The organism is Flavobacterium sharifuzzamanii, from assembly GCF_003254585.1.
GTDB lineage: Bacteria > Bacteroidota > Bacteroidia > Flavobacteriales > Flavobacteriaceae > Flavobacterium > Flavobacterium sharifuzzamanii.
On sequence record NZ_QJGZ01000037.1, the window covers coordinates 403,699 to 446,627 of the forward strand.

Annotated in this window: 46 protein-coding genes and 4 tRNA genes (1 of these 50 running past the window's edge); 20 read left to right on the forward strand and 30 right to left on the reverse strand. The window is 32.3% G+C overall.

Annotation, left to right across the window (positions count from 1 at the left end; translation table 11 throughout):
* The 4 genes from rmuC to DMA14_RS10480 form a co-directional block, all read left to right on the forward strand.
* Positions 1-156, forward strand: the 3' end of a protein-coding gene (gene rmuC, locus DMA14_RS10465; RefSeq protein ID WP_111424606.1) for a DNA recombination protein RmuC. It extends 1,218 nt beyond the left edge of the window; the window shows 156 of its 1,374 coding nt (coding positions 1,219-1,374); its start codon lies off the left edge, out of view; it ends in the stop codon at positions 154-156.
* Between the two features lie 185 nt (positions 157-341).
* Positions 342-890 (forward strand): acyl-CoA thioesterase, encoded by a 549-nt coding sequence (locus tag DMA14_RS10470; protein ID WP_111424607.1) that lies wholly within the window; start codon positions 342-344, stop codon positions 888-890.
* Between the two features lie 42 nt (positions 891-932).
* Positions 933-1,328, forward strand: a complete 396-nt coding sequence (locus tag DMA14_RS10475; protein WP_111424608.1) for a VOC family protein — start codon at positions 933-935, stop codon at positions 1,326-1,328.
* A 240-nt stretch (positions 1,329-1,568) separates the two neighbouring features.
* On the forward strand, positions 1,569-2,135 hold the full coding sequence (locus DMA14_RS10480; RefSeq protein ID WP_111424609.1) for a YceI family protein: 567 nt from the start codon (positions 1,569-1,571) through the stop codon (positions 2,133-2,135).
* A 3-nt stretch (positions 2,136-2,138) separates the two neighbouring features.
* Here the strand turns inward: DMA14_RS10480 and DMA14_RS10485 are convergent, their stop codons facing one another.
* Positions 2,139-3,050 (reverse strand): TIGR01777 family oxidoreductase, encoded by a 912-nt coding sequence (locus tag DMA14_RS10485; protein ID WP_111424610.1) that lies wholly within the window; start codon positions 3,048-3,050, stop codon positions 2,139-2,141.
* Between the two features lie 98 nt (positions 3,051-3,148).
* On the opposite strand from DMA14_RS10485, the gene DMA14_RS10490 reads away from it, so the two are divergent.
* Positions 3,149-3,808, forward strand: a complete 660-nt coding sequence (locus tag DMA14_RS10490) for a TetR family transcriptional regulator C-terminal domain-containing protein (RefSeq protein WP_111424611.1) — start codon at positions 3,149-3,151, stop codon at positions 3,806-3,808.
* Positions 3,808-5,112, forward strand: a complete 1,305-nt coding sequence (locus DMA14_RS10495) for an ABC1 kinase family protein (protein WP_111424612.1) — start codon at positions 3,808-3,810, stop codon at positions 5,110-5,112. The genes DMA14_RS10490 and DMA14_RS10495 overlap by 1 nt, the downstream gene beginning before the upstream one ends.
* A 248-nt stretch (positions 5,113-5,360) precedes the next feature.
* On the opposite strand, the gene DMA14_RS10500 is transcribed toward DMA14_RS10495, so the two are convergent.
* The 7 genes from DMA14_RS10500 to DMA14_RS10530 all read right to left on the reverse strand — a co-directional run bounded on the left by DMA14_RS10500 (position 5,361) and on the right by DMA14_RS10530 (position 11,953).
* Positions 5,361-6,656, reverse strand: a complete 1,296-nt coding sequence (locus tag DMA14_RS10500; protein ID WP_111424613.1) for a cryptochrome/photolyase family protein — start codon at positions 6,654-6,656, stop codon at positions 5,361-5,363.
* Positions 6,657-6,815: 159 nt separating this feature from the next.
* The gene (locus tag DMA14_RS10505) at positions 6,816-7,286 is read right to left on the reverse strand and encodes an SRPBCC family protein (RefSeq protein WP_111424614.1); all 471 of its coding nucleotides are present in this window, start codon (positions 7,284-7,286) and stop codon (positions 6,816-6,818) included.
* A 35-nt stretch (positions 7,287-7,321) separates the two neighbouring features.
* On the reverse strand, positions 7,322-7,762 hold the full coding sequence (locus DMA14_RS10510; protein WP_111363808.1) for a sterol desaturase family protein: 441 nt from the start codon (positions 7,760-7,762) through the stop codon (positions 7,322-7,324).
* 231 nt (positions 7,763-7,993) lie between these two features.
* The gene (locus DMA14_RS10515) at positions 7,994-8,833 is read right to left on the reverse strand and encodes a phytoene/squalene synthase family protein (protein WP_111424615.1); all 840 of its coding nucleotides are present in this window, start codon (positions 8,831-8,833) and stop codon (positions 7,994-7,996) included.
* 3 nt (positions 8,834-8,836) lie between these two features.
* The gene (locus tag DMA14_RS10520) at positions 8,837-10,303 is read right to left on the reverse strand and encodes a phytoene desaturase family protein (RefSeq protein ID WP_111424616.1); all 1,467 of its coding nucleotides are present in this window, start codon (positions 10,301-10,303) and stop codon (positions 8,837-8,839) included.
* A gap of 39 nt (positions 10,304-10,342) precedes the next feature.
* A complete protein-coding gene (locus tag DMA14_RS10525; protein WP_111424617.1) occupies positions 10,343-11,242 on the reverse strand; it encodes a MerR family transcriptional regulator in 900 nt (299 codons plus the stop codon).
* A 210-nt stretch (positions 11,243-11,452) separates the two neighbouring features.
* Positions 11,453-11,953, reverse strand: coding sequence for a tetratricopeptide repeat protein (locus DMA14_RS10530; protein ID WP_238989945.1), 501 nt, complete (start codon positions 11,951-11,953; stop codon positions 11,453-11,455).
* A 172-nt stretch (positions 11,954-12,125) separates the two neighbouring features.
* On the opposite strand from DMA14_RS10530, the gene DMA14_RS10535 reads away from it, so the two are divergent.
* On the forward strand, positions 12,126-12,896 hold the full coding sequence (locus DMA14_RS10535; protein WP_111424618.1) for a hypothetical protein: 771 nt from the start codon (positions 12,126-12,128) through the stop codon (positions 12,894-12,896).
* Between the two features lie 51 nt (positions 12,897-12,947).
* On the opposite strand, the gene DMA14_RS10540 is transcribed toward DMA14_RS10535, so the two are convergent.
* Positions 12,948-13,020 (reverse strand) — tRNA-Lys (locus tag DMA14_RS10540).
* Positions 13,021-13,370: 350 nt separating this feature from the next.
* Between DMA14_RS10540 and DMA14_RS10545 the strand changes: the two genes are divergently transcribed.
* Positions 13,371-14,129 (forward strand): hypothetical protein, encoded by a 759-nt coding sequence (locus DMA14_RS10545; protein WP_157957699.1) that lies wholly within the window; start codon positions 13,371-13,373, stop codon positions 14,127-14,129.
* A 108-nt stretch (positions 14,130-14,237) separates the two neighbouring features.
* Here DMA14_RS10545 and DMA14_RS10550 read toward each other — a convergent pair.
* From DMA14_RS10550 to DMA14_RS10560, 3 genes are all read right to left on the reverse strand, one after another.
* Positions 14,238-14,320, reverse strand: a tRNA-Leu gene (locus DMA14_RS10550).
* Positions 14,321-14,363: 43 nt separating this feature from the next.
* Positions 14,364-14,436, reverse strand: a tRNA-Lys gene (locus DMA14_RS10555).
* A 40-nt stretch (positions 14,437-14,476) separates the two neighbouring features.
* Positions 14,477-14,549: transfer RNA gene (locus tag DMA14_RS10560), tRNA-Lys, on the reverse strand.
* A 126-nt stretch (positions 14,550-14,675) separates the two neighbouring features.
* On the opposite strand from DMA14_RS10560, the gene DMA14_RS10565 reads away from it, so the two are divergent.
* Entirely contained in the window at positions 14,676-15,194 is a 519-nt protein-coding gene (locus DMA14_RS10565; protein WP_111380233.1) for a shikimate kinase, read from the forward strand.
* Here DMA14_RS10565 and DMA14_RS10570 read toward each other — a convergent pair.
* Both DMA14_RS10570 and DMA14_RS10575 read right to left on the reverse strand, forming a co-directional pair.
* The gene (locus tag DMA14_RS10570; protein ID WP_111424672.1) at positions 15,186-15,686 is read right to left on the reverse strand and encodes a phosphoribosyltransferase domain-containing protein; all 501 of its coding nucleotides are present in this window, start codon (positions 15,684-15,686) and stop codon (positions 15,186-15,188) included. The two genes, DMA14_RS10565 and DMA14_RS10570, sit on opposite strands and share 9 nt — an antisense overlap.
* Before the next feature lie 138 nt (positions 15,687-15,824).
* Positions 15,825-16,226, reverse strand: a complete 402-nt coding sequence (locus tag DMA14_RS10575; protein WP_111424620.1) for an RNA-binding S4 domain-containing protein — start codon at positions 16,224-16,226, stop codon at positions 15,825-15,827.
* A 79-nt stretch (positions 16,227-16,305) separates the two neighbouring features.
* Here DMA14_RS10575 and DMA14_RS10580 point away from each other — a divergent pair, with 79 nt between their 5' ends.
* Positions 16,306-17,475 (forward strand): FKBP-type peptidyl-prolyl cis-trans isomerase, encoded by a 1,170-nt coding sequence (locus tag DMA14_RS10580; RefSeq protein WP_111424621.1) that lies wholly within the window; start codon positions 16,306-16,308, stop codon positions 17,473-17,475.
* Positions 17,476-17,638: 163 nt separating this feature from the next.
* Here the strand turns inward: DMA14_RS10580 and DMA14_RS10585 are convergent, their stop codons facing one another.
* The 4 genes from DMA14_RS10585 to DMA14_RS10600 form a co-directional block, all read right to left on the reverse strand.
* On the reverse strand, positions 17,639-18,592 hold the full coding sequence (locus tag DMA14_RS10585) for a transketolase family protein (RefSeq protein WP_111424622.1): 954 nt from the start codon (positions 18,590-18,592) through the stop codon (positions 17,639-17,641).
* A gap of 78 nt (positions 18,593-18,670) precedes the next feature.
* Positions 18,671-19,519, reverse strand: a complete 849-nt coding sequence (locus DMA14_RS10590; protein WP_111424623.1) for a transketolase — start codon at positions 19,517-19,519, stop codon at positions 18,671-18,673.
* 245 nt (positions 19,520-19,764) lie between these two features.
* Positions 19,765-20,064, reverse strand: a complete 300-nt coding sequence (locus DMA14_RS10595; protein WP_111424624.1) for a hypothetical protein — start codon at positions 20,062-20,064, stop codon at positions 19,765-19,767.
* 145 nt (positions 20,065-20,209) lie between these two features.
* Positions 20,210-21,067 (reverse strand): polysaccharide deacetylase family protein, encoded by an 858-nt coding sequence (locus tag DMA14_RS10600; RefSeq protein WP_111424625.1) that lies wholly within the window; start codon positions 21,065-21,067, stop codon positions 20,210-20,212.
* Positions 21,068-21,289: 222 nt separating this feature from the next.
* On the opposite strand from DMA14_RS10600, the gene tgt reads away from it, so the two are divergent.
* The 10 genes from tgt (at position 21,290) to DMA14_RS10650 (ending at position 31,568) form a co-directional block, all read left to right on the forward strand.
* A complete protein-coding gene (tgt, locus tag DMA14_RS10605) occupies positions 21,290-22,420 on the forward strand; it encodes a tRNA guanosine(34) transglycosylase Tgt (RefSeq protein ID WP_109190358.1) in 1,131 nt (376 codons plus the stop codon).
* A gap of 98 nt (positions 22,421-22,518) precedes the next feature.
* Positions 22,519-23,607, forward strand: coding sequence for an LptF/LptG family permease (locus tag DMA14_RS10610; RefSeq protein ID WP_111424626.1), 1,089 nt, complete (start codon positions 22,519-22,521; stop codon positions 23,605-23,607).
* Positions 23,594-24,484, forward strand: a complete 891-nt coding sequence (locus DMA14_RS10615; protein ID WP_111424627.1) for a DMT family transporter — start codon at positions 23,594-23,596, stop codon at positions 24,482-24,484. Before DMA14_RS10610 ends, DMA14_RS10615 begins: the two co-directional genes overlap by 14 nt.
* A 112-nt stretch (positions 24,485-24,596) precedes the next feature.
* A complete protein-coding gene (locus DMA14_RS10620) occupies positions 24,597-25,550 on the forward strand; it encodes an acetyl-CoA carboxylase carboxyltransferase subunit alpha (protein ID WP_111424628.1) in 954 nt (317 codons plus the stop codon).
* A 141-nt stretch (positions 25,551-25,691) separates the two neighbouring features.
* Positions 25,692-27,236 carry a replicative DNA helicase gene (dnaB, locus tag DMA14_RS10625; protein ID WP_111424629.1) on the forward strand — a complete coding sequence of 515 codons (1,545 nt, stop codon included), beginning with the start codon at positions 25,692-25,694 and terminating at the stop codon, positions 27,234-27,236.
* Between the two features lie 136 nt (positions 27,237-27,372).
* Positions 27,373-27,741, forward strand: a complete 369-nt coding sequence (locus DMA14_RS10630) for a hypothetical protein (RefSeq protein ID WP_111424630.1) — start codon at positions 27,373-27,375, stop codon at positions 27,739-27,741.
* 143 nt (positions 27,742-27,884) lie between these two features.
* Positions 27,885-28,373 carry a hypothetical protein gene (locus tag DMA14_RS10635; protein ID WP_238989946.1) on the forward strand — a complete coding sequence of 163 codons (489 nt, stop codon included), beginning with the start codon at positions 27,885-27,887 and terminating at the stop codon, positions 28,371-28,373.
* A gap of 15 nt (positions 28,374-28,388) precedes the next feature.
* The gene (locus tag DMA14_RS10640) at positions 28,389-29,180 is read left to right on the forward strand and encodes a sensor histidine kinase (protein ID WP_111424632.1); all 792 of its coding nucleotides are present in this window, start codon (positions 28,389-28,391) and stop codon (positions 29,178-29,180) included.
* Positions 29,181-29,295: 115 nt separating this feature from the next.
* The gene (locus DMA14_RS10645) at positions 29,296-29,961 is read left to right on the forward strand and encodes a response regulator transcription factor (RefSeq protein ID WP_111363839.1); all 666 of its coding nucleotides are present in this window, start codon (positions 29,296-29,298) and stop codon (positions 29,959-29,961) included.
* Between the two features lie 347 nt (positions 29,962-30,308).
* Positions 30,309-31,568: an asparagine synthetase B gene (locus DMA14_RS10650; protein ID WP_111424633.1), complete on the forward strand. Its 1,260-nt coding sequence runs from the start codon at positions 30,309-30,311 to the stop codon at positions 31,566-31,568.
* Position 31,569: 1 nt separating this feature from the next.
* On the opposite strand, the gene DMA14_RS10655 is transcribed toward DMA14_RS10650, so the two are convergent.
* The 12 genes from DMA14_RS10655 to thrS all read right to left on the reverse strand — a co-directional run bounded on the left by DMA14_RS10655 (position 31,570) and on the right by thrS (position 42,517).
* A complete protein-coding gene (locus DMA14_RS10655; RefSeq protein ID WP_111424673.1) occupies positions 31,570-32,373 on the reverse strand; it encodes an endonuclease/exonuclease/phosphatase family protein in 804 nt (267 codons plus the stop codon).
* A 68-nt stretch (positions 32,374-32,441) separates the two neighbouring features.
* The gene (locus tag DMA14_RS10660) at positions 32,442-32,609 is read right to left on the reverse strand and encodes a hypothetical protein (RefSeq protein ID WP_157957700.1); all 168 of its coding nucleotides are present in this window, start codon (positions 32,607-32,609) and stop codon (positions 32,442-32,444) included.
* Between the two features lie 144 nt (positions 32,610-32,753).
* Positions 32,754-33,422: a response regulator gene (locus DMA14_RS10665; RefSeq protein ID WP_111424635.1), complete on the reverse strand. Its 669-nt coding sequence runs from the start codon at positions 33,420-33,422 to the stop codon at positions 32,754-32,756.
* 8 nt (positions 33,423-33,430) lie between these two features.
* Positions 33,431-35,218: an ATP-binding protein gene (locus tag DMA14_RS10670; protein WP_157957701.1), complete on the reverse strand. Its 1,788-nt coding sequence runs from the start codon at positions 35,216-35,218 to the stop codon at positions 33,431-33,433.
* Positions 35,218-36,939 (reverse strand): tetratricopeptide repeat-containing sensor histidine kinase, encoded by a 1,722-nt coding sequence (locus tag DMA14_RS10675; protein WP_238989947.1) that lies wholly within the window; start codon positions 36,937-36,939, stop codon positions 35,218-35,220. The genes DMA14_RS10670 and DMA14_RS10675 overlap by 1 nt, the downstream gene beginning before the upstream one ends.
* Before the next feature lie 169 nt (positions 36,940-37,108).
* Positions 37,109-37,543, reverse strand: a complete 435-nt coding sequence (locus DMA14_RS10680) for a carboxymuconolactone decarboxylase family protein (protein WP_111424637.1) — start codon at positions 37,541-37,543, stop codon at positions 37,109-37,111.
* 80 nt (positions 37,544-37,623) lie between these two features.
* Entirely contained in the window at positions 37,624-38,196 is a 573-nt protein-coding gene (locus DMA14_RS10685) for a Crp/Fnr family transcriptional regulator (RefSeq protein WP_111424638.1), read from the reverse strand.
* Positions 38,197-38,216: 20 nt separating this feature from the next.
* Positions 38,217-39,032: a hypothetical protein gene (locus tag DMA14_RS10690; protein WP_157957702.1), complete on the reverse strand. Its 816-nt coding sequence runs from the start codon at positions 39,030-39,032 to the stop codon at positions 38,217-38,219.
* A 110-nt stretch (positions 39,033-39,142) separates the two neighbouring features.
* Complete coding sequence (gene rplT, locus DMA14_RS10695) at positions 39,143-39,487, reverse strand: 50S ribosomal protein L20 (protein ID WP_008464948.1); 345 nt, start codon at positions 39,485-39,487, stop codon at positions 39,143-39,145.
* Positions 39,488-39,671: 184 nt separating this feature from the next.
* Positions 39,672-39,869 carry a 50S ribosomal protein L35 gene (gene rpmI, locus DMA14_RS10700; RefSeq protein ID WP_026727505.1) on the reverse strand — a complete coding sequence of 66 codons (198 nt, stop codon included), beginning with the start codon at positions 39,867-39,869 and terminating at the stop codon, positions 39,672-39,674.
* Positions 39,870-39,999: 130 nt separating this feature from the next.
* Positions 40,000-40,554, reverse strand: coding sequence for a translation initiation factor IF-3 (gene infC / locus DMA14_RS10705; protein WP_095931668.1), 555 nt, complete (start codon positions 40,552-40,554; stop codon positions 40,000-40,002).
* Between the two features lie 16 nt (positions 40,555-40,570).
* Positions 40,571-42,517 (reverse strand): threonine--tRNA ligase, encoded by a 1,947-nt coding sequence (gene thrS / locus DMA14_RS10710; protein ID WP_111424640.1) that lies wholly within the window; start codon positions 42,515-42,517, stop codon positions 40,571-40,573.
* Between the last annotated feature and the right edge of the window lie 412 nt (positions 42,518-42,929).

Here is a 42,929-nt window from a genome sequence, read left to right on the forward strand (position 1 = left end):
TATGAAAGTGCAATGAATAAATTGGTTGACGGAAAAGGAAACCTGATTTCTAGTGTAGAAAGATTAAAGAAAATGGGTGCAAAAGCCAAGAAATCCCTTCCAGATAATATTATTGCACGAGCTATAAATTCAGATGAAAATGAGTTATTAAATTAAGAAAAATATTTAAACACATAGAAACATAGAAATTAAGATTGGGAAAAAGGCGTTTCACTTACATATATACACATAGCTATGTGTTAGAAACTAGTTTCTTTCTTTTAATCTTTTTTATAAAATTAAAATCCTATGTTTCTATGTGTTGAAAAAATACAACTAATCAAAATACCAAAAACAAAAACATGAGTACAGATTTTAAACCCGTTTCTTCATCAAAAGTTAGTATATCAGAATTAATGCTGCCATCGCACACTAACTTTAGCGGAAAAATTCACGGAGGATATATTTTACTATTATTAGATCAAATTGCTTTTGCAGCGGCATCAAAATTTAGCGGAAATTATTGTGTAACAGCTTCTGTAGACACGGTAAACTTTCTTAAGCCAATTGAAGTTGGAGAATTGGTAACCATGAAAGCTTCTGTAAATTATGTTGGAAGAAGCTCTATGATTGTCGGTATTCGCGTAGAAGCAGAAAATATTCAGACAGGAGTTGTCAAACATTGCAATTCGTCTTATTTTACAATGGTTGCCAAAGACAAAGAAGGGAAAAGTGTGCAAGTTCCAGGATTAATTTTATCGAACTTAGAAGAAGTGCGCCGTTTTAGAAAAGCAATAAAACATATCGAAGTTAGAAAAGAAGTAGAAGAACACGAAAAATTGGCCAATATAAACTCTATTGAAGATTTAGCAAGCCTAGAAAAGTATAATGTCCTTTTAGAAATTAGCTAAATTTTCTTATATTTATTTAATGCACATTAAATATTAGAAATTATGGTCAAGTTTGGATATACTATTTTATACGTTGAAAATGTCGAAGAATCTATTGCGTTTTATGAAAACGCTTTCGGTTTTTCGAGAAAGTTTGTTACGCCAGAAGGGGATTATGGCGAATTGATTACAGGAGAAACAACACTTTCGTTTGCTTCGAAGAAATTAGCATCAAAAAGTTTACCCGATGGTTTTATAGAAAGCAGTCTGGAAGATAAGCCTTTTGCTATAGAAATTGGTTTTATTACAGATAATGTTCCCGAAGTTTTACAGAAAGCAACTTCTTTTGGTGCTGTTATCGTTTCAGAACCTGTAGAAAAACCATGGGGACAAATTGTGGCGTATGCAAGAGATTTAAATGGATTTTTGATTGAGATTTGTACCGAGGTTAAAATGTAATTTTGAGAACATTTTACATCTCAGAATTCACATTTAACAGAAAAAAAAATTCACAAATTTTTAGCATTACTCTCAGAACTTTTAAAGGAGAAATTTCGTAACTTTAAGTGTAATTATTGGGTTACGGAATTTTTTCACTGAGTATTGCCGTTCGATTTTTCAGATGAATCAGAATCTGATTTTTTATATTCTCCTAATCAGAATAAATTGAATGACATAATTGTTTAAATGTAGACGATTATGAAAACAACTACCTTACTATTTTTATTTTTTACCGCCATTTCTGTCATTGCCCAAGACAAGTTTTTTACTAATACAGGAACAATAAATTTTGAAGCCTCTGTTCCTTTGTTTGAAGAAGTGAAAGCAGTAAATAGACAAGTTGCCATACTTTTGGAACCTAGAACAAGCACTTTTATCTGTACAGTTATTGTTAAAGATTTTCGCTTTAAATTAGATCTCATGCAAGAGCATTTTAATGAAAATTATATGCAAAGCAATCGCTATCCTAAAGCTGTATTTAAAGGAAAAATTGAAAAATTCGATTTAAAAGATATTAATGAGGTTGAAAAGCAATATCAGATAAAAGGGAAGCTTAATTTACGCGGAAAATCAAAAGAGATTATTGTAAACGCTTTGATTAAAAGAGTGCCAGAAGGGATTCAGGTTATTTCAGATTTTCCAATTTTGGTGTCTGATTTTAATATTCATATTCCAAGCTCTATAGCGTCAAAAATTGCTACAACAGCCAATACAGAACTGACGGGTATTATTCGCAGTGATGAGACAATGTTAACTTTGAAATAAGAGTTACTTTATACAATTGATAAGCGTCTTTTCTAAATCGGTAAATTGAAACTCGAAACCTGTTTTCTGAATTTTCTCTGATGAAACACGCTGTCCGGTTAAAACCGCTACGCTCATTTGCCCAAGCATAATCTTTAGTACAAAAGGCGGAACTTTGGGCAACCATATAGTATAATCGTAAAGCTTAGCCAAAGTTTTAGAAAATCTGGCGTTTGTTGTATTATCTGTTACACAAGCATTGTAGGCACCTTCTAATTTTGTGTCTTCAATGCTTTTTAAATAAATTTGGCACAGATCTTCAATATGAATCCAAGGCAGATATTGTTTGCCAGAACCCAAAATAGCGCCAAAACCAGATTTAAATGTAGGAGTCATTTTTTTTAAAAAGCCTTCATTTTTACCTAAAACGATACCAGTTCTAATTTTAACTGTCCGAATATTTAAAGAACTGATTTTATCTGCGGCACTTTCCCATTTTTGGCAAGTTGTGCCTAAAAAATCATCAGCTGGAGGCGTATTTTCAGTACATATTTTATGACTTGTAACTGCCCCATAAATTCCGATGCCAGAAGCAGAAATAAAAGCTTCCAATTTTTTATTATTCATTTCTAAAACAGAATAAATCATTTCGACCGGTCTAACGCGACTCTCGATAATGGCTCTTTTACGTCTTTTGGTCCATCTTTTTTCGACAATTCCTTCGCCAGCTAGATGAATGATGTAATCGGCATTTAGAATTGCATTTTTGTCAATATAGTTTTTCTTGATATCCCATTTGTAATAGGTAACTCTTGGAGTATCTTCTCTATCGGAACGGCTCAAAACAGACACAGAAAAACCTGCTTCGATTAGGACATCTGTCAAATGTTTTCCAATGAAACCACTTCCACCTGTCAATAGAACATTTTGAGTCATAATAGTTTATAATATATTTAACAGTCTTACTTGTTTAAGGATTAGTAAAGGTACTTAAACAATGTTTACCTTTATGGCAAATTCTAAATTTTAATAAAATGGCGACTAAAAAAAAGGTAATTACCAAAGATGATATCGTTTCAAAATATATGGAAGAGGTTTTAGAAAAAGGTCAAAAACCAAAATCGGTTTATCATTTTGCCAAAGAAAATGATTTTACTGAAGCTGAGTTTTATGCTTTTTTTGGAACATTAGAAGGTTTAGAAAAAGAAATATTCCGACTGTTTTTTGAAAACACAGTCAATCTTCTTCATAAGAATGAGGAATACCAGGGATATGATATGAAAAATAAAATGCTGAGTTTTTATTTTACTTTCTTCGAAATCCTGACTGCCAATAGAAGCTATGTTTTACAATCGCTTAAAATTGATAAAAATCCAATTAAAAATTTAGTTCAGTTAACTACACTTCGAAACAGTTTTAAAGAATATGTTGCTGAAATCCTGACAGACGATTACAGATTGGAACAGGAAAGATTTCAAAAATTTCAAGAAAAAGCCATTCAGGAATCTTCTTGGCTGCAATTAATGCTGACTATTAAATTTTGGATGGAAGATGAATCTCCTGCTTTCGAAAAGACAGATATTTTTATTGAAAAATCAGTAAATGCTTCATTCGAATTGATGAATGTTGCGCCAATGAATCATCTGATCGATTTTGGGAAATTTTTGTTCAAAGAAAAAGTATACAGCAGATAATGAAAACAATAGACTATATTCCAACTTCAAAAATAGAACGAGCAGGAAAATTGGTTCAGACGGGTGCTAAAATTGGCGTGAACTATGTAAAACATTATGCCGAAAAAATAGTAAATCCCGATTTGACCCGAGATAAACTAAACGAGAATAATGCCGAAGATATTTATGACGGACTAAAAAGCTTAAAAGGAAGTGCGCTTAAAGTAGCGCAGATGTTAAGTATGGATAAGAACTTTCTTCCGCAGGCTTATGTGGAAAAGTTTTCTTTATCTCAGTTTTCTGTCCCGCCGCTTTCTGCTCCTTTAGTTTTAAAAACGTTCAAAAGCAATTTTGGAAAAACGCCATATGAGATTTTTGACGAGTTCAATCCAAATTCGGTAAATGCGGCGAGTATTGGCCAAGTGCATTTGGCAAAAAAAGGCGACAAAAAACTGGCGGTAAAAATTCAATATCCAGGAGTTGCCAATAGTATTTCGTCAGATTTAGCTTTGGTTAAGCCTATTGCGATAAGAATGTTTAATCTACAAGGAAAAGATTCTGATAAATACTTCAAAGAAGTCGAAGATAAACTGATTGAAGAAACGAACTATTTGCTTGAATTAAAGCAAAGTCAAGAAGTTGTCGAGGCTTGCAGTAAGATTGAAAACATCACTTTTCCGAATTATTATCCAGAGTTTTCGTCAGAGAAAATCATTACAATGGATTGGATGACGGGAATTCATCTTTCTGAATTTACAGCCGTAAATAAAGATCAAGAAGCCGGAAATAAATTAGGTCAAGCGCTTTGGGATTTTTATATGTATCAAATTCATGTTTTGAGGAAAGTACACGCAGATCCACATCCAGGAAATTTCTTGGTTGATGATAAAAATCAATTAATCGCTTTAGATTTTGGCTGTATGAAACAAATTCCAGATGATTTTTATACGCCGTATTTTGAGTTGATCAATAAAAATGTGATTACTGACGAAAAGCTTTTCAATCAGAAATTATTCGAATTGGAAATTCTTCGTCCAGACGATACACCTGCAGAAATCGAATATTTCACCGAAATGTTTCATGATTTATTGTCTCTGTTTACGAAACCGTTTCAAAACGAAACTTTCGATTTTGCCGATGAAAAATTCTTCAACGCAATTGCTGAATTAGGAAAACGTTTCTCAGAAGACACAAATCTTAAAAAAATGAACGGAAATCGCGGTTCTAAGCACTTTATTTATATGAATCGTACTTTCTTCGGTTTGTATAATTTAATGTTTGATTTGAAAGCTAAAATTGTAGTTGATAATTATTTGAAATACTAATTAATAGTTTTCTTTTGTTTCAGGTTTCAAGTTTCAAGTTGGCTGAACTTTAGATATAGAACTTTGTCAAAGTTTAAAACTTTGACAAAGTTTTTTTTGTTTAGTTTGTCATCCTGACGAACGAAGGATCACACGAGAAACTCCGCAATCATAATCGATAATCTTTGTCGAGTTACGTGTGTGATCCTTCCTTCGTCAGGATGACAAGATTGTGTGTAATTGGAATTTGGAATTTAAAAATTTGGAATTTATTTAATTATTCCCTTTTTGTAAGTTGCAATCGCACGATCTCTCGCAAAAGCATGATCAACCATAGGCTCATTATAACCAAAATCAAATTCAGGAATCCATTTGCGAATATATTCTCCTTTTTCGTCAAATTTCTTTTGTTGGATTTCTGGATTAAAAACTCTGAAATAAGGTGCGGCATCACAACCTGTTCCTGCTGCCCATTGCCAGTTTCCTACATTTGAAGCTAATTCGAAATCTAGAAGTTTTTCTGCGAAATAAGCTTCGCCCCATTGCCAGTTAATGAGTAAATGTTTGCATAGAAAACTTGCGACTACCATACGCACGCGATTGTGCATATATCCAGTTTCGTTTAACTGACGCATTCCGGCATCGACCATCGGATATCCGGTTGTTCCAGAACACCATCGTTTGAAATCTTCTTCGTTATTTCGCCATTGAATTCCGTCATAATTAGATTTGAAATTATGATTGACGCAATTCGGAAAACTAAATAGAATTTGAATAAAGAATTCTCTCCAGATCAATTCGCTTAAAAAAGTCTGGTTTTTTCGGTTTGCCCAATTTACCAATTTACGAATACTCACAGTTCCGAAACGCAAATGTGGCGAAAGATAAGACGTGCTGTCTAAAGCTGGAAAATCTCGTGTTTCTTTATAATTAGCAATTTGAGATAAATTATGCGGAAGAACTTTTATAGAGCTTCTTTCAAAACCAATTTCGGTTAAGTCAGGAAACTTGAAATTATTTTTTGAAAAATTAGAGTGATATGAAGTAGAATCATATTCTGGAGCAGAACCCAAAAAATGATATTTCTCCAGCCATTTATTTTTATAAGGTGTGTAAACCGTATATGGAAGTCCGTCTGCTTTTGTAATTTCTTTTTCTTCGAAAATTACGTGATCTTTAAAAGAAAAAGATTCAATGTTGTTTTCTTTTAATAAATATGAAATTGCAGTATCACGTTTGGTAGCAAATGGTTCATAATCTTTATTAAAGAAAACGCTTTGAATATCAAATTCTTCAATTAGCGATTTCCAAACGTCTGTAGTTTTTCCTTTTTTGATTAAAATGGAAGAATCTAGTTTGTTTAATTCTGAATTTATTTTTTCTAATGAATCATAAATGAAAGTTACTCTAGCATCGTTTTTTGGAAGATGCTCTAAAATTTCATCGTCAAAAATAAAAAGAGGTACAACAGGAAAGTCAGATTGCAAAGCATGAAATAACCCCGTATTGTCTTCTAAACGTAAATCGCGTCTGAACCAGAATAAAGTAACTTTTTGTTTTGTCATTTTTTCATGTGATTTTTTAAACACATAGAAACATAGATTTATTTTACTTTTTAAGAAGTTTGGAAAGAAACTAGTTTCTAACACATAGCTATGTGTGTTTATGCAAGTGAAACGCCTTTTTTCTCAATCTAAATTCTATGATTCTATGTGTTTGAATTTTTAAGCGTTTTTAGAATTAAATAACTCTTCGATTTTGTTATATCTGTAATCGAAAATGTTTTTCAGTTTGTTTTTTACGACTAAACGGTTTATGATTCTTCCTAGAATTCCGAATGGGAGAGCGTAATGAACAATGTCGGTCATTTTTGTTCCTCCATCTGATGTTGGTTCAAAGAAATGTTTGTGATGCCAAAGTTTATAAGGGCCAGATTGTTGAATGTCTACAAAGTACTCGTTTTCTTGGCAAGCCGTAATTTCGGTTACCCAAGACATTTTGATACCTAAAAGCGGTTTTAAGGTGTAAGTGATAATTTGTCCGTGATACATACGTTTGCCGTCATAATCCTGAATTTGAAAATTCATATTATCTAGCGTAATAGTTTGCAGGTTTTTCGGACTTGAGAAAAAATCCCAGCAATCTTCAACACTAGCATTTATATGCTGTACGGTCACTATTTTGTATAATTTCATAATCAAATTGTTCTTGAAAGACGCCCTAAATAATGCTACATTTTATAATATTTAAAAGGTACAAACAACATTCCGAAGCATTCTCCTTTTTCTTTCTGTAAATGTTTATGATGGATTTTATGCGCTTTTCTAAGTCCGATGAGGTATTTGTTTTTAGTGTTTTTAAACCATTTAAATCGTTGATGAATTAAAACATCGTGAATTAAAAAATAACAAGCTCCATAAAGTGTAATTCCGCAAGCAATGAAAAACAAGTAATTGAATCCGCCTTCGACACCAAAGTAGAATAAAATAATACTCGGAGTGGCGAAAATGACAAAGAAAATATCATTGCGCTCAAAGGTATTTTCGTATTTCGGCTGATGATGATCGGCGTGAAAATACCACATAAAACCATGCATGACGTATTTGTGCGTAAGCCACGTAACACATTCCATGAAAAGAAAAACGCCTAAAAAGATTAAAAAAGAAATCATTTTGTAATGTTGATGTTTTAAAATTATCGTTTTATTGTTTTTGAGTTTAGCTTTAGATTATAAAAGATTGACTCAAATAGACTTTATTTTTTTAACACATAGAAACATAGATTTTTGTTATTTGTAAAAGATTGCAGAAAGAAACTAGTTTCTCACACATAGCTATGCTTCTTTATACAAGTGAAACGCCTTTTATAGACTTAGTATTCTATGATTCTATGTGTTTAAAAATTAAACCAATTTCAATTTATAAGTCACAAAAGACTGCGCCAAAAGTCCCGCTTTGGTATAATTAGAGACACGAATTCTCGAATTTCCAATTTCGTAATACGGAGTGTTTTTTAGCTTTTTTAATAGTTTTTTATAATAAACATAAGCAGTATAAACTCCGAATTTAGCTTCTATAGGCAACTTTACAATTCCTTGATAGGCAATTCTAAAATCTTCTTCTATTTCTTTGATAATCTGGTTTTTTGAATCTTCGTTAAAGTTATTCAAGTTTATGCCCGGGAAATAAGAACGGTTTAAGATCGTATTATCGTCTTTTAAATCTCTAAGGAAATTTACTTTCTGAAAAGCCGATCCTAAACGCATGGCTTCATATTTCAGTTGTTCGTATTTGTGTTCTTTACCAGTCACAAAAACTTTTAGACACATTAAGCCCACAACATCCGCAGAACCATAAATATAATCGATGTATTCGGTTTGTGTTTGGTAATTTGATTTTATGAGATCCATTTTCATGCTTTTTAGAAAAGCCTGAACCAAATCGTCGGTAATATTATATTCTTTTACCGTTTGCTGAAAAGAATTCAAAATCGGGTTTAAACTGATGCCCAATTCCATTGCTTTGTAATATTCTTTTTCAAAATCTTCAATTAGGTATTCTTTTTCGTAGCCGTGAAATGAATCTACAATTTCATCGGCAAAACGTACAAATCCGTAAATGCTGTAAATAGCATCGCGAATGCTTGGCGAAAGCATTTTTACAGCAAGAGAAAATGAAGTGCTGTAATTTTTGGTAACCAATTTGCTGCATTTGAAAGAAACGGCGTCGAATAGTGATTTCATTTTTTAAGATCTAAAAGATTTTTGAATTAATTCAGCTGCTAGTTTTCCTGAAATTAAAGCAGGCGGAACACCTGGACCAGGAACGGTTAACTGTCCTGTAAAATATAGATTCCTGACTTTTTTGCTTTTCAATTTTGGTCTCAAAAAAGCCGTTTGCAATAAAGTATTGGCCATTCCGTAAGCATTTCCTTTGTACGCATTGTAATCGGAAACAAAGTCGTTTTTACAGAATGATCTTTTAAAGATAATGTTATTTTTAATTTTTTGCTGGGTAAGTTCTTCAAAACGAGAAATGATTTTTTCAAAATATTCTTCCCTTAGTTCTTCAGTATCTTCAATTCCAGGCGCAAGCGGAATCAGGAAAAACCCAGATTCCATTCCGTCTGGCGCCGCAGTTTTATCTGTTTTTGATGGAAAGTTAGCGTAGAATAACGGAGCTTCTGGCCACTTTGGCTGATCATAAATTGCCGCTGCGTGCTGATTGAAATCGACATCAAAAAACAAAGCATGATGTGAAATGTTTTCTATTTTTTTATCAAAACCAATAAAAAATAGGAGAGAAGAAGGTGCAAAAATTCTATTCTCCCAATATTTTTCAGAATACATTCTGTGTTCGCTGTCAAGTAAAGTCTCAGAATGCTGATAATCTGCTCCACTTAGAACTATATCTGCTTTTATATTTTCTCCATTAATTACAATTCCAGTTGCAGTTTTATTCTCAACAAGAATTTTTTCTATTGGTGAATTGGTTTTAATTATTACGCCAAGTTCTAAAGCCAGTTTTTCGATTCCTCGAATAACATCAAACATTCCTGTTTTAGGATGCCAAGTTCCGAGACCGAAATCGGCATAATTCATAAAATTGTAAAATGAAGGAGTTTTGACTGGTTTTGCTCCGAGAAATAAAACAGGGAATTCCAGAATCTGAATTAATCTTTCATTTTTGAAATTTTTTCGAATATCACTGCTGACATTCTTAAAAAACTGATCCAATTTTAAAGCAGTTTCTTTTGTGATTAATTCGAGTGGAGAAATTCCTGGACGATACACTAAATTCTTAATAGCAATATCGTAGTTGCTTTTAGCTTGGTCAATAAAATTCTGCAGTTTTACACCGCTTCCTTTTTCTATGGTTTCAAAAGTGTATTTTATTTCTTCTAAATTATCATAGATGCTGATAAAATCATTGATTCCGAAATAAACCCTGTACGCTGGATTTAATTTTATCAGTTCGTAGTAGTCAGAAGGTTTTTTATTGAAATCCTGAAAGAAACGTTCAAAGACATCAGGCATCCAATACCAGCTTGGTCCCATGTCAAAAGTAAAGCCGTCTGCTTTAAACTGTCTCGCACGTCCGCCAATTGTATTGTTTTTTTCGTAAACAGTTACCTCGTTTCCTTGTTGGGCAAGGTAACATGCGGCTGCTAAAGAAGAGAAGCCTGAACCTATTATTTGAATCGTCTTTCTCATTTGTTTAACAAATATAAGAAAAACTTAAACAAAATTAAATTATAGCATGTTAATAGTTTCTTCCATAGAATCAAAAATACGGATTCTATCTGTTAGAACTTTTTGGTCAATGTGTTCAACCATTTTACCCATAAGCCAGATTTCGTTGTTTTCCTGCAGCAATTTCTGTCCCATAGATTTTACATACTGATTAATTACGCTTCTGTCAGGTTGAACAGTCATGAAAGAAATGAACGTAATGTTCTCAAAATGTTTGGTTAAATCCTGGAGATTTTCAATTGGCATGCTTTCTCCTAGATAAATGGTTTTGTAACCTTTATCAAGAATTTCGTATTGCAAGTACAATAATCCGATCTGGTGAATTTCGTTTAACGGAAGTGATAAAACAAAAATACGATCGGTTTTGATTGGTTTTCTAATCTGAAGGCTTTCGGTGTAAATTAAGATTTTCTGCTTAATTAAATGACTCATAAAGTGTTCATTAGCAGGAGTGATGGTTTCAGACTGCCATAATAATCCCAGTTCTTTTAAAAGAGGTAAAAAATGTTCTTTAAAAACTTCTTTAAATGTTTTTTCGGTAATTAGCCAATCAAATGTGTTAAAGAATAACTCTTGATCAAAATTCATCATTGCCATTTTAAAAGATGTAATGGCGTAGTTTTGAGAGTTTTTCTTCGAGATTATTTCGCGTACCAATTGTGGTATCTTTTCTTCAGGGTATGTTGCAATTTTAGAAATCTTATAGCCGTATTCGTGCAATAACGTTATATTTAAAAGTTTCTGCAGATTGTGAAGGTTGTAAAATCTAATATTAGTATCGGTTCGCATAGGTTCAAGGATGTTGTATCTCTTTTCCCAGATGCGTATGGTATGCGCTTTTATTCCAGATAAGTTCTCAAGATCTTTAATGCTGAAAACAGTTTTAATATTGTTTATCATTTTTTGCGATTAAGTCAACAAATGTAAAATAAAATCTTAGATTCGGCCTTAAAACTACATTAAAAAGATAGAGGATTAGAGGTTTAGGTATTCAAAATATATTTTTTACCTATAATCAGGTATATAATTTTTAAGAAATATATTACTTTGATAAAAAAAACGGTCTGCATATCAAAAATATGCAGACCATTTTTAATTTTTAGGCTGTTGTTATTTACAAAAAGTAGCTTTGTTTTTTATAGCGCTCTGACTTCCAAGCTCAATTGCTTTGCTGAAATCTTTGCAAGAGTTTTTCTTATCGCCAATTTTGTTGTAAGCCAAACCTCTTAGGTTGTAGGCAACGTAATCTTTCGGGTTTAAGCCTAAAGAAGCTGTACAATCATCAATTGTCCCTTGATAGTTTTGTAATTTGTAATTCACATTGGCTCTGCCTGTAAAAGCGTCGGCATTCATGCTATCCAACTCGATTGTTTTGCTAAAGTCTGCTTGAGCGCCTTTTAAATCATTTAGTTTGAATTTTGCGACACCGCGATTCTGATAAGCCTCGACAAATTTAGAATTCATGCTAATGGCTTTGGTGTAATCGGCGATTGCGCCTTTTGTGTTGCCGGCTTCAGCTTTTTTCATGGCTTTGTCAAAATAGCCAGTTGCAGATTGTGCCCAGATAGAGCATGTAATCATCATAAATGATGCTAATAGTAGGTTTTTCATAAAACTAATTTGGGATTAGTGATTTTATTATTTGTCAACGAATTTAAGAAAGTTTTTATTTTGTAAGAGGATTTCTTTTTTAAATATTGGTTAGAAAATTTAAGGGTTTATTAAAAAAGGGATAATTGGGAAAAGTAAAATATTAATACATTAGTAATTAAAGAAATATAAAATGAGCGATTGGAACACACTGCATTTTTTTGATGATAAAACCTTTTACGCAAAAGTTGTTCCTGATTTATTAGGGGAAGGGGAGCTGTTAAAAAAGCATTTTGAATCAAAATTAGGAAACAATATTTTGTGGGACAACAGGAATTCTAAAGAAAGAATTGATGCGATTTTAAAATTTTGTCATTTTTTTGACAAAGATTTTAAAGTGCATCAGGATTTGTATGCTCTTATATCTAGGGAGAAAAAACCAGGCGAACAATATTTAGAAGCTTTACATGCAATTCGCAAAGATGAAAAAGAGTTTAAAAAACAAAATAGTCAAGTGATTGATGATTTAACTGAGATTTTACCGTTGCTGATTTTTTCTGAATGTGCTAGTTTTAATCCGCATTTGATTTTAGGGCGAAATATTTTTAGAAGTCGTGTTAATGCTAGACCAAAGTCGGCAGCAGCAGAAATTATTACAAGAATTACAGATCAGGAATATGGAAGCGTTTTTCCGTATAATTCGGGAATAGTAAATTGGGTCACTAATGATGATTTACAGCTTTTGTGGATGGATAAAGAAAGTTTGTTTTCGACGGATGCGGATTCTGAAGGCTATTTTCAGGAGTTTTTGAAATTTATAGAAATTGCAATTGAAAATAATCTTGGCGTTGTTTCAGGGAGTAATATGAAGGAGTCGATATTGAATAGTATTGAGAAGCCTATTCTTGCAATTAATTTAGATTTGGAAGCATTGGCCCTTTCGTGCATTATTAACTATAAGTAGAATTGCTCTAAAAACAAAAAAGGCCAAGTAAAATAATTACTTGACCTTTTGTGACCCGACTGGGGCTCGAACCCAGGACCCCATCATTAAAAGTGATGTGCTCTACCGACTGAGCTATCGAGTCTTCATTTCTTCAATGAGGGTGCAAATATAAGTACTTTATTTAGCTTAACAAGTCTTTTTTTAATGAATTTTTGAATAAAATTTAATTGTTGTTGTAAGTGTTTGTTTTGTAGTGAAATATGTTTTTGTATTTTGTGAAGACTTCAATAATGAAAAAGAAAAGTTTTAAAAAAAATTGGGGTTCTTTAATTTGGAGGATACTTTTTAAACTCACTGATTAAGGAGATGGAAATTATTTTACCTCAAAAATAGTTTTATATTAGCTGTATAAACTGTGTTCTTTTTCTTTTTGAAATAGAGAAGAATTGAAGGTTATGTAAGTAATGTGAATTTTATAATATTAGTCATCGAATGAATAGATTCTTAATGTCTCTAATTTTTGTAGTAAGCTTGGTTAGTTGTCAAAACTCAAAAAAAGAAATATATGTTGCGCTTGAAAAATTTGATAATTCTTTAGATTCATTGATTGTTGGGAAAGTTTATGATGAACCCAAAATGTTGATTTTTCAGGGGGATACTTTGTATGGTAATCCGAAAGGCATTAATGAAACTTGTTATCAAATTGTTGGATCTGATTCTGTAAAAGTAGATGCCAATTGTCATATTTATAAGTTTAAAAATAATCAATTGGTAATAAATTCAAGTGAAAACTTTCTTGGGGAAAAATTTGTGCAAAAGTTTATTTATTTTAAAGATAAGATTGATAATAGGTTGGTTGATGATTTAAGGAAAGTTAAATCGGATACGGTTTACTTCGGTTGTCTTAAGAAATATGATGAAATGGGGAATGTTGTAAAAAAAGTAATTAACAGTACTTGGAAAGAGATTCAAAAAGGCGGAACAGTAGTCATTAATGAAAATCGTATTCTAGAAGTTTCCAATTATAATAGCAGTAATAAAGTAACTATATGGCGAAAAGAATACTTCAATAAACAATATAATGTAGATAGCTTAAGGAATACAGATGTAGAAAGAATTGCTTCAAGTAAGTTTAATGGTTTGGATGAAGGTGATTATTCATATAAGGGGGATAAGCATGGTAATTGGGTAGTTAAAAAAAGTGATAGAAAAGAAAATCCCGATGTGTATTATAGAGAAATAATCTATTAAAGCGTTTATAATTATTTAAATTTTTAATCAGGCTTTAATAGAAATTAATTCAATAAGAATAAAGTAAAATAAAAAAAGCCTATTTCAGAACGAAATAGGCTTTTTTAGTGACCATGGAGGGATTTGAACCCTCACGCCCTTACGAGCACCACCCCCTCAAGATGGCGAGTCTACCGTTTCTCCACATGGCCTAAAAAGAAAAAAGGTCGAGTAAAATAAATTACCCGACCTTTGTGACCCGACTGGGGCTCGAACCCAGGACCCCATCATTAAAAGTGATGTGCTCTACCGACTGAGCTATCGAGTCATTGCTTTCAAGAAATTTAATTTGTTAATCACAAAATTTGTGACCCGACTGGGGCTCGAACCCAGGACCCCATCATTAAAAGTGATGTGCTCTACCGACTGAGCTATCGAGTCATTTAATTTCTTGAATGCGGGTGCAAATATAAGGAGTTTTTTTTGAAGTTTCCAAGCTATTTTATCATAAATTTGTCTTTTTTTTGGAAAAATCTCCAATTGCTTAGTTTATAAGGTTTTATTAATATGAAAAAAATTGTACTGTTAGGTTACATGGGTTGCGGAAAGTCAACAATCGCCCAAAATTTGTCAAAAATTACAAATATTCCGTTCCTAGATTTGGATAAATGTATCGAAGAAAGAGCAAATTTATCCATAAATGAGATTTTTGAGAAGCACGGAGAAGTGTATTTTCGAAAATTAGAACACGAAATGTTTGTCGAATTGCTGCAGTCTTCCGAAAATAACATTATAGGATTAGGTGGAGGAACTCCATGTTATGCCAATAATCATGAATTATTAAAAGGAGATGATGTTGTATCTATATATTTAAAAGCATCAATTGATACCTTATATAATAGATTGGTGCATAATAAAAGCAAACGTCCTTTGATTGCTAATATGAATGAGGAAGAAATGAAAGAGTTTATCGCGAAACATTTATTCGACAGAAGTTATTATTACAATCAAGCAAAACATAAAGTTTCTGTAGATGATAAATCTGTCGAAGAAACGGTTCAGGATATTTTAGAAATCTTAGCTTAGAGAAGCATAATCACCGTTTTCTGAATTGAAAACTACTTGAACATGCTCTAATAAAGAAGTTGAAAGCGAGATTCCTTTAAAATCTGCCTTTACAGGGTATTTTTTATGGTTTCGGTCAACAAGTACTGCTGTTTTGAATTTTTTAAGCGGAACATCTAAGAAATGACGAACAGCATATATTAATGTAGTGCCTGAGTTTAAGACGTCATCAACCAGAACCAATCCTTTATTTTTATATTGTTCAGTACTTAATGAAGTTTGTATCGCTTCTTGCGGATTTTGTTTGTTTATTTTGACTTCGCAGATAGAAACCTTTAAGGTAGAAATGCTGCTGAGCGCCGAAGCGACTTTTTCGGCAAAAACAAATCCGTTAGAAGCAATTCCGGCAATAACAACTTCATCTTCGTCTACAAAAGTCTCGTAAATTTGGTAAGCGATACGTTTTATTTTATGTTCGATTTCCTGATGTGTTAGGATAATATTGTTGCTCATAATGTATTTTTTTGCTAAGATAATTAATTTAAAATCCAATATAGAAAATCCAAAATCCAAATTTTAAGGGAAGTTTGTTCTGTTTTCTGTTTGGAATTTGATTGTTTTTTGAAATTTGGAATTTAATGAAATTTAGATTTATTCAGTTTCAGTTTCTTCTTCTTCGTCATCGTAAATTTCGTCTCCATAATCATCAATGTCTCTTCGGTCTTTTTTAGTCGGACGGCCTGTGCCGCTTCTTCTATAATGTTCTTTTGATAGTTTTAATAACTCTAAATGTGCATAAGCTTCTGGTGGAGTTTCATTTTTTCTGTAAATATCAACCAATTTTGCTCCAACACGACTTTGCGGAATATCTAAAACCGTTATAATTTGTGTAATTTGATCTTTTCTAAAGGTAATTCGGTCTGTAGGAAAAACTTCTTTTGAAGGTTTTGCAATCTGTCCATTTACAGTGATCTGATTCTTTTTGCAAGCTTCAGTAACCATGTTTCTGGTCTTGTAATAACGAACGCACCACAAGTATTTATCTATTCTCATAATTTTTCTAAAATCCAAGTTAAATTCTTTACAAAAATAAATCAATATTGTATCTTGCGCACCTAAAAAAATGATAATAATGAATAAATTTAAATATTATTTTGTTTTGTTACTTGCTGGTCTTGCCATCGTTTCTTGTAATAAAAAGGATGATGATGAGGTGGTAGTTGTTCCTTTGAGGGATTATGCTGTGCAGTATAAAGCAGATAATGATTCGATTGAAAAATATTTAAAGACAAATTATATTACTGTAACAGAGAATTATGATGTTACAATAGCAAAGATTCCAGCAGGAGGAACACAGACTTCTATTTGGGATCAGCAAGAGTATCCTTTGAGAATTAGACCCGTTTCTAGTCGTGGTGTTGATTATAAGGTTTATTATCTAAGTTTTAGAGAAGGTGTTGGTGAGAGACCATGTAATTTTGATGAGATTACTGTTTCATACACAGGAACATTTTTAGATAATAAGCAGTTTGATAGTTCGTATGGAGTTGAGCGTAATTTTAATTTAGATATTTATGTCACAGCACCTATTATAGATGGTTGGCCTGAGATTATGCCACAATTTAGAGTAGGAACTCGTAATGCAACAGGTACCGATGGAAGTTTTACATATGATGGCTATGGAGCTGGAGTAATGTTTTTGCCTTCAGGATTGGCATATTATGGAAACCCTCCAGCAGGTATTCCTCAATATGCTCCTTTAGTATTTAGCTTTAAATTATTAGCTTTAAAGCGATCTGATCTTGAGTACAACGCTTCTACGCAAACAAAAGTAGGTGATGGTGTGCCAAGTTATTTGGAAGATCTTAATGGTGACGGTTATCTTTATGATCCGAGAGATACCGCAAGATACCCTACTTTGTCAGATGATAAAATAGAAGATACTGATAAAGATGGAATTCCTGACTTTTTAGATTTTGACGACGACGGAGATGGCTATACAACTAGATTTGAACTTACCAAGCCTACTGATCAGATAGGTTGGGGAACATTAGATGGAACATCTTTTTATTTTGGAATAAGAAATTATTATCCTTGGGATCCAATGACTGATGATACTAATACGCCAAATGTTGATGAAACAGAGCCGAGAGGAATTCCTAGAAGGCCTACTGGTAAACTTAAAGATGAAAATGCAACTGAATCAATAGATAATCCTAGAAGTTTTGTTCCAGAAGATTATACGGCACCAGGACGATTAAGAATTCATTTGGATAAAACATATCCTTATCAAAAGAAATAATTTTTCAATATTATAAATGAAAGCCTCGAAATTCATATTTCGGGGCTTTTTTTGTGGGGAAATATATGGTTTTGATCTTTCAGTTTTAAGAAAAGGTAGGGGTAATAAAAAACCTCGAAATTCACATTTCGAGGTTTTTTTATAAAGTAAAAAAGTTTGAAAATTACTTTCTTTTGATAACTCTTTCTACAGCTTCAATAATCGCTTGATTGTTTAGTTTGTATTTTTCCATTAATTGCTCTGGAGTTCCAGATTCACCAAAACTATCTTTTACTGCTACAAATTCTTGCGGAGTTGGATTGTTAAGAGCTAATACTCCAGAAACACTTTCTCCAAGACCTCCAAGGTAGTTGTGCTCTTCTGCAGTAACTACGCATCTTGTTTTAGCAACCGATTTAAGGATAGCTTCTTCGTCAAGAGGTTTAATAGTATGGATGTTAATTACTTCAGCAGAAATTCCTTTTTCTTCTAATTTTTCAGCAGCAATAAGAGCTTCCCAAACTAAGTGTCCTGTTGCGATAATAGTTACATCAGTTCCTTCGTTTAATAGAATTGCTTTTCCAATTACGAATGGCTCGTCAGCAGGAGTAAAGTTTGCTACCACTGGACGTCCGAAACGTAGGTAAGCAGGGCCGTGGTGATCTGCTAATGCAATAGTTGCTGCTTTAGTCTGGTTGTAATCGCAAGTATTGATTACAGTCATTCCTGGCAACATTTTCATTAATCCGATATCTTCTAAGATTTGGTGAGTTGCACCGTCTTCTCCTAAAGTTAAACCAGCGTGAGAAGCACAGATTTTTACGTTTTTATCTGAGTAAGCAACAGATTGACGAATTTGATCGTAAACTCTTCCTGTAGAAAAGTTAGCAAAAGTTCCAGTAAAAGGAATTTTTCCTCCAATTGTTAAACCTGCTGCGATTCCGATCATGTTTGCTTCAGCAATTCCGATTTGGAAAAAACGCTCTGGATGATTTTTTTTGAAATCATCAAATTTTAATGATCCAATTAAGTCAGCACATAATGCTACAACATTTTCGTTTTTTTGACCTAGTTCAGTCATTCCCGCTCCAAAACCAGAACGAGTATCTTTACTTCCTGTATTTTCGTATTTTTTCATTTTATTTCTTTTGAGGTACTAAGCTTCTAAGTGACTAAGTTTCTAAGCTGAAAACTGTCTACTGAGACTGAGTACTTTTTAATAGTCTGCTAAAGTTGAAATGTTTTGGGCTAAAGCACTTGCTAATTGATCATTATTTGGTGCTTTACCGTGCCAAGCATGAGTATGCATCATGAAGTCTACACCATTACCCATTTCTGTGTGTAATAAGATGCAAACTGGTTTCCCTTTTCCTGTTCTTGATTTAGCATCAGTCAATCCAGCGATGATAGCATCGATGCTGTTTCCTTCTTTAATTTCTAAAACATCCCAGTCAAAAGCTTCAAATTTAGCGCGAAGACTTCCCATTGGTAAAACTTCATCTGTTGTTCCGTCAATTTGTTTACCGTTAAGGTCAATTGTAGCAATAATGTTGTCTACTTTTTTTGCAGAAGCATACATGATAGCTTCCCAGTTTTGGCCTTCTTGTAATTCTCCGTCTCCGTGTAAGCTATATACGATATGATTGTCTTTGTTTAATTTTTTAGCTTGAGCAGCTCCCAAAGCTACAGATAAACCTTGTCCTAATGAACCAGACGCAATGCGAACTCCAGGTAGACCTTCGTGAGTTGTTGGGTGTCCTTGTAAACGAGAGTCTAATAATCTGAATGTAGCTAATTCTGAAACTGGAAAGTAACCACTACGTGCTAGAACGCTATAAAAGACAGGAGAAATGTGTCCGTTTGAAAGGAAAAATAAATCTTCTCCAATTCCGTCCATATCAAAACCTTCTTTGCGGTCCATTATATTTTGATATAATGTTACCAAAAATTCAGTACAACCTAATGAACCACCTGGGTGTCCAGAGTTTACAGCATGTACCATTCTAAGAATATCTCTTCTTACTTGGATCGTTAAATCGCTTAATTGTTGTGTGTTAGGCTTCATTTTATATGTAAAAGTTAAACTGGAGCAAAAGTAATCGTTATTTTGCGGGGAGACAAATGATTTTTTGCTTTAGTTTTATAGCAATTGTTAAATTTTACTGTTTTTTTTACATTATGAAATGAAATATCATGAGGGTTTTGTGTTTGCTTTTTTATAAATGCATTTTTCTCATTTTTTAATAAGGCAAAAAAAAGCCTTGCATTTTGGCAAGACTTTTATGTGTGGAATTAAGAATAGAAAGTTTTTTATTCGGTATCTCCTTCGCTATAGTAATTATTTTCTTCGTCTTCTGAGCCTATTTCTTCTTGATCATCGTCTAGCTCAGCACCTGGAATGTCTAAATCATTTCCAATTTTTTCGCTGTTTTGTTTCCACTCATTATTATTTTTAATAATGGTTTTGTCCGTAGAAATGTTTTCAGGGTCAATATCGTCTAACTTATCTTCACGATCGTAAATATCTTCATTTGATGGATAATTTAGATTTTCCAGATTTCTTTCTATTTCATTTTCTCTTGCGGTATTTTTATCTTCTGAGTTTATCATAATGCCAATATTAAATATTTATTAAACAGATACTTTATCTACTATAAAGTTATGAAATCTATGCTTTCAATGTTTATGTTTTTAGAATCAGTATGTTATAATATTTGCACAAAAAGATATTATCTTATTCTCTGCTTGGCAAATTCTATACTTGCCCAATTTGTTTCCAGGTAATTAACTGAATATTATTCTCTTTTAGTTTTGCTTTACATTCGTCACTTGTAAAAAAATCGAAGTCTATTTGACGCCATTCCGCACCAAAATTAGGATGATTTATTGTGATGCCTTGCATTTCAAAATCATCAAAGGCAGGATGAAGCAGGAAAACATTTAATCCTGAAATTGCACTATCTAAGGCTCTTTCATAAGATTTTTGAAGTTCTCCTTTTTCAAAGTCATTATAATATCCAATTAAAAGTTTATCAGCCAAAAGTGTATCGTCAAAATTATATTTTTCATCAGATAAAGAAATAGATTTTACAAAGTCTTTATTAATGAAAACAGGTAAGTTGTATGTTTTTCCTAAATCTTTGTAGATTTCTAAAATTTCAGGAGTGACGCCAACACTGCACATGTGCGAATCGAGATGCGTTGGCTCAATGCCAAACTTCAAAGCTTTTTCAATTTGAGCGGTAAGTTCTTTTTTAATTTCAGAGGGTTTTGCATTGTTTTTGAAATCTTGTCTGGTTTTATAAAAATAGCCATTTTGATCTACTAAACTTGAGACTTCAGAAATTGGAAGAATAGGACCGAACTTATAATTTTCCCATTCACAAGTGAGAGTCAAATGAATTCCGCAGTCGTAATTGGGATTGTTTTTTGCGAAAGTTGCCATTTCAAAAAACCAAGGACAAGGCACCATTATACTATAAGAATTAACAGATCCGTTTTGGAGAGACTTTATAGTTGCCTGATTTTCGGAATGGGATAATCCCGCATCATCGGCGTGAATGATTAATAATTTGGTGTTTTCAGGATATCCGAGTTTTTGTGCTAAGTTCATCTGATTTTTTATTGTTGTGAATATGCTGTGTGAGCACTACGACTTCGCTCAGTCAGACAGCACTACATTTCATTTTCAATAGATTTTATTCAAATTTAAAAATTTCTCAAGTTTGGGTTTTATATTGTTTTTGAATTAACTCAATTTTATAATTCACAATTTTTCTAATTAATTAAATTTCCCTGAAATTAGCTTATCTTTGCCGACTGAAAAAAGAAAGAAATGAAGTTCGATTTATTACAAAAAGATCCGCAGTCTAAAGCAAGAGCGGGAAGTATAACTACTGATCACGGCGTAATTGAAACGCCAATTTTTATGCCGGTTGGAACGGTTGCTTCTGTAAAAGGAGTGCATCAGCGCGAATTGAAAGAAGAAATAAATCCGGATATTATTCTTGGAAATACATACCATTTATATTTGCGTCCCCAGACCGAGATTTTAGAAAAAGCGGGTGGATTGCACAAATTCATGAACTGGGATCGTAATATTTTGACAGATTCTGGAGGATATCAGGTGTATTCTCTTTCTTCAAATAGAAAAATAAAGGAAGAAGGAGTGAAGTTTAAATCGCATATTGACGGTTCATACCACTTTTTTACACCAGAAAATGTAATGGAAATTCAGCGTACCATTGGGGCTGATATTATTATGGCATTTGATGAATGTACGCCTTATCCTTGTGATTACCGATATGCGCAGCGTTCTATGCATATGACACATCGTTGGTTAGACAGATGTATTAATCATTTGGAAAAAGTGCCATATAAATACGGATACGAACAAACATTTTTCCCGATTGTTCAAGGAAGTACCTACAAAGATTTGCGTCGCCAGTCGGCTGAATATATTGCAAATGCTGGTCAGCAAGGAAATGCAATTGGTGGACTTTCTGTTGGTGAACCAGCTGAAGAAATGTACGCTATGACTGAAGTAGTTTGTGAAATTCTTCCAGAAGATAAACCTCGTTATTTAATGGGAGTTGGAACTCCGATTAATATTTTAGAAAATATTGCGTTAGGAATTGATATGTTCGATTGCGTTATGCCAACTCGTAATGCAAGAAATGGAATGTTGTTTACAGCAAACGGAACAATCAATATAAAGAATAAAAAGTGGGAAGCTGATTTTTCTCCAATTGATGAAATGGGACATACTTTTGTTGATACAGAATATACAAAAGCATATTTACGACACTTGTTTGCGGCTAATGAATATTTAGGAAAACAAATTGCTACCATTCATAATCTTGGTTTCTATATGTGGTTGGTTCGTGAAGCTAGAAAACATATCTTAGCGGGCGATTTTAGACCATGGAAAGAAATGATGGTTAAGAATATGAGCCAAAGACTTTAAAAAGTTTCAAGTTTCAGGTTTCAAGTTTCAGGTTCTGGTAAGAATCGAATCTAACAAACTTGAAACCTGAAACAAGAAAAACTTGAAACAAAAAATCTATGTTAACAATAATAGATAAATACATCTTAAAAAGATATCTGGGAACTTTTTCTGTCATGCTGCTTTTGTTTGCGCCGATCGGAATTGTGATTGACGTTTCTGAAAAGGTGAATAAAATGCTTGAAAACAAGATTCCTTTTGGAGATATTGCTTTCTATTATTACAACTTTACAATCTATTTTATTAATTCGCTGTTCCCGATATTTTTGTTTTTATCGGTAATATGGTTTACATCAAAACTGGCCAATAATACTGAAATTATTGCCATTTTGAGTTCTGGAATTTCATTTACTCGTTTCTTGCGTCCTTATATTATAGGTGCAACAATTGTTTCAATTTTTGTGTTGCTTATGGGATTTTTTATTGTTCCTGCGGCGAGCGAAGGTTATAATAATTTTAGGTATACTTATTTGAAAGGAAATGGAAAAGAGCTCATGCGAGGTGAAAACACTAATGTTTACAGACAAATTAACGATCATGATTTTATCTTTGTAAATAGCTTTAATGAAGAATCGAAAACAGCTTTCAATTTTTCTTTAGAACATTTTGAAAATGAAAAATTGACTTATAAGATCACTGCAAGCCGTATAAAATGGGATCCTAAAAAGAAGATTTACGTTTTATACGATTATACTAAAAGAACAGTAGGAGAATTAAATGATGTAATTGAAAAATTTCCTGAAAGAAATGTAGCCTTTAAATTTGAATTGGCAGATTTAACACCAGTAGTTTATATTGCAGAAACTCTTACTCTTGGTAAATTAATTGATTTTATTGAAAAAGAAAGAAAAAGAGGTTCAGGAAATATTAATACCTATTTGGTTGTTCTTTATAAAAAATATAGCATCCCAGTTTCAGCATTTATTTTGACCATTATTGCGGTTTCGGTTTCTTCTATGAAACGTCGTGGCGGAATGGGAATGAATCTTGCCATCGGAATTGCAATTGCGTTTTCATTTGTATTCTTTGATAAAATCTTTGGTACACTAGCTGAAAAATCTACCTTCTCACCTTTATTAGCTGTTTGGTTCCCGAATATTGTTTTCGGAATACTAGCAGTTTACTTATTACGTAATGCGAAACGATAATTTAAAAAGTTATTTAAATCTTCACTTAATTGTTTTTATCTGGGGTTTTACAGCCATTTTGGGTGCTTTAATTACAATTGATGCCGAAAATTTGGTTTGGTACAGAATGTTGATTGCCATGATATTTCTCGGCGGATTTATTGCTTATAAAAAGCAGTCTTTTCAGGTTCCGATAAAAGAATTTTTCAAATTAATTTTTGTCGGATTATTGATTGCGCTTCATTGGATTTTCTTTTTTAGGGCAATCCATGTTTCCAACGTTTCTATTACACTTTCGATATTTTCTTTAGGAGCATTTTTTGCTTCTTTATTAGAACCATTATTTTATGGGAGAAAAGTACTTTGGTATGAAGTTCTTTTCGGGCTTGTAATAATTGCTGGTTTAGGATTGATTCTTCAGGTTGAAATAAAATATCTCGAAGGTGTTTATTATGCTTTGGCAGCAATCATTTTAGGAGTATTATTTACTTTAATGAATGGAAAGTTAATTTCAGATCATGAACCCTCGGTAATTACATTTTATGAATTTGGGGCGGGAGTTTTCTTTATTACAGTTTATTTTTTATTTCAAGGAAAATTTACAGCAGATTTCTTCCAAATGTCCTTAAATAATTGGGTTTTATTATTGGTTTTAGCTTCAATCTGTACGGCTTATGCGTTTACAGCTTCGGTAAAAGTAATGCAGAGATTGACGCCTTATACCGTAATGTTAACCACTAATTTAGAGCCAGTTTACGGAATAGTTTTGGCCTATTTTATATTAGGAGGAAAAGAAAAAATGAGTGTTGAGTTTTACATCGGAGCTGTTATCATAATCATAACAGTTATTCTAAACGGTGTATTCAAGCATTATCAGAACAAGAAAGAAAACTTGTAATAGTTTCCTTATTATTAAAATGCATTTTTATACTTTAAATAACAATTAACTTCGCCAATGATATAATATTTTTATATTTGCGGTTCGATTTACAAACAAAATTCAAAAATCCATGGAATATTTAGATTTTGAGCTTCCAATTAAAGAACTTGAAGAACAGTTAGAAAAGTGCGTTATTATTGGAAAAGAATCTGACGTTGACGTAACGCCGACGTGCAAGGAAATCAACAAAAAATTAGTAGAGACTAAAAAAGAAATATATAAAAACCTTACGGCTTGGCAGAGAGTGCAATTGTCAAGACACCCAAATAGACCTTATACTTTAGACTACATTAGAGCAATCTGTGGAGATACTTTCTTAGAGCTTCATGGAGACAGAGGTTTTAAAGATGATAAAGCAATGGTTGGAGGTCTTGGTAAAATAAACGGACAATCGTTTATGATTATCGGTCAGCAAAAAGGTTTTAATACAAAAACACGTCAATACCGTAATTTCGGTATGGCTAATCCAGAAGGATACCGTAAAGCTTTGCGTTTGATGAAAATGGCAGAGAAATTCGGAATTCCAGTTCTTACTTTGGTAGATACTCCAGGTGCGTATCCAGGACTTGAAGCTGAAGAAAGAGGACAAGGAGAAGCTATTGCTAGAAATATCTTCGAAATGGTTCGTCTGCAGGTGCCAATCATTACCGTTATTATTGGTGAAGGTGCTTCAGGGGGAGCTTTAGGAATTGGTGTTGGTGATAAAGTATATATGTTAGAGAATACTTGGTATTCTGTAATTTCTCCAGAATCTTGCTCTTCTATTTTATGGAAAAGCTGGGAGTATAAAGAGCGTGCAGCAGAAGCTTTAAAACTGACTTCTTCTGATATGAAAAAACAAAAACTTGTTGATGATGTGATTCCAGAACCACTAGGAGGAGCGCATTATGATAGAGAAACTACTTTTAAAACAGTAGCGGAATATATTACAAAAGGATATAACGAATTGAAAGACTTATCAACAGCCGATTTAATTGCCCAAAGAATGGACAAATACAGCAATATGGGCGAGTTTAAAGAGTAAATTCATAAAATAGAATTAAAAATCCGAAGCCCTGCGGTTTCGGATTTTTTTTTGGTTATGAACAGGTCGGTATTATTTATAAACAATTAATTAGTTATAACTCGATAGCAGATTTTTTTTAAATTTTGCTACTTTCGCTATATGGAAAATTTCAAAAATGTAAACCCTGTTAAGGTCGACAAAACTACTATTATCAATCTAGAAAAAGGTAAACTTCCTCCGCAAGTAATTGACTTGGAAGAGGCGGTTCTTGGTGCGATGATGATTGACAAAAAAGGGGTAGATGATGTAATTGATATTTTACAGCCAGACGCTTTTTATAAAGACGCACACAAACATATTTTTGAAGCAATTTTACAGCTTTTTACAGAAACTCAGCCAATCGATTTGCTAACCGTTTCGACACAGTTAAAGAAAAATGGAAAGTTGGATTTGGCTGGAGGAGATTTTTATCTGATTCAGCTTACGCAAAAAATCGCTTCTTCTGCACACATCGAATTCCACTCGCGTATTATTCTTCAAAAATTTATTCAAAGAAGTTTGATTCGAATTTCATCTGAAATTATTGAAGAATCTTATGACGAAACTACAGACGTTTTCGATTTGCTGGATAAAGCAGAATCTAAATTGTATGAAGTAACGCAAGGAAATATCAAGCGTAGTTCTGAAACCGCGCAGAGTTTGGTTCTTCAAGCGAAAAAACGTATTGAAGAAATTGCTGGTAAAGAAGGTTTGAGTGGTGTTGCAACTGGATTTGAGAAACTAGATGAAGTTACTTCTGGATGGCAGCCTTCGGATTTGATTATTATTGCGGCTCGTCCTGGTATGGGTAAAACGGCTTTTGTCCTTTCGATGGCCAGAAACGTAAGTATTCAATTTGGGCATGCAGTTGCGATTTTCTCTCTAGAGATGGCATCGGTTCAGTTGATTACGAGGCTTATTTCTTCTGAAACTGGACTTTCTTCTGAGAAATTAAGAACTGGTAAACTAGAAAAGCACGAATGGGAACAGCTGAGTACTAAAGTGAAAAACTTAGAAAAAGCACCATTATTTATTGATGATACACCTTCGCTTTCGATATTTGATTTACGTGCAAAATGCCGTCGTTTGGCATCTCAACACGGAATCAAATTGATTATTATTGACTACTTGCAGTTAATGACTGCAGGAGGAAGCGGAAAAGGAGGAGGAAACCGTGAGCAGGAGATCTCTACAATTTCTCGAAACTTAAAGGCTTTGGCAAAAGAGTTGAACGTTCCGGTAATTGCACTTTCTCAGTTATCGCGTGCCGTTGAAACCCGTGGATCTAGTAAACGACCTTTGCTTTCGGATCTTCGTGAATCTGGAGCGATTGAGCAGGATGCCGATATTGTATCGTTTATCTACCGTCCAGAATATTATAAAATTGAAGAATGGGATGATGATGAAGCTTCTTCAACAACAGGTCAAGCGGAGTTTATTATAGCCAAGCACCGTAATGGTGGTTTGGAGAATATTCGTCTGAAATTCTTAGGACATTTAGGTAAGTTCGATAACTTAGAAGAATTTACGGGAGGTTATGATGATTTACCATCTAAAATGAATCATGATGATAATCCTTTCCTAACGAAAAATTTACCATCTGCTAATGAAGCCTTCGGAAGTAATTTAAATGACGACGATGACGACAGCGATGTTCCATTCTAAAAAAATCAATAAGCCTTATTTTTAAGGCTTTTTTTGTGTTTAAATGTTAATTTTCTAATTAAAATCAGTAGTTTAGCTGAACCAATTACAAACTATTGATTTTTTAAATTATTAACCAATAAACAAATTTTAAATTATGAGTGAAGAATTAAATTCAGAAAGTATTAGAATTTCTTTGTCTGAAGGTATTACATGGGCAGATAAGTATCGTAAAGATACTGGAATTGAGGAAGGTAAAAGAAAAAAAGTTGACGGTTTCTTAATTCCATTAGAAACTTTAAAATTAGTATTAGATCAGGATATTCAAGCTGTTCGTGCTTATAACGGAATCAATAATGATGGAGAGCAGACTTTAATATTTGTTGGCGCAAAATGGGATCCTGAAAAGAGAATTTATGTTGATGTTTTCAAAAACGACGGACTATTTACTGGTGGAGATGTTGTTTATGATGGTGCTCGCCCAGTTCCTCCTTATGGTGATCCAGACAGCCCATTAAACCCATAAAAATGTTTGACGTTTTTATATATATAAGCTATTTTATTTTAACGATAGACTTAATTCTATATACATATAGCTTTTTTCGAGAGAAAAAAGCTAATGTTTTTTTTGTATGTTACCTTGCATTTTCTTTTTTAATGCAGTTTTCGATGGAGACTTTCTATCATTTAAGAATGAATAATTTATTTCTAGTCAATATATTTATTATTGGACAAATGATACTCTTAGGTTTATTCTACAATTCTATTTTTAGTTTAAAAAGCCAAAAGAAATTTGTCTTGATTAGTATTCTTATTGCGTTATTAATACTTGCAGTTCAATTTATAATGGATTGGAATCAGTTTTTACGTTTCAATTTGTTTGAAATAACTTTGACGTCTTTGTTAGTTGTAATTTTTGCATTAATTCATTTCTACAATATGCTTACAGAAAGCAAAGAATATTATTTCATCAGTATTGCTGTTGTGTTTTACTTACTTACGAGTACAGTGCTGTTTTTAATAGGTAATTTGACTCATAACTTAAGTAAGGAATTTAAATTTTTAAGCTGGGAGTTAAACTCTATTTTGCTAATTATGTATTATGGATTTATTTTATATGATTGGAAAAAGAATTTGTCAAGAAGCTCAGCTAACTAGTATTATTTTATAAAGATGAGCGTACATGCATTGCCAGAAAAAGAGATAGTTGCAATTATTTTATACATCTCTATGTTTCTTATGATTCTAGCTGTAGTTTTAATTATTTTCTTCTATTTTTCTAGGCAAAAGATAATCCAAAAAGAATTAGAAAAAGTAGATTTAATACTTCGATATCAAAAAGAACAATTGCATGCAATTATTTTTACTCAAGAAGAAGAGCGCAAAAGAATTGCGCAAGATCTTCATGATGATATCAGTTCTAAATTAAATATTGTTTCATTAAACAGCCATTTGCTTACTGCACCAAATCTTACAGAGACCGAAACTGCAGAAATAACAGAGAATATAATTAATCTAACTACAAAAGCTTTAGAAAATTCTAGAAAGATTGCCCATAATTTATTGCCTCCTGTTTTTGAAAAATTTGGTTTGAGTGCAGGTATCGAAGAGCTATGCGAAGAGTTTGAAAGTAGTAAATCGGTAAAAACGCATTATAAAAACGAAATTGATTTTGATGAGAAAGACATAGATAGGCATTTGCATGTTTTTAGGATCCTGCAGGAACTTATGAGTAATTCAATTCGCCATGGAAAAGCAACAGAAATATGGATTTCGTTTGCTAATATAAACGGAGTAAATATTTGTGATTATAAAGATAATGGTGTTGGTTTTGATAGTTCAAATACAGAAAATCAGAAAGGTTTAGGAATGAAGAATATTGATAGCCGTATATCATTTTTGCAAGGAACAATAGAAATTGCCTCTGAAATTAATAACGGTATTGTTGTAAATTTCACTTTTTAGGTAGAATTATGTTTTTTATTAAGGTTTTTAGTCAATAAAATAGGGTATTTAGACTTTTTCTAAATCATATTTTGTAATTTCGACAAACCAAATTAAACGACCAAAAACTAATAAGATGAATGCTGCTATCAAAATTGCCCTAGTCGACGATGAAATTTTGTTTCGAAAAGGAATTTCTTTTTTACTACAGAGAGAAGAAAATATAGATGTGATTTTTGAAGCCTCAAATGGCGATGAGCTTATTTCACAATTAAACGAAAGAGAAACAAAGCCCGATATAATAATAATGGATTTAAAGATGCCGGTCTTAAACGGAGTCGAAGCCACTAAAATTATTAAAAAACTGTTTCCAGATATTAAGATTATTGCATTGACCAGCTATGACACCAAATCTTTTATTGCAAACATGATTCAAGTTGGGGCAGTAGCTTACTTAATAAAAAATACTACTCCAAAAGATTTAATTCATACAATAAACGAAGTTGCAAAAAAAGGCTTCTATTACAACGAAAATGTCTTAAAAACAATTCAAGAAACAATAGTTTCGCCTAAAAATACAAGAGGCGGTCTAGAAACTAATTTTCTTTCTCCTCGTGAAATCGAAATTCTGCAATTAATTTGCCAGCAGAAAACCACTGCAGAGATTGCAGAACATCTTTTTTTAAGTCCTAGAACTATTGAAGGGCATAGAAATAATTTATTGCTTAAAACAGAATCGCGTAATATTGCAGGTTTAGTTGTTTATGCTATACAGAATGAATTGGCAGTCTTAACAATTTAAAAAATTATGCAGTCAAAAACTGAATTGACAACACATAATATAATATGATTGTTATTACCAGAACACATAAACCTATTTTCTGAATCATATTTAAACCCTTTTGTTGGTTGTTACTTTCATTAAACTTCATAGTGGCTAATTTTTACGGCGATTAGTTTTGTGAACCTGGGATAGCAAATTTAGAGAGAATATTCTATCAAAAAGCAGGTATTTTTACCTGTTTTTTTTATTGGTTAAACTCATCTTTTTTCACGTTTTTCTTATTTAACATTCTATTATATCAGAAAAAGATTGTATGCGTTCTTTTTTGTTGCAGCCTTTTATATCTTTACTAAAATAATTTTCTGATGAATAAGAGTTTACTCTACATTTTTATACTATTAGCTACATTTAATGCTAGAGCTTCGTTTATATTACTGCCGATGGACGAAACAACGCAGCAAAATCATTTAAAAGCGTACGGAATTACTTATTGGTGTTTGAGTAGGGATTATAAAGCAAGTTGGCTTTTAAATTATCGCGGAGGTTCTTTTTTACTTCCTGATGCTGATGAAATTAGAAAAGAATGTAAAATAAGAGGAGTTAGTTTTGAAGTAATTTCAGATAGTGAACAAGCTTCTATTTTAAATGAAATATCGAGTCCTTCTCAAAATATGGAATCGGTGATTCTAGAAAAAGCTCCTAAAATAGCTGTTTATACTCCAAAAGGAAAACAACCTTGGGATGATGCTGTGACTTTGGTTTTAACTTATGCCGAAATTCCGTTTACACCAATTTATGATGAAGAAGTTTTAAGTGACCAATTATTAATGTATGATTGGCTGCATTTACATCATGAAGATTTTACTGGACAATATGGAAAATTTTATGCAGCTTACAAAAATACACCTTGGTATATTGATCAAAAGAAGGACGCTGAAACCTTGGCCGCGAAACTAGGATATGCAAAAGTATCTCAGGAAAAAGGAGCAGTGGCAAAAAAAATTAGAGACTTTGTAATTGGTGGAGGTTTTATGTTTGCTATGTGTTCTGCCACAGATAGTTTTGATATTGCACTTGCTGCTGATGGTGTGGATATTTGCGAAACCATGTTTGATGGAGACCCAAGTGAATCTAATTATCAGTCAAAATTAAACTATAATAATTCTTTTGCTTTTAAAAATTTTACTCTAGAAAGAAGACCAGAAGTTTATGAATTCTCAGATATCGATATGACAACGAAAAGACGAATATTGATGGAGAAAGATTATTTTACGTTAATGGAATTTTCGGCAAAATGGGATCCGATTCCGAGTATGTTATGTCAAAATCACACTCAATTGGTAAAAGGTTTTATGGGGCAGACAACCTCATTTGACACTTCATTAATAAAATCTAATATCTTGATAATGGGAACATGCGAATTGAATGGTGAGTCAAGATATATTCATGGAGAAAAAGGTAAAGGGATGTTTACTTTTTTTGGCGGACATGACCCAGAAGATTTTCAGCATCAGGTTGGAGATCCGCCAACGGTTTTAGATTTACATCCGAATTCGCCTGGATATAGATTGATTTTAAATAATGTTTTGTTTCCAGCTGCTAGAAAGAAGAAGCTTAAAACTTAAATTAATTTAAAGAAAATTCAAACCAAATCGGGATATGGTCGGATACTTTTCTTGCATTCTGAAGTGAATCAAAATCTTCGTAAAATTTGATAATTCCCGAATTGATGACTTTTAAGCTTGATATATTATAAAAGATATTGTCAAATTCAGAAGCTAAACAGATATTGTTTTTACATTTATGTTTGAGCGTTGTCTTTTGATTTTTTAATATAGAGGAATATCCCATCTTTTTTATCGGATTAAAGACAGAATGTTTTTCGGGGCAATTAAAATCTCCTAAAAAAATAAGATTTAAATCGGGATATTGGTTTGGCAGAAATTTGAAATATTTGATTTCAGTTTCGGGTTGCTTTTTTTGTGTTATGGCATGAAAGTTAACTAGTGTGATTGTTTTTTTATTGATCTCAAAAGTTGCAAAGTAGGGTTCTCTATCAATTTCTGAGTTGAATTTTTTCTCCAGCCATGGTTTGTTTTTTAATTTGGCTTTATGGGTTTTCCAAATATATGCATAGCGTTCCGTTTTGTAACTGCTGCTAGAGGTAGGATCGCTGATTTTGTAATCCCATTTACTTCCTTTTTCATTAAGTAATGATGCCAATTTTGCGACAGTTTGAGCGCCTCCGTTTCCGGCAACAACTTCTTGAATTGCAATGATATCGTAATTGGAAATTGTTTTGGCAATATAATTTAGATGTGCATCTGATTTTGATTTTCCAAAATTTTCAATATTCCAAGATAAAACTTTGGTTTGTGCAAAAGATAAAAATGTAAAAAATAATAAGACGAGGCAGAGATTTTTTTTCATGTAAGAATGTAATGGAATAAGATGTAAATTTTCTTTTCCAGCAATAATCAAGCCCTTCTTAAAATTAATTAATGTTTTTTATATCGGTTTTTTAGGGCAGTTCCGATAATTATAATTTGCAATACTAATAATGCAGGAATAAAGATTAATTTCCAATCAATTTCTAGCCAGCCTGTTTTTTCAGAAACAAAGGCAAAACTAATTGATAAAAAAAGACAAAGTAACATTGTTTTCATAATAATTTTATTTTGAGTAGTATTAATTTTGGAGAATATAATACTCGCTTTACTTTTTGGTTCCATGGTTAGTTACTAGATTATCACAAATTTAGCGTTATCAAAAGTGTAATCCTTACGGAAACCCGTAAAGCGCCATAAAAATTACACTAAGCCAAAATCTTTTGCGATGGCAATTAAATGGACATTATTGTTAGCCTTAAAGTAAATTTTCAATTTATTGATTCTTTTTTCTATACTGCTTGTTCCGTTAGGTGTAATAGATAAATCTTTAAACTCTTTAGAAATACTTTCTAAAATGTATCCTTGCGATAGAAGTTTTAAGATTGAAATGTCATACGATTCAATTTCGATTAAGGATTTGTCATTAAAATTAAAAGACAAATCAGAAGAAAGTATTTTTTCTCCATTATTGAATGTGCTTTCAATAGCATTTCTTAACTCAGTAATACTATTTCGTCCTTTAGAAACGTAAGCATTGATACCCAATTCGTTAAAAAGAGTTTTAATTCTATAACTCTTATCTTCTATAGAGAAAACGATCTTTTTTAAATTTGGCTGTACTTTGTTTATAGCTTCAACAAGTTCGTCGCCACTATTTAGATTTACTTTTCTATGGTCAGATTTAAATGATAAATCAGTAATCAATAGATCATAAGGTTCTTTGTCAGCCAATGCTTTCTTTATTTTAAGCAGACCTTCATCGCAATATTTTACGTGATGAATTACTGGAACTTGTAACTCTTCAAGTACTTGAACTACTGCAATGCTGATACTGTCTAGATCTTCGGCAACTAAAACTTTTTTAAACATATATTGGGTTATATTGGGAATTTGAAACTTATTTTAAAACCACTTTCTGAATTTGCATCAAAATTAAATGTTCCTTTTATTGTTTCAATACGGTTTTCCACATTTTGTAGTCTTTTTTCTAAAATACTATTTTCTGAAGCAACTTTATTACTGTTGTCAGTATAGGAAATGACTAGGTTTTTATCTATTTCTTTTACAATAATGCTCACTAAACTAGAGCTATTAGATTTTTTCATATTGAATAATAATTCTTGTAAAATTCGATAGAGTATTATTTTTTTATTTTTATCAATTTTACTCCAAAGTGTTGAATCAAATCCATTTAAAATGATATTTACATCTTTAGTTTTGTATTCTGAAATCATTTCCTTTAAAGCAGCTAAGTATCCATCGTCTGTCGTGACTTTGCTGTTTTCTCTCGATATGTTGCGAGTTTTTGAGTAAATATTATTTAGACTATCTAGTAGTTGTTCTTTATTTTCTTTATTTTCTAGATAGTTATCCTGTACAAATAATAATGTCTCATATATATTTGAGTTAAGCTCACTATGCAATTTCTGAGATATTCTCATTTCGCTTTTAAATATGATATCGTTTTTTTCTCGTTTACCTTTAGTAGTAATATAAAATATTAAAAAAAGGATAATGAATAAGCTTAAAGAAATTACGACATAAGAAATATAGCTTCTGTTTTTTTGTCTTTGCAACTGTAATTCTTTCTCTGCTTTTTGATTTTTGAGTTCAAAATTTTCCTCTTTATCTTTCTTTGAGTTGTATATTGCGTCAGCAAATTGATTTTTTGACGTTTTTCTGCTTAAATAGAGGCTATCATTTTTTCTCGTATAAATTTCCCAGTGTTTTTTTGCATTTTCAGCCTTGTCCACCTCAAGCAGATCGGCTAATCTGTCGATCTCATTTCCTGCTGATTTTGCTCTTTTTGCAGCATAATATGATTTTTCTGCGTAAAATTTTTTTAGCTCTGGATTATAGTATTTAGAGTAATATTTATAATAACCAAAATAGTTGGCAATTAATTCAAAATCATTGTTATATGGAATAGTTAATTCCAAACTTTCGTTAAGACATTTTAGAGCCTGTTCTTTATGATTACCAAGGCCTATGTAAGAAAGAGCTAAATTATATAATATGGCTGAACGTACAAGGTTTGTATTTGAAGGTGTAATTTTATCTGCAATTTTGCACTTGGATATTGGCTCTAATATATCTTTAGCTTCTTGATATTTTTTTTGTTGAATATAAACAAATGCAATTTCTGATAATATTCGTGCTTTTCTAAATGAGGATATTGCTGTTTTTAAGGCTTTTCTATGATAGTATAATGCTTTTTCGGTATCGTAAGTATAAAAATAGTTGTAAGCCATAAATGTGAAAGCATTAATGGCATATTTTTTATTAGATGTTTTTTCTAAATATGGAAATGCTTTTATAAGTGTAGCTTCAGCTTCGTAAAAATTGCCATATCGTTGCAAGATTTCGACTATATAGTTTAATGAACCAACATATTCATCTGCATAATCTTCTTTCGGATCACATAGCAATTGCGTTTTATTGAAGTAAAAATAGGCACTGTCATACTTTCCTGCGTCAAAAAAACCGTGAGCTTTTTCTAGTGTTTTTTTTATTTTAATTGAGCGATCAGCTTTAAGGTGATTTTTTTTTTGTTTTTCTATTTTAGAAAACTGCATGAAAAAAAGAGCTGCTAAAATCAAACAAATGATTAGCAAACAAAAAAGTAGATATTTTTTTTGAAAGAAGCGTAACAAGTTCTTAATCATTATACAGGAAATTTAATTAAAACTTTAAAACCTTTTCCAAAATCTGAATGAATTTCGACCTTGCCTTTGATGGCTCCAATTCGATTTTCAATATTATGCAAGCCATTTTTGTGAACCATTTTGTTTGAATCAATTCCTTTTCCGTTGTCGGTATAATTAATTAAAATAATATTATTCCTTTTTTTAAAAGTTATGGCAACCAAAGTAGCATCACTATGTTTTTTCATGTTTACCAACAATTCCTGGATGGTTCTGTAAGTAGATATTTTTTTAATTTCATCCAGTTGATTCAATGAAATTTCATCTAAGCCATTTATTAAGAGGTTTATTTTAGCCGTATTAAATCCGGAAATCATCTCTTTAAGTGAAATTGTGAAATTTTGGTCGCATAACATCGGATTGTTTTCCTTAGATATATTGCTTGTTCGAGAATAAATATCATCTAGCTTTTTCAATAAATGACTTCTGTTTTCTTCAACAGAGAGATTTCTATTCTCTGCAAAAGCTAGCGTATGATAAATGTCATTGGCTAGTTCATCGTGTAGTTTTTTTGAAATTTTAGTTTCACTTTGATAAGTTGCTTCAATTTTTTGGCGATTGGTTCGTGCAGTTAAGTAGAAATAAACAATTACAATTAGACATGATGCCAATATGATTATGATATATGAAATGATGTTTCTGCTTTCCTGTTTTTCTAGTTGAAGTTCGTTTTTTATTTTCTGAGCCTTTAATTTTAAGTTCTCCTCTTTTTCCCTTTTAGAATCATATTTCATTTTTGCAAATTGATTTTTTGCTTTTTGTCTGAAGGCATAAATGTTATGATTCTCTTTTATGTAAAGGAGAGCCTTTTCTTTTATCTCTTCTGCAGAATCAGTATTTTCTATAATAAATTTTAAGGCAAGTAAGCGATCATTAGTATTGCCAGATAATGTATAATTTTTGTAGCTTAATTTGGCATACATCATCGATAAAGCCTTATTGTTGTGATAATATTCGGCAAGATTATAATATGTTTTACCTAAACCATCTTCATGTTTTGCTTCAGAGTTTATTTGTATGCTCTTTTGAAAAAAAGCCAAAGCTTTCGTGTTTCTGAGTTTGAAATAACAAATACCAATATAATCGAGTACTTTGGAATAATATATTGGGTTTTGCTGTACAACTTTTTCTTTGCTTATTGATAAGAAAATTTGCAATGCTTCATTGTATTTGCCTTGTTTAAGGTAAATTGTGGCAATATTGTTTTTTGCTTCGAGTATGTTGATTCTGTCAACTTTCAGAGCAAATGCTTTGGAATAATAATAAATAGCATTTGGAAAATCATAAGTATAATAATAGTTCCTTCCTAAAACGCTATAGATATTCCATATATGATTTGGGTCTTTTATTTTATCTAAATAAGGAATTGCTTCTGTTGCAGTAATAGTGCTTCCAATAAAATCTTCATGGTCTTGTTGGATTTCAGCCATGTAATACATGCAATAAACATAGTTTTTAGCATCTTTGTTTGGGTTGCATTTTGTTCTCGCTCTGTTGTAATAATAAAATGCACTATCTAGCTGTTTGTTTTTGTAGAATGAATCAGCGGCATTTATTATCTTTTCTATTTTAACCTTGTTATTGGTAATTTCTGTTGTAATTTTTTTTCTCTTCTGACAGGCAAAAAAAGCCACAAAAATTAAAAGTATATAGAGTGAAAATTGTATTCTTTTTGGTATCATGCGCCAAAAATAAAAAATCTGAATTCCTGTGAAAGAGTATAAATACCTGTTTTTACAAAAAATGAGTTTTTTTTATTTTCGAGTATTCATTTACAATAATATACAAACAAACCCTCAGAGTGAGGGTTGTTAAAATTTTAGAATGTTGTAAAGCTTATCTTTATAAAATTTAAATGGCTCTCAGTCCAGTAGTAATTGCGAGTCTATTCCACGCATTAATTGTGATAATTGCTAAAATGATTTCGGCAAGATATTTTTCGTCAAATAATTGAGCAGCATTTTGATAAACTTCATCTGTAACATGATTGCTGATTAAAGTTACTTGCTCTGTCAAAGCTAAGATTGCTTTTTCTTCTTCAGTATAAAAATCAGCTTCACGCCAAGCACTAATTAAATAAATTCGTTGTTCAGAAATACCTATTTTTCTCGCATCAGCAGTGTGCATATTAATACAATAAGCACAGCCATTTATTTGAGAAGCACGTATTTTAATTAATTCCTTGTGTACAGGTGTTAATGAAGTAGATGAGATATATTTTTCTAGGCTTAATAAAGCATTGTAAGCTTCTGGAGCAACATTCGGGATAACAATTCTTGAGTTCATTTTTTATATGTTTAAAAAGTTCATTACAAAGGTCAGCAATGCATGCTTTTAAAAACTTGAACTACTTCAAGAAATTCAGCTCAGACTTTTCCAGCTCTTATTTTACTCATAAATTCTGCGGAAAAATCTAAGTAGGAGGCAAGCATATATTGAGGAACGCGCTGTACAAATTCAGGGAAATGATCATTAAAATGATGATATCTTTCTTCGGCCGACATTGTAAATAAGTACTTAATTCGCATTTGCGTAGCACCGAAACTTTTTTGAGTAACGATTCTAAAGTATCTTTCAAGATTTGGAATTTCAATCAGTAATGATTCTAAAACATTTTTGTCAATAGCTATAACTTCTGAGTTTTCAATTGCCTGCAAATAGAAGCTTGACGGAATATGATTATGATAACTGAGATAATCGGTAATCCACCAATTTTCGATAGCAAATTGCAAGGTTTGCTCAGCTCCTTTAGAGTTGATGATATATTGCCGCATGCAACCTCTAACAACAAAATATATGGTGTTGCATATTTGACCTTCTTCTAAAATGTGTTCTTTCTTTTTTATTTTCGAAAGTTCTAGACATGATTCTAATTTATCAATATCTGAAGGTTCAAGAGAAATGAATTTTTTAATATGAAGGATAAGTGAGTTTTGCATTACTTTGAAATTTATATATTTTAATTATAGAAATTGATATCAAAGTTACTATTTACTTTTATGCCATTACTAACCGCAGCAGTCCAGTCTGCATGTTTAATAAATGCTGTGATTTGGTCGGCTATCAAATTATAAAATTTTTCATTTTTTTGATTCTTAAATTCAATCTTTACAATAATGTTAGATATAGAATTGTCTTTATTGATTTTGAATTTAGTTTTGGCAAAAAAATCTCTTTTTTCATTGCTCTGAATAAAATTTTTAGGGAATACAAACGAAGAGAAAAAATCTTTTTGAATTTGAATCTTTTGCTCCAGGAAGTCTCCAGCTTTTGGATATACCATGCAGTAATCATCTACCCCATAAGGATATTCAAAAGGTATATGTATTCTACTCATCACATACAAACTGTCAGCAGTCTTTTTTATGTTTTTAATGAAGTTTTGGCCATATTTTGCATTCAACAATTCATTAGATGCTTTGCAGTAGCAATTTGTTGCTAACGAGTATTTATTTACATCATCTGAACCCCAAATTGTCGAGAACTCGGGTTCAAGAGATTCAGAATAATCAATTCCCTTTTCTTTAAGTAAATTTATTAAATAAGGATAATGTCTATTATAGTCGCTGTCAAGATATCCTTCGGGAATAATATCATAAAGAACCTCTCTAGATTTAAAATCTAATTTTGCCTTCTTAATTTCCGAAAGACAGCCAACATCACGTTTGTCAATTATACCAATGATTGTTTGTATGGAGTTTTTATCCAAATTACGTTCTTGAGCTTTTGTCCAAAGCATTTGTATAAGGAATAAAATTACAAAGAGTTTCTTCATTTCTTTATTATGTTTCCATCGAAAGATAATAAAAACAAAAAAACCATTCGCGTTAACGAATGGTTTTTATATAATAAGTAAGTAATCTTAAATTGAGTTTATAAAACGTTTTATTTTACTTTATTAAGAATAGCTTTGAAAGCTTCTGGGTGGTTCATAGCTAAATCTGCAAGAACTTTACGGTTCAATTCGATTCCGTTAGCTTTAACTTTCCCCATGAATTGAGAGTAAGACATTCCTTCTAATCTAGCTCCAGCGTTGATACGTTGAATCCATAATGAACGGAAATTTCTTTTGTTTTGTTTTCTATCGCGGTAAGCGTAGCTCATCGCTTTCTCTACTGCATTCTTAGCAACTGTCCAAACGTTTTTACGTCTTCCAAAGAAACCTTTGGCTTGCTTCATTATTTTTTTTCTTCTTGCTCTTTTAGCAACTGAATTTACCGATCTTGGCATAATTTTAATGTGTTTTTGTAGCAGGCGTCCTGAATTGAATCAAAGGAACTTAAAGCCATACTCCAAGGTTATATAAATATTTTTTTAACCTAAAGAAAATCTTTAGTCTAATGTCTTAAAGTCAAATGTCTAAAGTCAGATTCTGACTTTTAAACTTTATGACTTTCTAACTTTTGACTTATAATTAGATAATTCTTAATTGTTGTTTAATGCTTTTCATATCTGTTTGGTGAACTAGCGCTGAGTGTGTCAAAGCTAATTTACGTTTTTTAGATTTTTTAGTCAAGATGTGACTTTTAAAAGCATGCTTTCTTTTAATCTTTCCAGAGCCAGTAACTTTAAAACGTTTCTTAGCGCTAGATTTTGTTTTCATTTTAGGCATTTTTCCTAGTGTTTTAATTTATTCTTACTTACTTATATTTTTTAAGCTTTAGGCTTTAGGCTGTAAGCTTTAGGCAAATGTTTGTTTTTTTTTTGCTTAAAGCTTACTGCTTACTGCTTATAGCAAATAATTATTTTTTCTTTTTAGGAGCAATGAACATAATCATTCTCTTTCCTTCCAAAACAGGCATAGCTTCAACTTTACCATGTTCCTCCAAATCTTGAGCAAGACGTAATAATAGAATCTGACCTTGATCTTTATAAATGATAGAACGTCCTTTAAAGAATACGAAAGCTTTTAATTTAGCTCCTTCTTTTAAGAATTTTTCAGCGTTCTTTCTTTTAAATTCATAATCATGCTCGTCTGTTTGAGGACCAAATCGAATTTCCTTTACTACAACTTGAGAAGATTTAGCTTTCAAAGCTTTATCTCTTTTCTTTTGTTCGTAAACAAATTTCTTGTAATCCATGATTTTACAAACCGGTGGCTCCGCATTTGGCGAAATTTCAACTAAATCCAATTCAAATTGGTCAGCTAAACGTAACGCGTCAGCGATTTTAAAAACCCCAGGTTCAATGTTTTCACCTACAAGACGTACTTCAGGAACACGAATAAGATTGTTTATTCTGTGCGCATCTTTCTTCTCTACTCGAGGTTGAAAACCTCTGTTACTTTTTATTGCTATGACTTTCTAATTTAAGTTAAACTGTAAATACTTTTAATGTCTTTTTTATTTCTTCGTCTACAATCGCAGCAAATTCTTCGATTGAAACTGTGATATTACCTTTTCCTTCTTGTCCATGACGACGAATAGAAATCGTACCGTTTTTCTCTTCCTCCTCACCAACGATAAGCATAAATGGAATTTTCTGCATTTCTGCATCTCTAATTTTCTTACCGATAGTTTCGTTTCGGTTGTCAATTAGGGCGCGAATTTCGTGATTTTCTAGCAAATCTAAAACTTTTTTAGCATAATTTTCGTATTTCTCGCTCAAAGACAAGATAATAGCTTGCTCAGGCATTAGCCAAAGTGGGAAATTTCCTGCTGTATGCTCTAGTAAAATTGCTATAAAACGTTCCATAGATCCAAAAGGAGCTCTGTGAATCATAACAGGGCGATGTAATTCATTATCAGCACCTTTGTAAGTCAACTCAAAACGCTCAGGCAAGTTGTAATCTACCTGAATTGTTCCTAATTGCCATTGTCTTCCCAAAGCGTCTTTTACCATGAAGTCTAGTTTCGGACCATAAAATGCAGCTTCACCATATTCTACTACAGTATTAAGACCTTTGTCTTTTGCTGCGTTGATAATAGCGTTTTCAGCCTTCTCCCAGTTTTCGTCTGTACCAATATATTTATCTCTGTCTTCTTGGTCTCTCAATGAAATTTGGGCCGTAAAGTTTTCAAAGCCTAATGAGCCAAATACATACAATACAAGGTCGATTACCTTTTTAAATTCTTCATCCAATTGTTCTGGAGTACAGAAAATATGTGCATCATCTTGAGTAAATCCTCTAACACGAGTTAAACCATGTAATTCTCCTGATTGCTCATATCTGTAAACAGTGCCAAACTCAGCATAACGTTTAGGTAGGTCTTTATATGACCAAGGTCTTACATTGTAAATCTCACAGTGGTGAGGGCAGTTCATTGGTTTCAATAAAAACTCTTCTCCTTCAGCTGGTGTGTGAATCGGTTGGAAACTATCTGCTCCATATTTAGCATAGTGACCAGAAGTAACGTAAAGTTCCTTTTGACCAATATGTGGACTAACAACTTGCTCGTATCCAGCTTTCTTTTGTGCTTTTTTTAAAAATTGCTCCAAACGATCTCTTAAGGCAGCTCCTTTTGGTAGCCATAAAGGTAAACCTTGACCTACTTTTTGAGAAAAAGCGAACAATTCAAGTTCTTTTCCTAATTTACGGTGGTCACGACGTTTTGCTTCCTCAAGAAGTTCAAGGTATTCAGTTAAATCTTTTTGTTTTGGGAAAGAGGTTCCATAAACACGAGTCAACTGTTTGTTTTTCTCATCACCTCTCCAGTAAGCACCAGCAACACTCATGATTTTTACAGCTTTGATAATTCCAGTGTTTGGAATATGTCCACCACGGCATAAATCAGTAAAAGTAGAGTGGTCACAAAATGTAATAGTTCCGTCTTCAAGATTCGAAATCAATTCAGTTTTGTAAACATTGTCTTTGTACATTTCCAGCGCTTCCGCTTTAGTTACTGGACGCATTTTAAAATCGAATTTCCCTCTTGCAATTTCAAGAATACGATCTTCAATCTTTTTGAAATCTGCTTCAGAAATTTTCTGATCTTCAAAATCCACGTCATAATAGAAACCATTAGCAATTGCAGGCCCAAGAGTTAATTTAATTCCAGGGTACAATTCCTCAAGAGCTTGCGCCATTACGTGCGAAGTAGAATGCCAGAAAGCTTTTTTACCTTCAGCATCATTCCAAGTATATAAAATAAGATTACCATCGGTCGTTAATGGAGTTTCGGTTTCAATAGTTGTACCATTAAAAGATGCAGAAATCACGTTTCTAGCAAAACCTTCGCTAATGTTTTTAGCGACCTCCATTGGAGTTACGCCTTGAGCGAACTCTCTAATTGACCCATCGGGTAAAGTAATCTTGATCATTGTTTATAATTTTGTGAATGCAAATATACATGATTACAAAAATACATACAATATATAAGTACAAGTTTACTCATTATATATATGTGTAGTTTTTTGTTCGGCTCTATATAAGGTATTCTAATTGCAATCTGCTGAATTTGTTTCTACATGTATATATAGGGAGAGAGGCTAAGCTATTAGGCTGAGAGAGATTGAAGCTTCTTTTTTCAAGTCATTGGAACCCGACAGGTTTTAAAGACCTGTCGGGTTTATTTTTTGCATGCATATATAAGAAGAAAGCCTCGATTGTTAGGCTGAGCGTAGCGAAGCCTTTTTATCGGCAGTTTTGGAATTTGGAATTTAAAATATTGGAATTTTGCGTTTAATTGGGAGCTTCATCCCGCTATCCGCTTCAATCTTTTGTGGCCGAACC

Bases quoted from the DNA above. Each gene is read 5' to 3' on its own strand.
- DMA14_RS10470 (WP_111424607.1), top strand. From the start codon at position 342: ATGAGTACAGATTTTAAACCCGTTTCTTCATCAAAAGTTAGTATATCA.
- DMA14_RS10475 (WP_111424608.1), top strand. From the start codon at position 933: ATGGTCAAGTTTGGATATACTATTTTATACGTTGAAAATGTCGAAGAA.
- DMA14_RS10480 (WP_111424609.1), top strand. From the start codon at position 1,569: ATGAAAACAACTACCTTACTATTTTTATTTTTTACCGCCATTTCTGTC.
- DMA14_RS10485 (WP_111424610.1), bottom strand. From the start codon at position 3,050: ATGACTCAAAATGTTCTATTGACAGGTGGAAGTGGTTTCATTGGAAAA.
- DMA14_RS10490 (WP_111424611.1), top strand. From the start codon at position 3,149: ATGGCGACTAAAAAAAAGGTAATTACCAAAGATGATATCGTTTCAAAA.
- DMA14_RS10495 (WP_111424612.1), top strand. From the start codon at position 3,808: ATGAAAACAATAGACTATATTCCAACTTCAAAAATAGAACGAGCAGGA.
- DMA14_RS10500 (WP_111424613.1), bottom strand. From the start codon at position 6,656: ATGACAAAACAAAAAGTTACTTTATTCTGGTTCAGACGCGATTTACGT.
- DMA14_RS10505 (WP_111424614.1), bottom strand. From the start codon at position 7,286: ATGAAATTATACAAAATAGTGACCGTACAGCATATAAATGCTAGTGTT.
- DMA14_RS10510 (WP_111363808.1), bottom strand. From the start codon at position 7,762: ATGATTTCTTTTTTAATCTTTTTAGGCGTTTTTCTTTTCATGGAATGT.
- DMA14_RS10515 (WP_111424615.1), bottom strand. From the start codon at position 8,833: ATGAAATCACTATTCGACGCCGTTTCTTTCAAATGCAGCAAATTGGTT.
- DMA14_RS10520 (WP_111424616.1), bottom strand. From the start codon at position 10,303: ATGAGAAAGACGATTCAAATAATAGGTTCAGGCTTCTCTTCTTTAGCA.
- DMA14_RS10525 (WP_111424617.1), bottom strand. From the start codon at position 11,242: ATGATAAACAATATTAAAACTGTTTTCAGCATTAAAGATCTTGAGAAC.
- DMA14_RS10530 (WP_238989945.1), bottom strand. From the start codon at position 11,953: ATGAAAAACCTACTATTAGCATCATTTATGATGATTACATGCTCTATC.
- DMA14_RS10535 (WP_111424618.1), top strand. From the start codon at position 12,126: ATGAGCGATTGGAACACACTGCATTTTTTTGATGATAAAACCTTTTAC.
- DMA14_RS10545 (WP_157957699.1), top strand. From the start codon at position 13,371: ATGAATAGATTCTTAATGTCTCTAATTTTTGTAGTAAGCTTGGTTAGT.
- DMA14_RS10565 (WP_111380233.1), top strand. From the start codon at position 14,676: ATGAAAAAAATTGTACTGTTAGGTTACATGGGTTGCGGAAAGTCAACA.
- DMA14_RS10570 (WP_111424672.1), bottom strand. From the start codon at position 15,686: ATGAGCAACAATATTATCCTAACACATCAGGAAATCGAACATAAAATA.
- DMA14_RS10575 (WP_111424620.1), bottom strand. From the start codon at position 16,226: ATGAGAATAGATAAATACTTGTGGTGCGTTCGTTATTACAAGACCAGA.
- DMA14_RS10580 (WP_111424621.1), top strand. From the start codon at position 16,306: ATGAATAAATTTAAATATTATTTTGTTTTGTTACTTGCTGGTCTTGCC.
- DMA14_RS10585 (WP_111424622.1), bottom strand. From the start codon at position 18,592: ATGAAAAAATACGAAAATACAGGAAGTAAAGATACTCGTTCTGGTTTT.
- DMA14_RS10590 (WP_111424623.1), bottom strand. From the start codon at position 19,519: ATGAAGCCTAACACACAACAATTAAGCGATTTAACGATCCAAGTAAGA.
- DMA14_RS10595 (WP_111424624.1), bottom strand. From the start codon at position 20,064: ATGATAAACTCAGAAGATAAAAATACCGCAAGAGAAAATGAAATAGAA.
- DMA14_RS10600 (WP_111424625.1), bottom strand. From the start codon at position 21,067: ATGAACTTAGCACAAAAACTCGGATATCCTGAAAACACCAAATTATTA.
- tgt (WP_109190358.1), top strand. From the start codon at position 21,290: ATGAAGTTCGATTTATTACAAAAAGATCCGCAGTCTAAAGCAAGAGCG.
- DMA14_RS10610 (WP_111424626.1), top strand. From the start codon at position 22,519: ATGTTAACAATAATAGATAAATACATCTTAAAAAGATATCTGGGAACT.
- DMA14_RS10615 (WP_111424627.1), top strand. From the start codon at position 23,594: ATGCGAAACGATAATTTAAAAAGTTATTTAAATCTTCACTTAATTGTT.
- DMA14_RS10620 (WP_111424628.1), top strand. From the start codon at position 24,597: ATGGAATATTTAGATTTTGAGCTTCCAATTAAAGAACTTGAAGAACAG.
- dnaB (WP_111424629.1), top strand. From the start codon at position 25,692: ATGGAAAATTTCAAAAATGTAAACCCTGTTAAGGTCGACAAAACTACT.
- DMA14_RS10630 (WP_111424630.1), top strand. From the start codon at position 27,373: ATGAGTGAAGAATTAAATTCAGAAAGTATTAGAATTTCTTTGTCTGAA.
- DMA14_RS10635 (WP_238989946.1), top strand. From the start codon at position 27,885: ATGGAGACTTTCTATCATTTAAGAATGAATAATTTATTTCTAGTCAAT.
- DMA14_RS10640 (WP_111424632.1), top strand. From the start codon at position 28,389: ATGAGCGTACATGCATTGCCAGAAAAAGAGATAGTTGCAATTATTTTA.
- DMA14_RS10645 (WP_111363839.1), top strand. From the start codon at position 29,296: ATGAATGCTGCTATCAAAATTGCCCTAGTCGACGATGAAATTTTGTTT.
- DMA14_RS10650 (WP_111424633.1), top strand. From the start codon at position 30,309: ATGAATAAGAGTTTACTCTACATTTTTATACTATTAGCTACATTTAAT.
- DMA14_RS10655 (WP_111424673.1), bottom strand. From the start codon at position 32,373: ATGAAAAAAAATCTCTGCCTCGTCTTATTATTTTTTACATTTTTATCT.
- DMA14_RS10660 (WP_157957700.1), bottom strand. From the start codon at position 32,609: ATGAAAACAATGTTACTTTGTCTTTTTTTATCAATTAGTTTTGCCTTT.
- DMA14_RS10665 (WP_111424635.1), bottom strand. From the start codon at position 33,422: ATGTTTAAAAAAGTTTTAGTTGCCGAAGATCTAGACAGTATCAGCATT.
- DMA14_RS10670 (WP_157957701.1), bottom strand. From the start codon at position 35,218: ATGATTAAGAACTTGTTACGCTTCTTTCAAAAAAAATATCTACTTTTT.
- DMA14_RS10675 (WP_238989947.1), bottom strand. From the start codon at position 36,939: ATGATACCAAAAAGAATACAATTTTCACTCTATATACTTTTAATTTTT.
- DMA14_RS10680 (WP_111424637.1), bottom strand. From the start codon at position 37,543: ATGAACTCAAGAATTGTTATCCCGAATGTTGCTCCAGAAGCTTACAAT.
- DMA14_RS10685 (WP_111424638.1), bottom strand. From the start codon at position 38,196: ATGCAAAACTCACTTATCCTTCATATTAAAAAATTCATTTCTCTTGAA.
- DMA14_RS10690 (WP_157957702.1), bottom strand. From the start codon at position 39,032: ATGAAGAAACTCTTTGTAATTTTATTCCTTATACAAATGCTTTGGACA.
- rplT (WP_008464948.1), bottom strand. From the start codon at position 39,487: ATGCCAAGATCGGTAAATTCAGTTGCTAAAAGAGCAAGAAGAAAAAAA.
- rpmI (WP_026727505.1), bottom strand. From the start codon at position 39,869: ATGCCTAAAATGAAAACAAAATCTAGCGCTAAGAAACGTTTTAAAGTT.
- thrS (WP_111424640.1), bottom strand. From the start codon at position 42,517: ATGATCAAGATTACTTTACCCGATGGGTCAATTAGAGAGTTCGCTCAA.